Below are 43071 nucleotides of genomic sequence, written 5' to 3'. Positions count from 1 at the left end.
CCACGAGGCCGCCTGCCGCGCGCATGTGGAAATGTTCGTCGGGCAGCTCGCCGCCGAGGGACAGGTATCGGGGCCGAGCTGGCAGGTGCGCGACTGGTGGGACATCCGGACGGAAGATCTCTCCGAGGAACGCCGCGCCGCGGCCACGTCGGCGGTCACCGCACTCGCTCGCGCCGACCCGGGCGCCGCACGCGCTTTCCAGCAGGCCTGCGTGCAAGAAGCGCTGTCGGGCGGAGCCGTCCCCGGAATGTAGCCGTTTGCCGCTGCCGGGCTTGCACATATCGGTTTTACGAGCACTGCGGGTGTTCGAAAAAGTGCTTTGGCGCCCGAGGCGGCGATCGCGAGGCCGGTGAGGCGCAGCGATCTTGCTTGCGTCCTTCGCGCGCCGCGGTAGGTCGGTCAGGGGTCGCGCTAGGGCAGGGGGCGTGCAATTGATCCGGTATAAATCATGGTTGCTCTTCGTGGCGCTTGCCTTGGCCGCGCCCGAGGTGTCCGCCAAGCTGTCCGTCGACCCCGTTCCCGCGAGTGCCGAGCTGAACGATGCGCTCGCCGCCAAACGCTATGACGAAGCGATGACTTTGGCACGCCGCGAGCATGAAGCTTGCGTCGCGGGCAAAGGGTCCGATCCTTGCGTCGGACTGCTCGCCTTGCAAAGCGATGCGCTGACCGCCTGGGCGGTGGATCATGGTGATTTCGATCGCGACGAAAAGGGCGAAGGTATGGCCCTTCGCACCGCGCGCCTCCTCCACGCCCAGGTGAACAGGCTAAAGGGCTTCGATGGGCCGATCTTCGCGTCGGCGTTCGGCAACCTCGGCGAGATGCTGTCGCTCTACGGCCGGCCGGTAGAAGGCGAGCAGTATTTGCGGGACGGGCTGCGATACAACATCGTGCGGGCGATGGAGTTCCAGGGAACCGAGCGGCCCTCCGATGCGGCGCTCCGCACGTCGCTCCTGCGGCTGACCCGCAACCTTGCGCTGCAGGGCCGCAATGAGGAAGCGCGCGGTTATCTCGCTGCCGCCGACAGCCTGCTTTCGACGTTGGCAATGATGGGCTCCCCCGAAGCTAAACGCGCGCTCCCCGATTTTCTGGCGGTTGCGGCGTTGGTGCCGGGCGAAGCGGCCGGTGGCGCTGCGGATTATGTCGAGGCGGCGGCCGGGTATGAATGGGAACGCGAGCACAATGGCGAGGGATGGGACCCCGATGACTGGGCGGCAGTCCGGGGTCGCCTCGCCCGCGACGAGATCGCTTTTCTCGCGCGGAGCGGGAACATGGCAAAGGCGGTGGCGCGCTTCGATGCCGAGCCGGACCTGCTGCGCGGCGGGCGAGGCGCGTCGCGTCTCGAATTTCTGACCCGGCTCGGCGCTGCGCTCGTCGCTGAGGGGCGCGCTAACGAAGGTGCCCCGATTCTCGCCGAGGCAATGCCGGTCGTCGATACGACCTGGGACAGAAGCGATGATAGGCGCATCGATGCGCATGCGGCGCGCGGCGCCGCCATCCTAGCGCTCGATCCGGCGCAGCGCGGCGATGCCGCGGCCGAATATCGGCAGGCTGTCTCAGGCGCGGTGGCGCGGGTCGAGGCGGCCGACACAACCGAGGGGCTTGTTCGCGCCGTCCGGCGCTACCGTCCCGTCTTTGAGGGACTGCTCGGCGCCCTTCCTCCCGAAGCGGCGAGCTCGCTCACGCGCGGAGAAGCGTTCGAGGCGGCCCAATGGTCGTCGATCGGCGAGACCGCGGCGACACTTGCCAAGGTCTCGGCACGCACATCGCGCAGCAACGGCCCGGTCGCGGAAAAGGAGCGGTTCCGCGAGGAGGTGCGCGTAAGCGTTGCGTCGCTCAACCGCGAGATCGCGCAATGGCTATCGGTTCCCGGCAGCCCCGATACCGATCGCGAGTTGCTCGGAAAATTCTATTTGCGCGACGTTGATGCCGTGATGGTCGAAATGTCGACCGAGGAGATTGCAGCGATCGACCCCGCCTATGATCAGCTTGTCAAGCCTCGGCCGATCGCGGCCGAGCGGATCCAAGCGCTGCTCGACAAGGACGAGGCCGTTCTCTTCTTCCTTTCTGACGAGCGGGGCACGTCGGTCTTTGTTCTGACGCGCTCGGGATTTACATGGCATCGTTCGGCCCTGACCCGCGATGCCTTGGCGAAGAGCGTTGAGCAGCTGCGCGGTCAGATCAAGCGCGACCTTCGCGAGCGCTGGGCCGGGAGCGTCGACAATTTCGACGAGCAGCTTGCGCACAATCTGTATCAGGAGCTCATAGCGCCCATCGAAGCGTCGCTCGGTGGCGCGACGCGTCTGATGACCGTGACGCCGGGTCCGCTGAGCAGCCTCCCGTTGACCTTGCTCGTCACCGCGGGTGCCGACATGCAGAAGCCGCAATTTCTGATAGATCGTTACGAGATTTCGACGCTGCCGTCGGTTTCAAGTCTTTACTCCTTGCGTTGTCTGCTTCGGCCTGCGGGTGATCGCCCGGCCGGTTGCGGCCCTGGACCCGGACGCAATCGTCCGCCATCGCAGACGATCCTGTTCGCTGCGGGCGATCCCGCGCTTAAGGGGCATCCGGGCGACGACCGGGGTATCGTGGAATATTCGGAGTTGTTCCAGCGTGGCATAGCGGACCCGGCCCGGATCATGGCGATGCCTTCGCTTCCAGGCACGCGCCGGGAGATCGAGGGCGTGCGATCGATGTTCGATCCCGGACAGACTATTGCTCTTATGGGCTCAGCGGCGACCGAGGGATCGGTCAAGTCGAATCCCGGGCTGGCCAATGCACGCTATGTCCTCTTTTCGACGCACGGTCTGCTGGCGAGCGAGACGGGGCTCGATGGCGAGCCGGGTCTCGTCTTCACGCCGCCATTAGCGGGGGCGCAGTCCGACAGGGACGATGGTCTTCTCACCGCCTCGGAAGCCGCGCAACTGAAGCTCGCAGCGGATATCGTCGTACTGTCGGCGTGCAACACGGCAAGTTCGAACGGCAGCGCCGAAGCGGACGGGCTGTCGGGCTTGGCGCAGTCTTTCTTTTATGCTGGCGCGGGTTCGCTTCTGGTGTCGCACTGGCCGCTCGACGATGAGGCCGGGGCCGAAATCGTCACGCATCTCTTTGCAGGCATCGAAAAGCATCCCGGCGCTCCGGGGGCTGCGTTCCGGCAGGCGATACTGGCGCTTCGCGCAAAAGACGATACCTCGTCTCCAGCGGTTTGGGCGCCGCTCGTGTTTGTCGGAACCACCGACCGGGGCGTGCGGTAGCGAGAGTTCGGGTGCTCGCAGTGCGTTATGAGTTCAGGTCGCCCTCCAAACGTCCGCTGAGCGCAAATTTGGTCTTGAATCCGCCCGTCTGCTACCGGCCAGGTCAAGCGTCGGCGCTGGCTCGCAGCGAACAGGTGGCTGAATGGGATGGCAAGCGGATGCAACAGTCGGCTGCTCAAGAGCGAGTTAGTCTCGTTCCAGAAAAATAGCCTCCGGTATCTCTTGGGCCGGCCACAGAGCGCCATAACTAATCATATTCATCAGAGCGATCTGGTCTTGGTCGAAATGGAACGAGTAATAAGCGTGGACCGTGACGAACGGATTGCACTCATTCTCGGGCGTGGCTTCAATCCCTCGTGCGCGCGCGATCACCAGATCGCCCACTGGCGTGGCTTCCAGCAGTTGGAACGGTTGCGGAGCGGGCCACCGAAAACTGGCCCGTCGCATGCTCTCGGTCGAGCGCTCGATTTCTTCGAACGACCCCGCTTGACCGATCTTCTCAAAAAACCTTTCGACGAGTCTCAAACGTTTTTCTTGCGCCTGCCTATCAAATACAGGGTCTGGGCGAGGCGATGATATCTGACAAGACATTGCCGTTCCCGGCATAAACGTGGCGCACGCCACCGCTGTGATTGCCTTCCGCCTCCCGATCATCGGTCGCTCCCCAAACATATAGTGGAGGATACATACAAAGCCGGTGTCCGCAATCGGTCGCTTCCGGTCGTGGCTATCCGGCGCGCCGCGGATGTCCGCCTCTCTCGGTCTCCCGCCAAAACCGGACCGTTCTTAAATGGCCACAAGCGGTTAACGCGCCAAAGAGCGCTTGCTGATTGTCTCGTAGCATGTGCGGGCCAAGGCAGCAGGATAGGAGGTCGGACGGCTCGCGCGATCGACCTGCTCAGCCAGGATAAGGTGATTCCCTCAATAGTCGGGCAAGATGCGTGGCATTAGCGGCCACCATTTTGGCGGTCTCGGTTACTTTGCTGGGGCGATGCTGAAGATCCTTGAAATCGACTGAACCCATCGCCTCACCGACCCAGTAGCAGGCGGCCACGGCGGGAATCGTCCATCCCACATCGTTCAGCGCCTGAAAGATTTGCGACGAAGCATTATGCGCGCCGTCTTCATTGCCGACGATCGCGGCAACAGCCACTTTCGAAAAGCTTGGCATCCGCCCCTTGTCGTCGGTCTCCGACAGGAAGGCATCCATTCGTTCCATCACAAGCTTGGCGACGCTTGATGCTTGACCCATCCAGATCGGTGTGCCGAAGATGAGAATATCGGAGGCGAGGATCGCCTCGCGAATTTTCGGCCATTCGTCGCCAGCACCCTCGTTCGAGGTGACACCCCATTTGATGCTGTGCGCGGCGATACGGATGGGCTTGCCGACACGGACGCCTTCCGCCTCGAAATGTTCGGTAAGCACCGCGAGCATGGCATCGGTCGAGCTCTTGCGGCCACGGGCCGACAGCGAGCAATTGATCGCGGTAGCGGTAATCGGGGGCATATCGTCTCCTTTACCCCGCCGGGGTGAAGCGCGCGCCGGTCGCGGTTGGTTCCGATGTCATACTGGCGGCGTACCCGGAATGACGATGAGCGTCCGCTCTCGACGCGCCTTGGGCGAGTTCCGACAGGGAATTCATGTTGAAAATATCGGTGCCGCCGAGCGCGGGCAGTAAGAAGGGGCCGCCAAAGCGGCCCCTTCCTGTCGGCTTGCCGGGTCAATCGAGCTTGGGACTGACGACGCCCGAGCTGTAGCGCAGATTGTTCTGCACATGTTTGACGCCCGTGACGTCGTCGGCGACATCTTCGGCGCGGCGCTTCGACCGGCGATCCTCGACCGTGCCGGAGAGCGTGACTTCGCCATCTGCGACGCTGACCTCGATCTCGGAGGCGTCGATCCAGACATCCTCGGTAAGACGGTCGTTCACGTCCTCGCGGATGCGCTCGTCGGAGCGGATATAGCTTTTGGGACCGCGGCCGCGGTGATCGAGTTCCCGGCGACGGCGCGCGTCGCGATCGCCGAACCAGGAAAGCACTTCGTCGCCGGCGCGGTCGAGGAAGCCGCGTTCGCCCGGGTCATAATCGGGGCTGCGCGTCCGCGGATATTGGCCGTAAGGCGAATAGCCCTCGACCGGGAGATAGCCGAACTCGCTCGGCCAGTAGTTACCGCCGCGCGAACGATCCTCGCCTCGGGCTTCGCCGGCAGCATCGTAATAGGCGTCGCGGCGGGGCGTGCGGTCGTAACGGGGCCAATCGGAGCGCTCAGCGCGGCGGACCGGCCGGCGATAGTCGCCCGCGCGCTCATCCTCCCAATTATCGCGGCGATATTCCTGCTCGCGATAGGCGCGGCGCGGGCGGCGCTGCTCGCGCTCGTCTTCCTCGATCGCCACATAAGCGCGCGACGCATCCTCTGCGCGGCCGCGGTTGTAGCGACCCGGCGATGCGCCGGTGTCGGGGCTGCTGTTGTCGCTATAATCCCAGAGCGGGGTGCGGTCGTCGAACCTGTCCATGATCCATCTCCATTTGTTGAGGGTGGCGGGCAGGTTGCCGGGAAGGGAGGCAACCCCCCGTCCCGCCGAACCGACGCATGGAGTGGGGGCAAGTTCCCGATCTGGGCGCAATATGTCGCGCTGCGAAGTCAACGCATCGAAGAATGTGACCCGATCTCTCCAATGGGCGGCAGGCGTCGCCGGCGATGCCGAATTCTCATGGAGAATCAAATCTGGAAAGGATCATACCCAGTGGGCCGCGCGTGCGCCGGGGCCGTCGAACTTGCCGCTGGGGAACCGGATCTCTCCAACGCATCTTTCCAAAGCCTTCCCAGCTCGACGTCGATCCAGTCGGCTGCAAAAGGATCGAGGCCAGAGCCGGGATAAAGGCAAAACTCGCCGAAAAGCGGTTGGCAGTCGATTTCGTAAAAATCGACCCGAACGAAGGCTAGGTTCCCGGCAAGCGTCTCTGCAGCTTGCAGCATCGCCCCGAGGGAGGACGGTCTGGAAGGTCGATCGGCGGCAGGCACGAGCTGCCGCCAGTTGCGGTCATGCAATATCCAGCGGTGACGGACACCGCGCCCCAAATGTACCTGGACGTGCGTCGCGGCACCGCCGAAGACGTAGATCTTGTAGTCGATGGGGAGAGGACGTGCGCCGCCGAGCAACGGCTCGGCGAAAACGCCACGCGGCACATTGCGATAAGCCCATTCGTCGAGCCAGCGGCCGTACTCCCGGCGCTGCCACCGGCGCGCGGCTCGCTGGACCTGCTTCCAGCGTTCGCAATCCGGAAACGTCTCCAGGATTTGATACTGGTTACACCCATGACGCGCTTTGACGATAGATGGGAGGGCGAACGGAATGAAGCGCGGCAGCATCTGGCCCTGCCAGAGCGTCGGTATGATCCAGTTTGCGCCGAGTTGCTTCGAGGCCAAGCATTTTGCCTCAAGCTTATCCAGCAGCGTCGTTTGCAACGGTGACCGATCATTCAATTTGCGGAGCTGGACGAGCTCGGTGAAGCGCGTCGGATTGAGCAAGTCGGGCAGGCGTCGATGACGCAAGGCGTAGAGAAGGGCAATCCGGTGCGCGGCTATCGAGGAGCCGACATTGTCCACTTTCGCCGGGTCTTCCGAGGCGCGCGAGAGTTTCATGCCATGTCGGTCTCACGGCTGAACGACGTGTGGCCGCTATCGCGGAAGCTCGGCCGATCCAGGTTTATTTCGCGGCAAAGCTGCATGCGGATACGAACGACCCGGCGCAGAAAACGCTCCCGGCAATATCATCGACCAACCTCCGATCATCCAGGCAGCGCTCAGGCGCTCGGGTGCGACCAACCGGTGAGGAACGCGTCATCGCGCGCACCGCTGCGGATCGCGTGCAGCATCGCACGTCTCAACCTCGGATCTTCATGAAAGGGCAAAGGAAGATTGCTACCGGTCAGCCTATTCGAGCGAAGGGGGGAGGGAAAGACCCCGGCGTGACTATGCCGAAACAGAAAAAATGCTGACCGTGTATCCGATGATTCGATTGCAGCATCCGCTTGCCTCAAACATTAGGCGCGTAACACACTCCGACGGCCAAACTGAGCGATATGTCGTTGAGCCGGATATGCGCGCCGATATTCGGACAACGTAGGGGAGCGGCCCGGACGACGATTGGATGCGTACGCCGACGGCAATTCGACTGAGACGTGGGATCGAACAGCCGCGGCGATACGCGAAGCGATGCACATGGCGGCGGCAGACCGACCGATCACCGTCGAAGCCCGTGCGCGGTTGAAATGCAGTTGGCGAAGAAAGGTTGCAAAGATGGGACGCACGGTCGCCGCCATTCTGGAAAATTGTCGAGGCTGCCCTCGACGCAATCGCGGCCTCAGGCCTCGGTGCGGCCATTACCGATAGACGAGGACGGAGAGCCGCGCGCGCGGGCACGGGCGGGAACGACGATAGCCGCGGCGCATTGGTCATAAGACAGCAAAGGAGCTTTCCGATGACCAAGGACAATATACTCGCCGGCTGCAGGATCCTGATCATGGCGACAGATGGCTTCGAACAATCCGAGCTTGAAGTGCCACTTCAGCGTCTGGAGGACGCCGGCGCGGAGGTCGAAATCGCATCGATCGACGATGATGATATTACCGGCTGGGACGAAGACGATTGGGGCGACGAGGTCGAAGTCGATCTCAAGATCGCCGACGTCGACACCGACCGTTATGACGCGCTCGTCCTGCCGGGCGGCCAGATCAATCCCGACTTGCTGCGGGTCGAGGACAAGGCGATCTCGATCATTCGGGCCTTCGCAGGTGCTGGCAAGCCGGTTGCCGCGATTTGCCATGCGCCGTGGCTTCTCGTCGAAGCCGGGCTCGCATCCGGCAAGCGGATGACGAGCTACAAGTCGATCCGCACCGATGTTGCCAATGCCGGCGCGCAGGTGGTCGATGAGAGCGTCGTGGTCGACGGCAATATCATCACCAGTCGCTGTCCCGACGACCTGCCCGACTTTTGCGATGCGATCGTCGCAGCGGTGGCCGACCGCAGGGCGCGGGCGTAGCTGTGCCGAGCTCAATACGGGACTGTTGAGTTGTGAAAAGGCGATCGCGTGCGGGCACAGCGATTCTTGCGGTAAGCTGTTGAAAGCGGCGGGAACTCGCTGCTTTATGGCGCGTCGTTTCCAAGCCTGCCGCCCAGGCAGTTTGGAAAGGGGATGACCCACATGGGACAGAACAAACAGCAGGGCGGCCAAGCCGATCGCAATCCGAACGAGACCCCGGCCAGCAGGAACAGCAGGATCTGCAGCGTCGCCAGCCCCGGTCAGGACAATGACCAGGACCAGGGCAACCAGGCCGGCCGCGACGACGAGAATCGTCAGAACCGCTGACGTCGGAAAGAAGAGTGACGCCGAGGCGTCCTCTCGGGGCAGGGCCGCACTTCGATGCGGCCCGGCCTTTTCTATTCCCCGGCTGCGCCCATTCCAGGTGCAACCTTCCTAGCACTTTGGCATTCTCCCTTCATCGATCGCGGACAGCGGAATGGGAAGGAGAGGCCCGTGCGAACGATTGAGATATGGCCCGACGAAATCGAGGGCGGCGACACCGAGCGCGAGGGTGTCTTCTACGCGACTATGCGCTTCATCGACAGGGAAGCTGAAACAGCCGTCGTGATCTATCTGCAACCCGAGATCGAGCGAGGCATGATCGCCGATCTTTACGGCTGGGCGCAAAGCCGCGGCATGACCGGTCGAACGAACTGAATTGGAAGCATGGGTTGGCAAGCGGTCGCCCGCCTGGATCGGAGCGCCCCTTGGCGGCCACCTTTTCAATGCGGAGAAGTCGTTCGATGCAAGTCAGTCAGCACGGCGTTCCAGAATGCGATCTCTTCGTCATTGCCCCGGTCGCGCGACCATTGCACCTGCCTGGAGACGATGAAGTCGGCCTGTTTGCCATGCCGCAGCTTGATCTCCGACACACAATTTCGAATGTTATGACCTCCGAACGGCATTGCCGATCTCCTTGATGCTCCGCATAGAAACAGGGCAGGTGAGGGCGGCGGTTTCCCGCCGCCCTCGATATGTCAGAAGTCCATCGCCGGCATCGGCGCGGCCTTCTCCTCTTTCGGCAACTCTGCGACGAGCGCTTCGGTGGTGATCAGGAGCGAGGCGACCGAGGCCGCGTCCTGCAGCGCGGTGCGTACGACCTTGGCGGGGTCGATCACGCCGGCCTTGACGAGGTCCTGATATTCGCCGGTCGCCGCGTTGAAGCCCCAGCTATAGTCGTCGCTTTCGAGCAGCTTGCCGACGATCCAGGCACCGTCCTCGCCGGCGTTGTCGGCGATCTGCCGCGCCGGGGCGCGGAGCGCGCGGCGGACGATGTCGATGCCCGACTGCTGGTCGTCGTTTGCGGCCTTGAGGCCTTCGAGCGCCTTCAGCGAGCGGAGCAGCGCGATGCCGCCGCCGGGCAGGATGCCTTCCTCGACCGCGGCACGCGTCGCGTGCAGCGCGTCGTCGACGCGGTCCTTCTTCTCCTTGACCTCGACCTCGGTCGCGCCGCCGACACGGATCACCGCGACGCCGCCCGCGAGCTTGGCAAGCCGCTCCTGCAGCTTCTCGCGGTCATAGTCGCTGGTGGTCGTCTCGATCTGCTGGCGGATCTGCGTGACCCGGCCGTCGATATCCGACTTCGCGCCGACGCCGTCGACGATCGTCGTATTATCCTTGTCGATGACCACCTTCTTCGCGCGCCCGAGCATGTTGATCGTGACGCTCTCGAGCTTGATGCCGAGTTCCTCGCTGACGACATTGCCGCCGGTGAGCACCGCTATATCCTCGAGCATCGCCTTGCGGCGGTCGCCAAAGCCCGGCGCCTTGACGGCGGCGACCTTGAGCCCGCCGCGCAGGCGATTGACGACGAGCGTTGCGAGCGCGTCGCCCTCGACATCCTCGGCGATGATGAGCAGTGGCCGGCCCGACTGGACGACGCTCTCGAGGAGCGGCAGCATCGCCTGCAGGTTCGAGAGCTTCTTCTCGTGGATGAGGATATAGGGGTCGTCGAGTTCGACCTTCAGCTTCTCGGCATTGGTGATGAAATAAGGGCTGAGGTAGCCGCGGTCGAACTGCATGCCCTCGACCGTCTCGAGTTCGGTCGCGAGGCTCTTCGCTTCCTCGACGGTGATCACGCCCTCATTGCCGACCTTCTCCATGGCCTCGGCGAGGATCTTGCCGACCTCTTCGTCGCCATTCGCCGAGATCGTCGCGACCTGCGCGATTTCGCTGTTCGCCTCGACCGACTTCGCATGGGCCTTCAGGTCTTCGACGACGGTGCTCACGGCAAGATCGATGCCGCGCTTGACGTCCATCGGGTTCATGCCCGCGGCGACCGCCTTCGAGCCTTCGCGAACGATCGCCTGCGCGAGTACGGTCGCGGTGGTCGTGCCGTCGCCGGCCTTGTCGTTCTGCTTCGAGGCGACCTCGCGCAGCATCTGCGCGCCCATATTCTCGAACTTGTCGGCAAGCTCGATTTCCTTGGCGACGGTGACGCCGTCCTTGGTAATGCGCGGTGCGCCGAAGCTTTTCTCGATCACGACGTTGCGGCCCTTCGGACCCAGCGTCACCTTCACCGCATTCGCAAGCGTATCGACGCCGCGCAGCATGCGATCACGCGCGTCCGACGAAAACTTCACTTCCTTGGCAGCCATTGGTGCAACTCCTTTCCTGTCACTGGCTGAATTCAGAAATGGCGGCCGATCAAGCCGCCTGCTTGAGCGCCTCGGCCTGCTCGATCACCCCGAGGATGTCGCTCTCTTTCATGATGAGCAGCTCCTCGCCGTCGATGCGAACCTCGGTGCCCGACCATTTGCCGAACAGGATCCGGTCGCCGGCCTTGACGTCGAGCGCGGTGACCGTGCCGTCCTCGGCGCGGACGCCGGGACCGACGGCGACGACTTCGCCTTCCTGCGGCTTTTCCTTGGCGGTGTCGGGGATGATGATGCCGCCCGAGGTCTTCTCCTCGGCTTCGATGCGGCGGACGACCACACGGTCGTGCAAGGGTCGGAAATGCATGCATAACCTCCATGTTGCATAACGATATGATAAGCCGGCGCGCCTGTCCGGGACGCGCGGCGCCGAAGAGCTAGGAAGCGGATTTTTTCGCTTCAAGAGGTCCGGCGAATTTTTTTTCGGCTCGTTCTCGCGAGAAACAAATGCCCCTTATCAAGGGGCTGACACCTCTTGACTCGACTCGCTTCGTTCCCAAAATTTGTGGCTACGGCACCCTGCCGCACGATGAGAAAGGAAAGGCCAAAAGGAAGGAGGCACGATCATGTCCGAGCCATTTTCCCGTTTTCTTCACCCCTTCGACGTGGCGCGTCACCCGAGCCTCGAGCCCGAGGTCAAGCGCGCGCTCCTTGCATCCTGGGCATCGGATCGCTCGGCGGTCCGAAACAAGCCCGCGCTACGCAAGCCGCCCGGCGCGCGCCGCGCTGTGCCGGTCGACGACGTGCTCGCGGCGCTTAGGTCGCTCGACGGCGGTGAGGCGCGCGCGCCATGACCGATCGGGCGCTGATCGCCCAGCTGGACGGTTATGGGCTGACGACCGCCGAGATCCATTATTACCGGCCCGACCATCCCTCATTGCTCCAGCTCTTTGTCTGGCAGGATTATGACCTGCCGCCGGATTTTCCGGTGCTGTTCGATTTTCTGAGCCTGTGGCGGCGCCAGATCGAAGCCGCGCTCCACTCGGTGCGGATCGCGCATGATGCGCTGGTCGGGCCCGCCGAGTGGCGCGTGGCGGACATCATTCGCGCGATTGATTGACGGAGCGACCTGAGCGTCTCCGGCTGGTTAGCTGTATTTCCACTGCTATTCTTCAGGAAAGCGGGGCCGCTGCTGTACAGCGGCCCCGCAAGATATCAGGCGCTCTCGAGCGCCTTTTCTTTCGACGATCCGATCCGGCGCGGTTCGGCATCGCCGCTGCCGATCTCGATCTTGCGCGGCTTCATCGCCTCGGGAATGACCCGGTTGAGCTCGATCGTGAGCAGGCCGTCGGTAAAGCTCGCGCTACCGACCTCGATATAGTCGGCGAGCTGGAAGCGCCGTTCGAACGCCCGGCGCGCGATGCCGCGATGAAGATAGGTCCTCTTCGCATCTTCTTCCGCGGGTTTGCCCGTAACGGCCAGCTGGTTCTGCTGCGCCACGATCTCGATCTCGTCGAGCTTGAAGCCCGGGACCGCGAGCGTGATGCGGAAGCGGTCGTCGGCCTCGCGCACGATGTCGAAGGCCGGATAGCCGTCGGACGTCTCGCTGCGCTGCCCCTTCTCGAGCAGGTCGAAGAGATGATCGAAGCCCACCGTCGAGCGGCGGTAGGGGGTAAAGTCAAAGTCGGTTCTCATTTCCAAATCCTCCTGATTGAAGCAATTCGGGCATGAGATGCGCCGGTACACAGAGCCGGCGCTCTCCATGTCCTGCAGACCCGGTCAATCCGGCATCTGGAAGGAAATTAGGAAGCGAATTTGCTGTTTCAAGACATGTCGCCGACGCCGGATTGCAGTTCGGTGGAAGAGGGCCATCGCACCGGAAGGTGCGGAGCCGCAGTGTGCGGCTCCGCGGCTGGTCAGGCAACGCGGCTCCCGCCGGTGTCGTTGCTCCAGGTCGCGATCTGGTCCTTGACCGCCAGCTTCAGCTTCTTGAGTCGCGCGATCAGGACCTCGTCGGGTCGGCGCTGCCGAGCTTCCCGATCGATTTCGGCTTCGAGGCGGGCATGCTCGCGCCGGAAGTATTCGATATGTTTGCTGGACATCTTCTTCTCCATGCCAAGTTGAGGATGTTGCAGCCGTTCCGCTGCGGCGGGGACCGCTATTCCTGATTGCATCGCGCGCCTCCGGCCAGCGTTTCGAAGATTCCTACTGGCTTGTCGTTTCGATTTACGACGCGCTCATCTGCGCAATGACAGCGGTCCGGGTCTTCGCGATTATCGCGAGCGACGTGATGGATGGCATCAAGTCCGATGCGTTGACCGACGCGCTGTCCGGACTGTTCAATCGTCGCGCCCCAGTGCGGGTGTTGACAATTTCATAAATTGAACATCTATGACCTTAATTGAAAATATTCTCATTTTGGAAATTGACGCGATGCTAGCTGCGATATCGGGAGAGACTGTGCGACAGGTTTGGACATTGGACCCTCCTGTCTCCGTTCCGCTGAACGCGACTGGCGTCCGGCTTGCCACGGAGCCTTTCGCGAAATGACCAAGCCTGCGGGATGGCGGCTTGTTCGCCGTTGGGTGAAGCGCATTTTGCTGGGAGTTGTCCTCCTTCTGATCGTCGCCCTCATCTTCGGAATGATCTATGAAGCATTGGGACGCCGGAGCGCCCGGGCGGATTATCCCCCGCCCGGCCAGCTGGTCGACGTGGGCGGGCGCAAGATGCATATCGATTGTCGCGGCACCGGGTCGCCGACGGTCATCTTCGAATCGGGCCTCGGGACGGGAGGCTCGCTCGACTGGTCCCTTGTTCATGACGACATCGCCGGCTTCACTCGCGCCTGCGCATATGACCGGGCCGGTATCCTGTGGAGCGAGTCCAAGGATACGCCGCAGGACGCCGCCGCCGTTGCCGAGGATCTGCATAAGCTGCTCAAAGAAGCGGGGATATCTGGTCCGCTGGTTCTTGTCGGTCATTCGATCGGCGGCCCCTATACGCGGACATATGTGGGCAAATATGGGGAACAGGTGGCGGGTCTCGTAATGGTCGATCCATCGCATCCCGATCAGGTTGCGCGGCTTGGCGCAATTACAGGCATCGATGTCCATCCCAAGCAGGCCTCCACGCTGATGCATGCGGCGAAGGCCTTGGCCTTGACGGGGATCGTCCGATTTCTCGCATCACGCAGCGAAGTGCCAAAGCTTCGGAGCGCAGCCGATACCAAAAAGCTCCGCAAAGCCATGGCCATGAAGTTCGCCTACTTCAGCACCTCGGTCGATGGCGGCACTGCCGAACTCGATGGCTATGATCGCACACAGGCCGAGGCGCGCGCGGTTCGCAGTTTCGAAAATCGCCCCTTGGTCGTGCTCACCGCCATGGCGCCCTTTACGCCTCAGCAGCTTAAGGCGTCGGGGCTGGCGCCGGAGCAAGGTGTGCGCTTCAAGGAAGAATGGAGGAAACTCCACGCCGAGCAGGTCGCTTTCTCAACCCGCGGCCGACAGCAGGTCGTGCCCGATGCCACCCACTTCATTCAGGTTGATCGTCCCGATGTCGTGGTCTCGGCAGTGCGCGAGGTAGTTGATGTCGTGCGCGCAGAGTCCCCGTCATCCCCAAAATAGCGATCTGCCATCTCTTCTTTCATTATCCGTGCGACTGATCGCGCGTGCGGCGAACCAAGGGCGAAATCATGATTCCGAATGCGCGAATGAAGCATGTCTTTCTATCTGCGGCGAGCCTGGCCTTGCTCGCGAGCCCGTCTTTCGCCCAGACCGCGATCGACGCGCCCGATGTGCCGCGCGTCGCGTCTCCATCGACCGCGCTCGACGGTCTCGATGAATATATCGAAGGCGCTCGGCAGAGTTGGCGGGTGCCGGGTCTCTCCATTGCCATCGTTCAGGACGACCGGATCATCTATTCCCGCGGGTTCGGGGTTCGCGAGGAAGGAAAGCCCGGCAAGGTCGACGCCGATACGGTCTTCGCGATCGGATCGGCGACCAAGGCGTTTACCGCTGCGGCGCTAGGCATGCTGGTCGACGAAAGGAAGGTTGGCTGGGACGGCGCCGTCCACGATTATATGCCAGCTTTCGAGCTCCACGATCCCTATGTCACCCGGCAGGTGTCGGTGCGCGACCTGCTGTCCCACCGCACCGGCGTCGTGACCAATGGAGCACTTTGGTACGGCTCCGGATTCGATCGCAACGAAATCGTCCGGCGGCTGCGTTTCCAGACGGCAACGCTCGGCTTTCGCAACAAATACCAGTATCAAAACGAGATGTTCATCGTTGCTGGCGAGGTGGTCTCGGCAGTCTCGGGCATGAGCTACGACCGGTTCGTCGCCAGCCGCATCTTCGAGCCTCTCGGCATGCGGCGCACCAATACCAGCGTCGCCAATCTCCGGGGCATGGACAATGTCGCGACTCCGCACATCGTGGCCGGCGGCGCGGCCGTGCCCATCGAATATCGCATGATCGACAATGTGGGCGGTGCCGGCGTCATTAACTCGAGCGCCCGCGATATGGCGCAGTGGCTACGCCTCCAGCTTGGAGGCGGCTCATTCGAAGGCAGGCAGCTTATTGCTCCCGCGACGCTGGCGGAGATGTACAGCGGCCAGATTGTCATTCCGCGCGGAGCGACAGACTCGATCTTCAAATTCGGTGAATATGGCCTTGGCTGGGGCTTGCAGGAATATCGGGGAGAAAAGATCGTCGCGCATACCGGCGCGATCGACGGGATGCAGAGCGTTGTCGCGATGATCCCGGAAAGGAAGCTGGGCGTGGTCGTGCTCACCAACGGGTATTCGACCAAGCTTGCTTCGGCCATCGAGTTGCGCGTGTTCGATGCCTTCCTCGGCGGCCCGGTTGTCGATCATAGCGCGCGACTGAAGCAGGCGAGCGACGAAGCCGCCCTGATCGCGCGCGGCGGCGACAATGCTGCAAAGCGTCCGGCGAATGTGGCGCCCCCCAGGCTTTCGCTGGACCGCTACGTCGGCACCTATTCGAGCGACCTTCTTGGCGATGTCGTGATTGTCTTGACCGAAGGCAAGCTGATGCTTGCGCGTCCGCAAGCGACCGCTGTGCTCGAGCATGATCGAAACGATGTGTTCAAGGCGGTGTGGAGCAATCCCGGCCAGCGCAGTATTTTTGGCCGAACTTCCGCGGGCTTCGCTTTTACCCCGGACGGAGAAATCTCCGCTCTTGAACTTGGCGGCGACAAGTTCCTTCGCGAAACGGCGGCTCACCCTTGACATATTCGTGACCGCTTTCGCCGTGCGAGGCTCAAGAGCCGCCTGTCCGCTGTCGGCCAATAGCTACCGATCGATGGTCTGCAGATGTCGGGCTATTGTAACGCGGGCTTGGGAGAGTGACCGTTGATATGATTGGTCTTCTCGGAAATCTGATGCGCGGGATCGGGATGAGTCGGCACTTCTTCTGAAGGTTGCACGGGGGTTTTTCTGGCTCGATCCTTCTTCTCGCCGGCAGCTATCGTCTCTCGCATATAATGCTTCCGTGCGGTTCACTGGCAGCGATCAGGCCGCAACCGATCCTTCCGCAACACTGTAGCCAAGGAAATTGGGCGCGAGGCCGCGACCTTCGCGGAAGCGGTTGATGCGCTTCGCATAGTGGCGCGCGAGGTCGAAATTGGCGGCGGCTAGGCCAGTCTGGCGTGCGCGGCCGGCTCCCATCAACGCAATCTGATGGTGGTAGAAAAGCTGGTTCATATCCATGGCTTTGTCCTTAATCGGTCCGGGAATGGATGGCCCTGCTCAGGCGAGGCATTGGGCTCGAAGAGCCTCGGCAATCCGGTCCTTTTCGGCGCGTGCTGCCTCGGATTTCTGTTGCCTGCTCGCCATGGCATGCCAGGCGGCGGCCGAACGAAGGTTGCGGTCCCGCACCTCCATCAGATCGGACGCGGCGGCATCGGCTTCGCAGCGTTCGGCCTGCTCACGATAATGTTCGCTCGTTGCTGTTGCGGCCATGCTGCTATCCTTTCGATCAATCGATCATGTGGGCGATGAGGCGTCTGAGTTCGCGCCGCGAGAGCGTCGGGGAGGGCAGCGCTCGTTGGCTGGGCTGCATCGGCTTTCCCGCTAGCGGAAGGGCGGAAAGGCTTGGAAAAATACTGCTATTCTGAAACATATTGGTCTTCTTGGATTAGATGTCAGCGCCGCTTGCTCGCGGCGCCCGGACTGCCCGGACCACGATCGCGATAGACGATGCGGCCCTTGGTCAGATCATAGGGTGTCATTTCGACGCGCACGGCATCGCCGACGACGGACCGGATGCGGAAACGCCGCATCCGGCCGGCAGTGTAGGCAATGAGCCGATGGCCATTTTCGAGTTCGACGCGGAATCGCCCGTCGGGCAGAATCTCGTCGATCATGCCCTCAAAGGTGAGGACCTCTTCCTTGGCCATCTACAGCGTCAGGCCGCTTCGAGATTGACGGCCGAAACCTTGCCATCGCGACCGGTCTCGAGCTCGTAACTTACGCGCTGATCTTTATTGAGAGTCGCCATGCCGGCGCGCTCGACCGCGGAGATATGGACGAAGCTGTCGCCCGAACCATCCGCGTTTGCGATGAAGCCATAGCCCTTATCGGAATTGAAGAATTTGACGTTGCCGATCGGCATGATTGTTTCCTTTCACGAAAACAGTGTATCCGCCGGCAAAAGCACCGACAGAGCTGGAAGCGTGAGAAGGGAAGAAATAGACCCGGTAAGGGGCGTCAAAATTCCGTCGCAGGCGACGTTAGCCAGACGCGTATGGATCGAGATTATATAAAAGTCAAGAAATTCCGTGATTTTATACGTCACTGACGAGTTTTGGGCCGGAAAGCGCTTGCAAATCTATTTGCCGGTTTATTGAAATTTCAGGACGAAATCGGCAGTGTTATCGAAGATCCTTCTCGCCCTTTTTATTGCATAGGTTCGTTCAGGTCCGGCGGGCGATAGAAGCGATGGCGCATCACTTCGTCGCCGATCACAGGGACGCGAAGCCTGAGGCCCATTATCCGGGTCCGGAAGCTGCCAGTCCGCTTTCGGCCACTTCGACTGTGGACTTCAGCCGATCGACGCAAAGTTTTTACGAAGTGATGATGTTCTCAACGACCGCCCGGAATCTTGAGGCTGGGCAGTTCTCCAGCCGGTAACAGATATCTGAGGCCAAGGGTGAAGCCTCGCGGGGCTACGCTGACATGGCTCTCGTTGTTCAACACCTCCGTTTGCATATGGAGCGACGGATAATTACGCGAGGTCAGTGCCTGCGCCATGCTCTTGGTATCCGTCACCATGTTACCTGACTTGGCGAAGCGCGCGTCGCCTGGCCGCATCTCTTCATACTCGCCGATATACATGTAGACACGCGCTGGCAGATCGTCATGTTTGGCCGCATAGGCGCGCTCCTGACCGGCCATATGGTGGCGATCAAACCAGAATGAGGGACTGCCCAGAATATAGCCATCGAACAGGCGGGGCTCGCTCAGCAGGATTTGCATACCCAGCAGCGAACCATAGGAATGGCCCAGAAAGATACGCCGCTTTTCGTCTGTCCGATAACGCTGCGCGACGAACGGGAGGACCTGATCGCGTACATAGGCTTGATAGGCTTTCGATCCGCCGTGCACCGTCCCCGAGGGCGTTCCGGCGGGGCCATTTGTGGTCGGGGTATAATCGCGGCGGCGGCTTTCCATTCCGCCTTCGCCCTTTGCGTAGGACAGTCCGACAAGAATATATTCTTCGACGGTCGGGCCCTCGACATTGAGGCGCCGGCCGATCTGTTTGAGCAGAGGAAAAGCGTAATCGGCATCCGTCACATAAAGCACGGGATATCGCCGCTGCGGCTGCGCATAATAGGACGGCGGCAAAGCCGCGAAAACTTGATAGCCCCGCCCCGAGACGGGATCGGGAACATCCCACACCTCGCTATCGGCCACCTCATATGGCAGTCCAGCCCCGCGCTGAACCGCGACGCCTGGGTTTGCTTCGCCTTGGGCCTGTCCCGTTGCAGTGTCGGTGCACGACGCGAAAAGGCAGGCGCTGAAAGCGATCGAAAGAATGGATCTGAACAAAGTGCCCCCGCTTTGATTCTGCGCGTCTCCCTGATCCCTTTTACGGAAATCAGGGCGATATATCTAATGATCTAGAGTACTTAGCAGTGGAAGATGGGTGTGTCTTCTTCGCGCCAGCGCCGAAATCATGCGCCCTGTCGCAATATCTCTATGCTTCGACTGGCGCCTGGCGAGCGACGATGCGCGCAGTTGACGCTCGAGGGGCAGGGCGGCCACCTTGTTACAGAGAGGCGGCAACAACCAATACGCAATCATGGCTTTGGTGATGCGTTTCTGAGCCAAAAGAATCCAATGGCTGCTTTCGCCTCGTGTCAGTCGTCGAGGCATGGTCGCCCTCCGACCAAAAGCTGACGTTCCGATCCTGGTACAACAGGGGGGCGGCTTTTTGCGATGAGCCCCACGTCATACCCGGCCAAATTCACTTGTCGCGGCGCGCAGCCAGGCTGTCGGGGGGCACCCGCGCCGCGTCTTCGCTTCGATCGCGATAGATGGCGGCGCGGGCCAGCAGCATCAGCGTGACCGGCGTCGTGAGCGTGACGAATATCCCGATCAGGATTTCGTGAACGACGGGGCGCGACTGGAGTATGGTAAAACAGACCATCGATGCCGCGAGGATCAACAGCGCGCCCACCGTGGAGCCAAGCGTGGGGGCATGAACGCGTTCGTAGAACGTCTTCAGACGCAGCAGGCCCAATGTCCCGATCAGCGTGATGCCCGCGCCGCCCAGCAGCAGCAGGCCGACGATGAGCGCTGCCCAGACCGGAAGGTTCGGTGCCTGGATCATTCGATCACCTCGCCGCGCATCAGGAACTTGCTGAGCGCGACCGTACCCGCGAAGCCGAGCAGCCCGATAGCGAGCGCCGCTTCGAAGTAGAGCGTTCGCCCGGTCTGGACGCCATAGGTGACGAGAAGCAGCATCGCGCCGAGATAGAGCGCGTCGAGACCCAGTATCCGATCCTGCGCGCGCGGGCCGCGGAGCATGCGATAGGTGGCGCACAGCATCGAGAGTCCGAGCAGGATCTGTGCGGCCGTGATGACGAGGGCCAGAAACAGCGTACTCATTCAAAAATCTCCATGAGCAAACGCTCGTACCGATCCTTGATCAACTGGATCCATTGCTCCTCGTCGACGAGATCGAGGACGTGAATGAGGATGACGTGCCGGCTTGCGTCATGCTGGACCCATAAAGTGCCCGGCGTCGCGGTGATGATGATCGCCAGCGCCGCGAGCGCATGGGGGTTTCGCAGGTCAACGGGCAGGTGAAGAAAGCCCGATTTGCGTTCGCCGCGCGGAAACAGCACGATCCTTGCCACGGCGATGTTCGACCGGACGATATCGGCCGAAACCAGGGCGACGAGCCGGAGCACTGCAAGGCCTGGCCTGAATCCCGTGTCCTCGGGTTTGAGTGCCAGCATCGCACGCGAGACCAGCGCCGCGACCAGCCCGCCGAGCAGGACATGGCCCGGGGAGAAGCCGGTCAGCAGGATCCACATCACGAACAGGCAAAGGGTAAGGAACGGAAAAGGCAGGAGGCGTCTCATGGGCGGGCACCCGCGGCCGCTGTCACGCTCTCGCCCGCGACGGGAACCGCGGGGCCGGCGGCTTCGATATAGCCGCCCGGGTCGTGAAGCGCGGCGGCCGTCGCCTGCATGAAATCCATGACCGGCCCGGCGGCAAGCATCAGCGCGAGACAGACGGCAAGGAGAAGCCCGATCGGCGTGACTTCGATCAGACTGAGGCGCGAGGGCGAATCCTCGCCCGGCGTCCAGAGCAGGTCGATGCCGGCGCGCGTCATCGATATCATCGTTGCGAGCCCCGACAGGATGATGAGCGCGATCATGACCCAGTGCGACGGCGCGATAACGACATGGCTGAACAGCGCGTCGATCAGGGCGAACTTCGCAATGAACCCCGACAATGGCGGCAGCCCGGCAAGCAGCAGCGCGCAGAAGATGAAGCCGCCACCCAGGATCGCGATCGTTCCGGGGATCACCACCCCGATCTCGGTATCCTTTTCCTCGATCGCCCCGACATATTCGTCGTCGAACACCGGTTCTGCGATACCCTCGATCATGTCGTCTTCGTCGGCGTGGCGCTCGGCGGGTTCGATGATGAGGTAGAAAGCGCTGACCGCCAGCGTCGAACTCACGAGGTAGAAGAGAAGGGCCGCGGTCAGCGCTTCGCCCCCGATACCGATCGAGGCGAGCAGGATACCCGATGACACCAGCACATAATGACCTGCGATCCGGGTCAGCTGGCGCGCCGCCATGATGCCCAGAATGCCGAACCCCATCGTTGCGAGGCCTGCGAAGAGCAGGGCGTCGTTGGCGAATCCTGCCGCTCCGCCCGAATCCTTTCCGAACAGCAGAAAGGACAGCCTGAGGATAATATAGATGCCGACTTTCGTCATGATCGCGAACACCGCCGCGACGGGGGGCGAGGCGGCGGCATAGGTTCGCGGCAGCCAGAAGCTCAGCGGCCAGATGCCGGCCTTGACGAGAAAGGCAACGCCAAGAATCGCCGCTCCCGATTCCACAAGGGCAAGGTCCTCGCTGTCTACCGCGCTCACCCGCGTCGCGAGATCGGCCATGTTGAGCGTGCCCGTTACCGAATAGATGAGGGCCACGCCGGCGAGGAACAGCAGCGATGCCGCGATATTGATCGCGATATAGTGGAGGCTGGCGCTGGTACGTTCGGTCCCCGAACCATGCAGGATGAGGCCGTAGGATGCGGCGAGCAGAACCTCGAAAAATACGAAAAGGTTGAAGATGTCGCCGGTCAGGAACGCGCCGTTGATGCCCATCAGGAGAAGCAGAAAGAGCGCGTGGAAGCGCGGTCCCGAGCGGTCCCAGCGGGCGGTTGCGTAAAAGAGCGACGTAAAGCCGAGGATGCTGGTCAAAAGCAGCATCATCGTGGACAGGCGGTCGGCGACGAGCATGATCGCGAAGGGCGACGGCCAGTCGCCGAGCCGGTAGGCGACGGGGCCGCCCTCGCGGGCAAACCACAGGAGGATGGCCGCGACGACGATCAGCAGCGCCGCGGTGCCAAGGCTGAGCGCCCGTTTTGTCGCACGGCGCCGTTCATTCAGAGAGAGCATCAGCGCGCTGGCCACCAGCGGCAGCAGGATCGGCAGGATGATCAGGTGCTGGAGCCATCCCGTCATGGCTCGCCGTCCTCGCCATCGACATGGTCGGTCCCGGTCAGGCCGCGCGAGGCCATGAGCACCACGACCAGAAGCGCGGTCGTCGCGAACGAGATCACGATGGCGGTCAGAACCAGCGCCTGCGGGAGCGGGTCGGCATACAGCGCCGGATCGGCGGGCCCCTTGCCGACGACGGGGGGCGCATCGGTGCGAAGGCGCCCGGCGGCGATGATGAAGAGGTTGATCGCGTAGGATAGCAGCGACAGCCCCAGGATCACCTGAAATGTGCGCGGCCGGAACAACAGCCAAAGTCCCGATGCGGTCAGGACGCCGATCGCGAGCGAAAGGACGACTTCCATCAGGCGTTCCTTTCCGGCGCAGGCGCTTGCGGCTCTTCGCCCGCCTTCTTCTTGAGCGGCGACCGGATCGACTGGTGCGCAAGCGCGATCAGGATCAGGACGGTGGTCCCGACGACGACGGCGAACACCCCGATATCGAACAGCAGCGCGCTGGCGATCGGCACATTGCCGATCAGCGGGACCGGCAAATAGCTGAAATAACTCGTGAGGAAGGGATAGCCCGCGATCCATGCCGCGAGCCCTGTTCCCACCGCGAGCAGAAGGCCGATGCTGATCCACCGCAGCGGCCGGATGTCGAGGCGCGCCTCGACCCAGCGCGTCCCGCCTGCCATGTAGAGCAGCAGGATGGCGATCGAGGCCGTCACGCCGCCCGCGAAACCGCCGCCCGGCAGATCGTGCCCGCGCATCAGGAGATATATGGCGAAGGTCAGGATGACCGGGAACAGCCATTGCATGATGATCCGCGGCACGAAGAGATAATGGGCCAGCGTATCGCCGTGCGAGCGTTCCTCCTCCGCTTGGTCGAAATCGTTCTGGCGCTGTTGCTGATGCGGGAGTTCGATGCTTTCGGGCGCGGGGCGGAAGCGGCGGAGAAGCGTGAAGACGGTCAGCGCGACGATAGCCAGAACCGTAATCTCGCCGAGCGTGTCGAAGCCGCGGAAATCGACGAGGATCACATTGACGACGTTCGCGCCGCCGCCTTTTGCATAGGCGTTTTCCACAAAATACCGCGATATGCTGTCGACGGCCGGGCGGGTCATCATCGCATAGGAGAGCGCCGCCATTCCCGTACCCCCGGCAATCGCCAGCAGGAGGTCGCGACTGCGGCGTATCCGCACCATCAGCGGGGTTCGCGCTTCGGGCCAGATGTCGGGCTTCCGCAGCGGGAGCCAGCGCAGCCCCAGCAGCAGAAGGACGAGCGTGACGATCTCGACGAGCAACTGCGTGAGGCCCAGATCGGGGGCCGAGAGCCAGACGAAGCTGATGCATGTTGCCAGACCCGCGCCGCCGATCAGCGACAGGGCGACGAGGCGATGGAATTTGGCGAGCCACGCCGCCCCGACCGCGCAGAGTCCGCCGATGACCCAGAGCAGGGCAAAAACCGGATCGATCAGCGTGATCGGCCCGGGCCCCGGGCGGTAGCCCAGGAACAGGAAGGGCAGCGCGCCGAGAAGAATCGCGGCCCCGACGAGAAGGCGTAACTGGACCTGCAGTTTCTGCGTTCCCGATACCCGGTGCAACGCGCGCGATGCATCGACGATCGCGGCGAGCACCGCCTCGAACGTGCGCCGCGCCTTGAGGCGGCCGATCACCGGCGAACGCTCTACCGTATTGAGGCGCGCGCCGAAACGCGCATAAGCTAGTGCTCCGCCGACGAGGGCGGCAACGCTCATGAGCAGCGGCAGGTTGAAGCCGTGCCAGATCGCAAGACTATAGGCGGGCGTTCGCTCGCCCAGCACCGCCTCGACGGCGATTGCGAGCAGGGGGCCAATGGTGAGCGCGGGCAGGATGCCGACGAGCAGGCACGCGAGCACCAGTATTTCGATCGGCAGCCGTATCCAGTGGGGCGCCTCTCGCGGCGAATGCGGAAGGTCGACGGGGGGCGGCCCGAAGAAGGTCTTGTGGATGAAGCGGATCGAGTAAAAGACGCTGAAGCCGCTGGCGAGCGTTGCAAGATAGGGCAGGACAAGATCGATGATCGTGCCGCTATGCGCCTCGAGTGCCTCGGCGAGGAACATTTCCTTCGACAGAAATCCGTTGAGGAGCGGAACTCCTGCCATGGCCGCGGCTGCCACCATGGCGAGCGTCGCTGTGATCGGCATGAACTTCGCAAGGCCGCTTAGCCGTCTGAGGTCTCGCGTGCCGGTTTCATGATCGATGATGCCGGCCGCCATGAAGAGCGACGCCTTGAAGGTCGCATGGTTCACGGTGTGGAAAATCGCCGCGACCGCGGCCAGCGGACTGCCGAGGCCGAGAAGCAGCGTGATCAGGCCGAGGTGGCTGATCGTCGAATAGGCGAGCAGGCCCTTGAGGTCCTGCTGGAAGATGGCCGACCAGGCACCGACGAGCAGCGTTGCGAGACCGGCGGTCGTCACGATCAGATACCAGCTCTCGGTCCCCGACAGCGCGGGCCACAGGAGGATGAGCAGGAAAATGCCTGCCTTCACCATCGTGGCCGAATGAAGATAGGCCGAGACGGGGGTCGGCGCCGCCATGGCGTGCGGGAGCCAGAAGTGGAACGGGAACTGCGCGCTCTTCGTGAAAGCGCCGAGAAGGATCAGGATCAATGCGGGGAGATAGGCCTCGTGCGCACGAATGACGGCTCCGGCAGCCAGCACGGCGTCGATATCGTAGCTTCCGGTTATCCTGCCGAGCAGCAGGAAGCCGATGAGCATGCATACGCCGCCGAAGCCGGTGACGATCAGGGCCATTCGCGCGCCGTCGCGCGCGCCCTGATTGTGATGCCAATAGCCGATGAGCAGAAAGGAGAAGAGGCTCGTCAGTTCCCAGAAGAAGGCGAGCTGGATCAGATTGCCCGAAAGAACGATGCCAAGCATCGCGCCCATGAAGGCCTGGAGAAATGCGAAGAAGCGCGGAACGGGATCCTCGGGGGACATGTAATAACGCGCATAGAGGATCACGAGCGAACCGATCGCCAGGACCATGAGCGCGAAGAGCCAGGTAAATCCGTCGAGCCGCAGCGTGAACTGAAGACCGAGCGACGGTAGCCAGGAGGCTTCATGGCGGAGCACGCCGCCCGCGGCTACGGCCGGATAAAGCGCCGCGATCAGGACGAGTCCGGTCAGCGCGATCGAACCCGCCAGCGCCGAGGCCCAGTTGCGGCCCGCCTGGGGCAAGGCCGCTGCAATGAAGCTGCCGAGAAAGGGAAGGCTCAGCACGGCCAACAGATATTGCGGGTCGTGCATCGGTGGGAAAGGGCTCCTGCTGACGGTAAGGCGTACCGCCTGTCTTAGAGACGCTCGTCGCTCGGGGGCAAGGGTGCGGGTAACATTTATCTCGGTTCCGGTGCACGCGTCCGACCCGCACCACCGATCCGGAAGCGATTTGCGCGTGGGCAGACAAGGCGGCGATGATGGTGCCAGCCATCATCGCGCGGCCGCGCGACCACGTTCGTCGGTGAATCCCTTTTGCCGCTGGCCTGAATCCGGAACTGCAGCAGCAGCTATGGAACGGGCGACGCCGAGGCGATGATGGCGGCCCGATGATGCAACGATATTTTCGCGATATCAGGCCGTAACGTGGATGATATCGGCCTTGCCTCCCGGTCAGGCCGCACGCTGCGAGGATGGTTCGACAAATTTCCATTTTTCTTTGTAATAACAATTGTTTGGATAGAAAAAACGCGCGCTTGCGTTGAATAACATGGCCCGTTACTACCCGCCCGACGGCATCGGCCGGGGGCGAATCCCTCCCGGACGCGCCAGACAGCTTCTTGCGGCCGATCGGGCCGGGGCCTTCACACGGGAGACAGGGGCCGGATGTACAATCTGCTGGCCGGCCTGTCGGTGATCGAAGCTTCTTCCTTCGTCGCGTCTCCGACCGCGGGGCTTTATTGCGCCCAAATGGGCGCCGAAGTGATCCGCGTCGACCAGACCGGCGGCGGTCCCGATTTTCGCCGCTGGCCAGTGACCGAGGCGAATGATTCGCTCTATTGGGAAAATCTCAACCGGGCGAAAAAATCGGTCGCGCTCGACCTCGGCCGTCCCGAAGGGCGCGAATTGCTGCAAGGGCTGGTGCGCGCAACGGGGCAGTTCGTCACCAATTTTCCGGTCGGCGGCTTTTTGTCGCACGAAACGCTCGCCGACGGCCGGCCCGACCTGATCACCGTGCGTGTGATGGGCTGGGCCGACGGCTCACCCGCACTCGACTATACCGTCAACAACAGCGTCGGTTATCCGATGCTGACCGGCGCGGGGCCCGAACCCGTCAACCATGTGCTTCCTGCGTGGGATTTGCTGACCGGAGCTTATGCTGCCTTTGCGCTGCTCGCGGCGATCCAGCGGCGCAGCGTAACCGGCGAAGGCGGCGAGATACGCCTGCCGCTCTCGGACGTTGCGATCGGGACCGTCGCCAATCTCGGCGGCGTTGCCGAAATGCTCTATACCGGCGCGAACCGGCCGCGGCTCGGCAACGCCGTTTACGGCCTGTTCGGCCGCGATTTCGTGACGCGCGACGGCCGGCGTACGATGATCGTCGTCGTTACCCCGCGCCAATGGGCCAATCTGGTTGCAGCGCTGGGTCTCGGCGAGGCAATCGCTGCGGTCGAAGCGGCGCGCGGGGTGTCCTTCGCGACCGATGACGGGCTGCGCTTCGACCACCGCGACGCGCTCTATCCGCTGTTCGAGGCGGCAATATCAGGCCGCGATCACGCCGATCTGGCGGCGGCGTTCGACGCCGGCGGCATCGTCCATTCGCCTTATCGCACGATGCACGACGCGGTGCAGGATCCGGCGCTCGTCGCCGACAATCCGGTCTTCGGCGCGGCCGACAATCCCAGCGGCTTCGCTTATCCCGCCGCGGGCGCCTTTGCCACCCTGCCGCAGCAGGAGCGTCAGCCACCGCGCTCCGCTCCGCGCAATGGCGAGCATAGCGAGGAAATCCTGAGCGAACGCCTTTCGCTCTCATCGGGCGAGATCGCCCGGCTGATCGACGCCGGTATCGTCGGTGTCGGCCGAACCCAAGGAGAATGACTGATATGACCCTGCGCCGCGCCGCCATCGTCGCCCCGATCCGCACCGCCGTCGGCAAGTTCGGCGGCGCCCTGTCCTCGATGACCGCGGGCGAACTGGGCGCGGTGATCCTGAAGGCGCTGGTCGAGCGCACGAAAATCGACCCCTCGCGTGTCGACGACGTCGTCTTTTCGCAAGGTTATGGCAATGGCGAGGCGCCGAGCATCGGTCACTGGTCGTGGCTCGCCGCGGGCCTGCCGCTCGAGGTGCCGGGATACCAGCTCGACCGCCGCTGCGGGTCGGGGCTGCAGGCGGTGATCAACGCCGCGATGATGGTCCAGACCGGCATGTCCGACGTCGTCGTCGCGGGCGGGGTCGAATCGATGTCGAACGTCGAACATTACAGCACCGATATCCGCAAGGGCGTCCGCGCGGGCAACCTCACGCTCCACGACCGGCTGACGCGCGGGCGGCTGATGTCGCAGCCGGTCGAGCGTTTCGGCGTCATCACCGGTATGATCGAGACCGCCGAAAATCTGGCGAAGGATTATGACGTCAGCCGCGAGGCGTGCGACGCCTATGCGGTGCGCAGCCACCAGCGCGCCGCCGCCGCTTGGGCGAACGGACTGTTTGACGACGAGCTGGTGCCGGTATCGGTCCCGCAGAAGAAGGGCGACCCGGTGATCTTCGCGCATGACGAGGGCTATCGCGCCGACGCGAGCATGGAAACGCTCGGCAAGCTCAGGCCGCTTGAAGGCGGTGTGGTCACCGCGGGCAATGCGAGCCAGCAGAATGACGCCGCCGCGGCATGCCTCGTCGTCGCCGAGGACAAGCTCGACGAACTCGGACTCGAACCGATCGCCTGGTACCACAGCTCGGCGGCGGCGGGCTGCGACCCGAGCCGGATGGGCATCGGTCCCGTTCCCGCGGTCGAACGGCTGTTCGCGCGTAACGGTCTTGGCTGGGGCGACATCGACCTTGTCGAATTGAACGAGGCGTTCGCGCCGCAGGTGCTCGCGGTGCTCAAGGGCTGGGGCTGGGCGGAGGACGACAGCCGGCACGAAATCCTCAACGTCAATGGCTCGGGCATCTCGCTTGGCCACCCGATCGGTGCGACCGGCGGGCGCATCCTCGCGAACCTGACGCGCGAGCTGGTGCGCCGCGACGGGCGTTACGGGCTCGAGACGATGTGCATCGGCGGCGGGCAGGGTATTGCCGCGATCTTCGAGCGCGCCGGCTGAGCGTGACCGGTCTGCGCCCCGCGCTACGGGCGGCCGAAGCCTATTGCGCCGCAGCCGCGGCTGCTCTTGCCGATCGGCTCGTGCATAGCCCGATCGATCGCGAACAGCGCGCGGCGCACGGGTTCGCGTGGGTCGCGACGACGGTTGCCGCGCTGGAGGCAGTGCTCGGCTGGTACGAAGCGGGCGAGGGGGCGAACGCGCTCGACGCGAAGGTGGCGACACTTGCTTTGGCCGAGGGGATCGGCCAGCTCGTCGGCGGCCTGCCGATGGGGCAGAACGAGATGTTTCGCCCCGCCGATCTCGGGCTGGGCGCCGAGGCCCGCGCGCTCGCCGATAGCTGCGCCGCGCTGCTCGACGCAGATCATGCGGCACTTCGGGCCGACGTCGCGGCTGCGCTCGCCGACGGTCACTGGCCAGGCGAGTCGCTGCACGACTCCGACCTCGATGCGATCCGCGACCAGTTTCGTCGCTTCACCGATGTCGAGATCGTCCCGCACGCCCACGGCTGGCATCTGGCCAACGCGCTGATCCCCGACGCCACGGTGCAGGCAATGGCCGACCTCGGTACCTTCGGCGTATGCATCCCCGAGGAGTTCGGCGGGCTGGGCCTGTCGAAGCTGGTGATGTGCATCGTTACCGAGGAACTGTCGCGCGGGTGGATCGGCGCGGGGTCGCTCGGTACTCGGTCGGAAATTGCGGGCGAACTGATCGCGACGGGCGGGACCGATGCGCAGAAGGCAGAATGGTTGCCGAAGATCGCGAGCGGCGGCGTTTTGCCGACCGCGGTGTTCACTGAACCCGACACCGGATCGGACCTCGGCTCGCTCCAGACGCGCGCGCACCGGGATGCGAACGGCGCGTGGCTGATCGATGGTGCGAAGACCTGGATCACCCATGCGGCGCGGTCAGATTTGATGACCCTGCTCGCGAGGACGGTTTCCGATGCGAAGGGCTATGCTGGCCTCTCGATGCTGCTTGTCCCCAAGCCGCGCGGGATCGAGGACGATCCCTTTCCCGCGGCGGGCATGAGCGGCAGCGAAATCGAGGTGCTCGGTTATCGCGGGATGCGCGAATATGCACTGCAATTCGATGCGATGAAGGCGCCCGCCGACGCGCTTCTCGGCGGCATGGAAGGGCAGGGGTTCAAGCAGTTGATGCGCACCTTCGAAGGCGCGCGCATCCAGACCGCCGCGCGCGCGGTGGGGGTTGCGCGGCGCGCGCTCGAACTGGGGCTCGATTATGCGCTGTCGCGCCGGCAGTTCGGCAAGGCGATCGTCGATTTCCCGCGCGTCGCCGACAAGCTGGCGATGGGCCTCGTCGATTTCGTCACCGCGCGCGAACTGAGCTACGCCGCCGCGCGCGCGAAGGATCGCGGCAAGCGCTGTGATATCGAGGCGGGGATGGCGAAGCTGCTTGCGGCGCGCGCCGCTTGGTCGAATGCCGACGCCAGCCTGCAGATCCACGGCGGCAACGGCTATGCGCTCGAATATGAGATCAGCCGGGTGCTGTGCGACGCGCGCATCCTCAATATCTTCGAGGGGGCGGCCGAAATCCAGGCGCAGGTGATCGCGCGCGGGCTGATGGAGGGCCGCAACTAGAGCCAGAGCAAAGGCTGGCGCACCGGGAAGTTACGCACGACCTCGCCGGTCGCGGGGTCGGGATTCAGCTGTTGCCAGTGGTCGAGCCAGTCGCTGCGCCGCAGCGCAACGCCGCCGAAGAGCAGGCTCGGGTGCCGCACCGGGAAACCCTCCCAATATTCGATATCGGGAGCGAGCGGCCATCGGCTCTTGTCGACAATATAGGGCGCCATCCATGCGATGGCGCCGCCGATCGAACGGCCGTCGGTTGTCTTCCATTCGATCAGTTCGCCGGTTTCGTTGCCGAGCAGCCACGCCGCGGCAGCGAGAACGTCGAGGTTGAAGAGCGAATAGGCATAGGCTTTGGTGCGTGCGAGTTCGAGCGGCTGACGGCCGTCGGGTTCGATCTGCGTCGGGATGATCACGGTCTTCAGCCGCGCGCGCGTATCGGCGAGAATATCCGCGCGGCCGATCAGCGCGGCGAAGGACGCCGCTTGCAGCAGCCAGCAGGTACCGTGATTATTCTTTTCGTCGCGTTCTTCGTTACCGAAGGGCGAGGTGGTGAGCCAGTCGAGATAGGCACTGAACCAAGCCTCGACGCCGGCGCGGATCGCGGCATATCCCGGCGCGTTCAGTCTCGCGAACAGCGCGGCGGCGCGTGCGACCTCGACGATCTGCAGCGTGTCGATAACACCGATCGCGCGGCCCTGATTCACTCCGATTATCGCCTGGGCATGGTTGAGGTTCGGGTTCATTCGCGTCGCCGGGTCGACGAACCAGGCGGCAAGGTGGCGCATCGCGGCGCCGGCGAAGCGGGTCTCGCGGGTGAGGTCCCATAGCGCCGCGAGCGCGGGTACGGTGCGGCCGAAGGCGATCAGCGCGTCGCGGTGCCCGTCGAACTTGTCGGGGTTCGATCGGCCGTCGCGGCGGATATATGCGCCGCCGGGATTCGCGGGGTCGGGCCACCAATAATCGCCTTCGGAATAATAATCCTGCGGACCCGCCGGGCTGCGCGGGGCGGGGATGGCGGCGATCGTGCGCGGAACCGCGGCGAGCAATGTTCCGGCCTGCGGCAGCAGGCGGCGGCGTTCGATCGCGGGAATATCGGGCCCGCCGGGTCGTGGCCGCGCCCAAGCAGCCGGCGCGGCAACGAGGGTGGCGAGAAGCAGGGTACGGCGCGCAATCATCGATGGACCTGGGGGACGCGGTAGCGCAACAACAGGTCGCCGCTCGCGTCGCGCGGATAGGCACCGGGACCCCAGGCAGTATCGGCGCGGACGAGCAGCTCGGCAAGCGCCTCGACGGGCCATTTCATTTCCCGGTACGGCCAGTCGGCAGCGCGGCCGCGATAGGCCGCGACATAGTCGGTCGCCTTGCGCAGCGACCGGCCCTTCGCCGCCCCCTCTCCGTAAAGGTCGACGCCAAGGCACGCGGCGCTGTCGGCGACGGTGTAGGCAGCATCGAGCGCGTAGAGCGAATAATGGAAGCTGCGCGTGCGTGTGAGTTCGTCGGGCAGTGCGCCCGACGGGTCCATCTGCCGTTCGAGCCGCGCTTTCGGAAAGGCCGCGAAGACCCCGCGCGCGACATCGGGGCGGCGCGCGAACAGCGCGTAGCGCGCGAGCTGCGCGTCATACCAGATGCCGTGATTGTTGTTTTTCGCGCCCTCGCCCTTGCCGTTCGGGCTTTTGCGCATCCAGTCGATGTAGCGCGCGAACCAGTTTTCGAGGGCGCTGGTCTCGGCGGGCGACAGCGCTCCCGACGGCGCGATCAACCCTGCGGCGTCGATCACGCCGATGAAGCTCGCGCCGTCGAGCACCCCTTCGGGCCGGCCGTTCGAAACGCCGGGTACCGCCTGCGCATAGTTCATATTGGGGTTCATCGCCGTCGCGGGATCGAGGAACCAGCTGCGGATCACCCGCGCGGCGCCATCGGCATATCGTGGATTGCCGCTGTAATAATAGGCGAGCGCGAGCGTGTCGGCCTCGCGCGCCATCCGGGCGAGCGCGCTGCGGTCGAAGCGGTTGGTTTCGCGCTCGGGGTTCGCCTCGCCGTCGCGGCGCACATAGGGTGCCCTGGGGTTCGACGCGGGCCACCAATAGGGAGCGAGGCTGACATAATCGTGGCGGTCGCCCGACAGGGGGATGGATCGCTTGTCCATCACCGATGCGGGCTTGGTCGCGAGCGCCTTGTCGGCGCGCGCGATCAGACCCCGGTAGGCGGCACCGATCGCCGGGTCGTCGGGCAATGCCGCCTTGATTGCCTCGAGATCCCCCGGGCGCAGTGTAAAGGTCCGCCGGCCGCCGAAGTCGGCGGCATATCCTTCGCTTCCCTGACAGATCGCGGGGGAAGAAAAGGCCGCCGCCGTCGACGGGAAGGTCGCGGCGGCGGTGGCCAGGGCCAGGGGGAGGACGCTTCTCCCGATCCGCATCAGAGACGGACCCGGAACCCGAAGAAATATTGCGTGCCGCCGCGTGATACCTCGGCGATGCTGTCGTAACCGCCCTTGACCATGATATCGTTGGTCCCCGTGACGTTGAGCGCCTGCAGCTTGACCTGGACATTCTTCGTGAGGTCGTACTGCGCCGACAGGTTGAGGTAGGTGCCGCCGCGAATCTCGCGGTTGGTGCCGCCGTTCGGCTTGTAATAGCCCGAACGATACCGAAGGTTGGCGCGCAGCGAGAGACCCCATTTTTCGAACCATACCGATCCGCTCGCGGTCCATTTCGACAGCCCGATCAGATTCGCCGGATCGACATAGTCGGCGATCGGCGAGGTGTCGGGATATTCGAAGTTGGCGAAGGCGCGGTTGACCGACCCCTGGATGCCCAGACCGTCGAGCGGGCCGGGGAGCCAGGTCAGCGCGTGGCTCGCCGTCGCCTCGATTCCATAGAGATGGCGGGTCTCGAGGTCGTTCGTCGGCGCCACCGGGGCGATGGTGACGGTTTCGGTCACCGGCGCGCCGCCGTCGCGGATCGTCGTGATGGTGACATCGGTGGGAATCGGTTCCTCGCCGCTGATCACCGTGCCCTTCGCCCATTTGTAATAACCCGCGACCGAAATCAGCGTGTCTTTCGAAGCATAGAGTTCGACGCTGGCGTCGAGGTTCCACGCGCGAAGCGGCTTGAGGTTCGGGTTGCCCGTCGTCGCGTTGAAGATGATGTCATCGACGCCAGAGGCCGAGGTGGTCGGGTTGAGGTTCACCCCCGCGCCGAAGCTTTCGATCCCCGATCGCGCGATCGCACGATAGGCGGCGAGGCGCAGCTTCACCTGATCCGACAGGTCGAAGGCGATGTTCGCGCTCGGCAGGAAATAATTGTAGCTGCCCTTCGCGCGGTTCGTTTCGAGCGGGCGATCGGGATCGACCCCGATCGAATAGGTGTCGCCGATCGAATCGATGACAATCCGGTAAGGCTGGCGGAAACCGATCGACGTGATGTCGGTCTTGACCCAGCGCAGCCCGACGTTGCCGCTGAACGGGACGTTGCCGGCATCCGAGGCGAAATTCGCCATCGCATAAGCGGCGTAGATGCGTTCGGTGACATCGATGTCGCTCGGGTCGCGGCCGTCGGTCGGATAGGGGAGCGCATCCTCGCCGCCGGTGAACGTGCGGAACAGGCAGTCGTTATCGAAGCTCGCCCATCTGGTGACGTTGGTCCCCATGCCATTCATATAGGATGTTGTGGTAAAGGGGGTGCGGCACTGCTGGTTTGCCTGCGCGATCAGCTGCGCCGGTGTCTGGCCATTGACCGCAACGAGCGTATTGAGGTCGTTGTTGCGCGCATTGTCGTTGGTGCGCCGATGGTCGGAGACGCGGCCGCCGAACTTTATGCCCGTGAAGAAGCCGTCGAGCTCGCGGTCGATGTCGAGCCGCGCCGCCCAGATGCGGTCGGTGCGATCGGTGACGAAGCGGTTGCGCGCGTAGACCGAGTTGGCCGCCGTCGTCAGGAACAGGTTGTGATCGGTGATGTCGAAATTGTCGAAGGTGACGACCGGCACGACATCGTCGTCCTCATAGCTCAGCGTATAGGCGACACGGCGGTTCGACCGCATGCGGGTCTGTTTCTGGGTCTCGGTGCGATGGCTGTTCGAATAGGATGCGTCGAACGAGACGTTCCAGCGGCCGGGCGACCAGATCAGGCTGAGTCCGCCGCCCAGATATTCCTCGACCCGCCGACGGGTCTCAAGCTGGTTTTCGAGGTTGGAGTTGCCGCGATAGCTGATCAGCGCGCCTTCGGAATAGCCGTTGCTGCCGTCGCCGATCAGCAGCGGCTGTACGCCGCGCAGCCCCTCGGTGATCCCCAGGACATTGCGGTTTTCGAGGCTGTTGCGCTTTGAATATTGGCCGTCGACCGAAATTTCGAAATCGCTCGACGGGCGCCACTGGATCGCGCCGATCAGTCCGTCGCGGACTTCCGACGTCGACTGGGTGCGAAAGCTGCGCGACGAATTGGCAAAATAGGTGTCGCCGCGCGTTTCGCCGACGAGTACCGGTGCCGCGCCGGTGCTGGGTGCGACCGACCGCGGGCCGGTCGCGAAGGTGCAGTTGGCCCCCGCGCCGGCCGCGACCAGCGCTGCCGCGGATCCGGTGAGCAGCGACGGGTTGTTCGCCGAGGTGTTGCAGAGCTGGAAGGTCGAATTGGCGTTGTAATAATCTTCGGGTGCGGTCGTGTCCTGCCGCTGGTAGCCGATCGAGACGCCGATATCGCCGATGCCGGTCGAGAACTGGTCGGTGTAGGAGAAGTTGGCGCGGGAGCCGAGGCCGTCGTGCTGATAGACGTCATCGTCCTGCGGCTGGAAATCGCCGCGCACCTCGAACTGGATACGCCGTTTGCCATAATCGAGCGGCTTCATCGACTTGAGTTCGATCACGCCGCCGACGCCGCCCTCGAGGAAGTCGGCGCGCTGGGTCTTGTAGACGAGGACACCGTTGACGAGTTCGGACGGGAATTGCTGGAAGGCGACCGAACGGTCGGGGCCGGCGGTCGAAACCTCGCGTCCGTTGAAGGTCGAGAAGCTCAGCGTCGGCCCAAGGCCGCGCACCGACAGTTCGTTGGCGTTGCCCTTGAAGCGGTCGGCCGAGACGCCGACGATGCGTTCGAGCGTGTCGCCGACCGAATTGTCGGGGGTCGCGCCGATCTCGTCGCTGACGAGGCCGTCGACGACGACGTCGGCGTCGCGCTTGAAGGCGATCGACGAACGCTGGGTCGCGCGGGTGCCGGTAACGAGAATTTCGTCGCCCCCGCCGGCTTCGGATACCGGATCGGCAATCTGAGGTTCGGCGGCTTCCTGCGCCCATGCGGGGGCGGCGGCGAAAAGCGCGGCGGACGCGAGCAGTGCGGCGCGGACCATCGTGACCGGACGTGACGTCATTCCATCTCTCCCTGTTGTTTCGCCGGTTCTGGACGCCGGCGATTGACGATTGATACCGGTGTCAATTTCGAACAGCAAAATTGATACCGGTGTCAATCTTGGATGTAGTACAACTTTGCGCGGCAAGTCAATCGTCGCTTGCGCAAGACCCGATCCTTGCCGTTACGGAATGAACGACGCCGTCAGCGTCGCTGCCGCTTTTGCGCCAGATCGTACATCGCGGTGCCCGCGAGCAAAAAGGCGCCCGAGCCGTAGAATTGCGTTTCGCGCGCCGACACGCTGTCGGGGCGATCGCCGACCTGTTGCACCCAGCCGAGCATGCCGTCGGGTTGCACCGCGCGGCCGAGAGCGTGCCAGCCGCGCACCGCTGCGGGCTCATACGTCGCCCGGTCGAGCAACCCGTTGTCGACACCCCACGCGAAGGCATAGGTGAAGAAGGCGGTGCCGCTCGATTCGGGTGGGGTGCCCGGATCATCGTCGAGCAAGGAGGCGGGCCAATAGCCGTCGGCCTTTTGCAGCGTCACGAGCCTTGCCGCCATTTTTTTGAACAGCCCCTCATAATAGGGGCGCTGCGGATCGTCGTCGCCGAGCACCTGCAGCACGCGGACGAGGCCGCCCATTACCCAGCCGTTGCCACGGCTCCAGAACAGCTTGCGTCCCTTGGCATCGCGCATGCCAAAAAAACGGCTGTCGCGGAAATAGAGGTCCTCAACCGGGTCGAACAGATAGTCGGTCGTCGCCTTCCATTCGGCATGGACGAAGTCGGCGTAGCGCTTGTCGCCGGTCGCGAGCCCGATCCGCAGCATCGTCGGCGGCGCCATGAACAGCGCGTCGCACCAGCACCAGCGCTCGGTGCACAGCGAATATCCGCCGCCTGGCTGCGTGGGGATGAATTCGAGGCTGTTCGTGCGGCGGTTGGTGAAGACGTTGTCGAAATAGGCACGCGCGGGCACAAGTGCCTCGGTGCCGCCACCGTTGCGCGCCGCCCACTCCCACGCCTGCGCGATCAACTGGTCGTCGGCGTGATAGGCGAGCTTGCCGAGCTGCCATTTCTCGGTTCGGCCAAGGGTGACGACGGGGTCCCGGTATCGCGCGTCGCGATCGGCGAGGTCGGTGAGTGCGACCCAGAAGGTCGCCTGTTGCCAGTCGCGGGGCTCGCGGACGCTCGGCCGCGCGGCGGGCATCTTGTCCCACGCCTCGCGGTGCGTGAGCTGCCAGTCGGCGACGCGGCGCGTTTCGGCAAGGATGGCGGCGGGCTGCGGCATGACGGGTTCGGCCGGAATCGCGACCGCCGCGGGGGTGGTCATCATCAAGGCGAAGAGGCTCAGCGACATGGCGTTTCCTTTGCGGGCGTAAGAGCGATCGAAGACAGGGTGAGGCGCATCGGTGCGCTCGACGAGAGTGCGAAGGGAACGGTGACGCTGCCCAGCCGCGCGCCGGGAAGGCACGCGAGCGGGATCGACAATGTCTGCCAGCCCTTGCCTGCGATGGCGGCGAGGCGGTGTGCAATATCGACTCGCGCGGTGCAGCCCGGACCGCAGCGCAGTTCGAGCATCGCCGTCGCGGTTGGTGCCTGATCGACCCGCAGGTCGAGCGTCAGTGCGAGCGGCCCGGCGCCCGACAGGTCAGTGGCGCGCGGATTGGCGACGATCAATGTCCCGCGCGACTTGCCCGACCAGATGATTTCGCGCGCATCCTCCTGCGCGTCGCGATCGACCGGGCGGACCGCAAGCGCGCCGTTGTCGGCGGCACCGCTGATCGCCTGCGGGCTGTCGTTGGCGCCGTCGATCTGGAGCAACCGCGTGCCAAGAGCGCGCCCGCGTGCGAAGATCGTGCCGGTGGGCGGCTGTTCGATCGCGATGCCGGGATCTTCGGGCAGGCGCGTGGCGGGGCTGCGATCGGCGAGTTTCAGGCCGTAGCCGAAAGGATAAAGCGGCTTGTAACCCGCGTCGCCGATATTGAGCGGCGCGCCTTTCGCGTCGGCCGGCCACGAGAAGGGCAGTGTGCCGCTGAAGTCGGTCTTGCCGAACAGGACGTCGGCGACCCCGCCGCCTTCGGATCCCGGGAGCCACGCCGCGACGAAGGCATCGGCGGCGTTGATGTGGCGGTTGATCCACAGCGGACGGCCCGAGAGGAAAACGGCGACCACAGGAATGCCAGCCGCCTTGAGCCGTTTCATCGCATCGAGGCTGCCGCGCGTGTCGTCGAAATAAAGATCGGCGCGGTCGCCCTGAAATTCGGCGTAGGGATCCTCGCCGAACACAATAATTGCGGCGTCGGGCCTGGCCGTGAAGCGGCCTTCGGGTGACAGGTCCGCAGCGCCGCCGGCCGCCGTCACGGCATCGCGCACCCCGGCGAAGATCGACGTTGCGCCGGGGAAATGCTCGGGCTTGGTCCCCGTTCCCTGCCAGGTGAGCGTCCAGCCGCCCGACTGCTTGCCGACATCGTCGGCACCGTCGCCCGCGACAAGGATGCGGGTATCGGCCTTGAGCGGCAGGACGCCATTGTTCTTGAGCAGCACCAGCGATTCCTGCACCGCCTGCCGCGCCACCGCGCGATGGCCGGGCGCGCCGAGCAGGTCGTACCGGCCGGCATAGGCGCGCGTCGACGGCTTGCCCGCCTCGAACAGTCCGGCGCGCAGCTTGACGCGCAGGACACGGCGTACCGCATCGTCGAGCCGCGCCATCGGCAGCGTGCCCGCCTTTGCTGCGGCGAGGGTCGAGGCGTAAAGCCCCTTCCAGCTCGCCGGCCCCATGTACATGTCGAGCCCCGCGGCGATCGATGCGGGGCATTCGGTCGGCGAGCAGCCCGGAACCCTGGCATGTCCGTCCCAGTCGCCGACGACCAGCCCGTCGAACCCCCAGCGCTGTTTGAGCACGCCGGTGAGCAGGCTGGCATTGCCGTGCATCTTGACGCCATTCCATCCCGAAAAGCTCGCCATCACGCTTTGCACGTCGGCGCCGAGCGCGGCGACATAGGCGGGGGCATGGAGGCGAATCAGTTCGAATTCGTCGATCTTCGCGTCGCCGCGGTCACGCCCGTCCGCCGTGCCGCCGTCGGCGAGGAAGTGCTTGGCGGTGGCGATGATATGCGCGCCCTTCAGCCAGTCGGCGTCGCCGCGCCGGCCCTGCAGCCCATGGACAAGTGCTGCGGCATAGCGTGTCGCGATCGCCGGATCCTCGCCGAAGCTTTCATAGGTGCGGCCCCAGCGGTCGTCGCGCGCGACCGCGATCGTCGGCGCGAAGGTCCAGTCGAGCCCGGTCACGCGCATCTCGATCGCGGTCACCTCGCCGATCTTTTCCATCAGCGCCGGATTCCGCGCTGCGCCGAGCCCGATATTGTGCGGAAAGAGCGTCGCGCCGACGATATTATTGTGGCCGTGGACCGCATCCGATCCCCACATCACGGGGATGCGCGGCAGCTTGCCGTTCGGGCGCATCGACGCGTCATAATAGGCGTCGGCCGCCGTCACCCACGCCGAGGCCGGGCCGAATTCGTCGCCGCCGGGCGACGAGCTGCCGCCGTTGAGGATCGAGCCGAGGTGATATTTTGCGACATCGTCGGGCGTTGTGCTGCCGATATCGCCCTGGATGATCTGGCCGACCTTTTGTTCGAGCGACATGGCGGCCAGGAGCGCGTCGATGCGCGCTTCGGCGGTCGCATCGGGGGCGTGGGCAACGATGGCGGGCCAGCGATCGGGACGCGCGATGCCCTCGTCCGCAGCGGCCGCTCCTGCCATCAGCGCCATCGCACCCATGAGCCACCCGCTTCGCTTCACCCGTCCACTCCCTCTTTTGGCCACTCGCTTTTTGGGACCGTTCACATATTCCTTTCCCTTTTGTCGCGATCCTGTCAATAAGGTTGTCAGACAACTTCGATATCGGGCCGAGAGGAAGATTATGCCGAAGATCGTGTCAGCGCGCGTCATGGTGACGAGTCCGGGGCGCAATTTCGTCACGCTGAAGATAGAATGCGACGACGGCACCACCGGCGTCGGCGACGCGACGCTCAATGGCCGCGAGCTCGCGGTCGCGAGCTATCTGTCCGACCATGTCGTCCCCTGCCTGATCGGGCGCGACGCGCACCGGATCGAGGATATCTGGCAATATCTCTACAAGGGCGCCTATTGGCGCCGCGGTCCCGTGACCATGAGCGCAATCGCTGCGGTCGACATGGCTTTGTGGGACATCAAGGGCAAGATTGCCGGACTGCCGGTGTACCAGCTGCTCGGCGGCGCATCGCGCGAAGGGTGCATGGTCTATGGCCATGCCAACGGCACCAGCATTGCCGATACGATCGAGGCGGCGCTCGATTATCAGCGACAGGGGTATAAGGCGATCCGCCTGCAATGCGGGGTGCCCGGCATGGCGTCGACCTATGGAGTCAGCAAGGACCGTTATTTCTACGAGCCCGCCGACGCCGATCTGCCGAGCGAGAATGTCTGGAACACCAGCAAATATCTGCGCGTCGTCCCCGAACTGTTCGCCGCCGCGCGCGAGGCGCTCGGCTGGGACGTTCATCTGCTCCACGACGTCCACCACCGGCTGACCCCGATCGAGGCGGCGCGGCTCGGCAAGGATCTCGAGCCGTACCGTCCCTTCTGGATCGAGGATGCGACCCCGGCCGAGGATCAGGACGCCTTCCGCCTGATCCGCCAGCACACCACGACGCCGCTCGCCGTCGGCGAGATTTTCTCGTCGGTGTGGGACTGCAAGGCGCTGATCGAGAACCGGCTGATCGATTATATTCGCGCGACCGTGCTCCACGCGGGCGGGATCACCCATATGCGCCAGATCGCCTCGCTCGCCGACCTGTACCAGATCCGCACCGGCTGCCACGGTGCGACCGACCTGTCGCCGGTGACGATGGCGGCGGCGCTGCACCTGGGGCTCGCAATACCCAATTTCGGAATACAGGAATATATGCGCCACACGCCCGAAACCGACGCGGTCTTTCCGCATGAATACAGCTTCGCCGATGGCATGCTCCATCCGGGCGACGCGCCCGGGCTCGGGGTCGATATCGACGAGGCGCTTGCCGAAACCTTTCCTTACGCCCGCGCCTATCTGCCGGTGAACCGGCTCGAGGACGGCACGATGTGGAGTTGGTGATGCGCGCGCTTCTCACCCTCACCCTCACCCTCGCGCTGCTTGCGGCACCGGCCGCGGCGCAGGATCATCGGCCGCTACGCCCCGCAACGGCGGAAGAACAGAAGGCGCGGGTGGCGGTGTCGATCGCCGATTATCGTTTTGACGACCTGCTCTGGGAAAACGACCGGATCGCGTTCCGTATCTATGGCCGCGCGCTGGAGGCGGCCGAACCGCCATCGTCGTCGGGGATCGACGCATGGGGCAAACGGGTGCGCTGGCCCTATATGGACCGGCAGCTTCGCACTGGCGACCAGCATGCCGACCATGGCGAGGGGATCGATTTCTATAATGTCGGCACCGGACGCGGGATCGGCGGGCTTGGCATCTGGCACGACAACAAGCTGTGGACCTCGCGCAACTATGTGCGGCCCGAAATCCTGCGTTCGGGCCCCGACGTCGCCGACTTCAGCGTCGATTACGAGCCATGGCCGGTCGATACCGTCCGTACGGTGCGCGAGACACGCCGCTTCACACTGCCCGCGGGGACGAACTTCACGAAGCTGACCTCGACAATCGGGTCGAGCAACGACGACGAACTGGTCGTCGGCATCGGCATTTCGAAACGGCCGGTCAACGGCGGCCAATCGGGCGAAGTGAAGAAAGACGGTACGGCCGCCCGCCTGACATGGTGGGGACCCGCCGATGGTGAAAAGGGGCGTATGGCGGCCGCGGTAATGGTCGATCCTGCCGCGTTCGCCGGCTTTGCCGAGGACGCCGACAATGTTCTGATCCTGGTCCGTGTGCAGCCGGACCGACCCTTTGTCTATTACAGCGGCGCGGCGTGGGATCGTGGCGGCGATTTCGCGACGAAGGGCGCGTGGCAGGCCTATGTCGATGCGCAGCGCCCCGACTTCCGTCCGGCCACGATGCGCTAGTCAGCGTAGCGGCACGATGATAGGCACCCGCATATGGCGGTAACCAAGGCGGCGTCACTGGCGGACGATCTCGTCCAGCGTTTCGAGGAACGGATCGAGTCGGGTGACATGCCACCCGGATCGCGCTTCCCGACTGAAAAGGCGATTACCGAGGATTTCGGCGTCAGCCGCACCGTCGTGCGCGAGGCCTATTCGCGGCTCGCCGCGCGCGGCCTGCTCGAATCGCGCCGGGGTTCGGGTGCCTATGTCCCCGACGGCGCGCAATACCGGGCGTTTCAGGTCACGGCCGAGGAGATCGGCGAGATCGACGATGTGCTGAAACTGCTCGAAATGCGTATGGGGTTCGAAGCCGAGATGGCCGACCTTGCGGCGCGCCGCCGAACCGGCGCCGATCTCGCCGAACTCCACCGCGCGCTCGCGGCGATGGAGGAAAGCACCGACGTCGACGCTTCGGTCACCGCCGACGCGGCGTTTCACGCGGCCATCGCCAGCGCGACGGGGAACCCCTATTTCCTCCGTTTCACCCAATTTCTCGGCGTCCGGCTCGTCCCGTCGCGGCGGCTGTATCTGCAGGGTGATGATCCGGTGCGCCATCAGCGCTACGCCCGCACGATCAACCGCGACCATGAGGCGATCGTCGCAGCGATCGAGGCCGGTGATCCCGCGGCTGCGCGCCGCGCCGCGCGACGTCACATCGAAAAATCGATCCTTCGTTACCGCACGCTCAAGGAGGGCGGGCACGGGCTGCTTGCCCGCTAGAATCCGGATCTAGGGCGCCGTTCCGCCGCCGAGCGCCTGATAGAGCGCGACATAAGCGGTGAGGCGGTCGGCGCGCAGCTGGATGAGCGCGAGATCGACTCCCAGCAAGGCACGCTGGGCATCGATCTGTTCGAGATAGGGCGAATAGCCGGCGCGATAGCGATTGGTCGCATGGCGCAACGCGTCGGCGACCGCGGTGCGCTGGGCGAGCAGCGCACGCTCCTGCGCGGTCAGCCGGTCGATTATCGCGAGCTGGTCCTCGACCTCGCGAAAGGCGGCGAGCACCGCGCGGCGATAGCCGAATGCCGCCTGATCGCGCTGCGCGGTCGCGGCATCGAACTGGCCCTGCAGCCGCCCGCCCTGGAACAGGGGGGCCAATATGCTGCCGCCGATCGACCAGATGCTGATCGGGTCGGGAAGCAGCGACGAGACCGACGCGCCCGCCGAAGCCGACAGGCGGACCTGCGGCAGGAATTGCGCCCGCGCGACGCGAAGATTCGCGTCGGTCGCGGCGAGCGCATATTCGGCCTGCGCAATGTCGGGACGGCGCCGCACGAGGTCCGACGGCAGGACATCGGGGACGACCGGCGGCGACAGCGCGTCGAAGTCGCGGCCGCGCGCGATCTCCGTGGGCATTTCGCCGACGAGCAGCGACAGCGCATTTTCCTGCCGCGCGATTGCGGCCTCGATCGCCGGAATCTGCTGTTCGGTCGCGCGATATTCGGCTTCGGCCTGCCGCAGCTCGAGCTGCGAGGTATAACCCGCTTCGGTACGGTCGCGTGCGATACGCAGCGCCTCGCCGCGCGATCCCAGCGTCTCGATCAGCAACTGGCGGCGGTCGTCGAGCGCAAGCAGGCTGATATAGCCGCTCGCGGTCGCCGCGCTGACCGACAGCGTCGCCGCCTCGCGC

At 64.1% G+C, this 43071-nt stretch carries 41 protein-coding genes; 15 read left to right on the top strand and 26 right to left on the bottom strand.

Translation table 11 applies throughout. The features are described 5' to 3' along the window. On the top strand, window positions 1–253 hold a 253-nt coding region (locus VN047_RS13340; protein WP_325543434.1), incomplete at its 5' end, for a hypothetical protein. A 172-nt stretch (window positions 254–425) separates the two neighbouring features. Beyond that, window positions 426–3251, top strand: coding sequence for a CHAT domain-containing protein (locus tag VN047_RS13335; RefSeq protein WP_325543433.1), 2826 nt, complete (start codon window positions 426–428; stop codon window positions 3249–3251). Between the two features lie 186 nt (window positions 3252–3437). Here the strand turns inward: VN047_RS13335 and VN047_RS13330 are convergent, their stop codons facing one another. The 4 genes from VN047_RS13330 to VN047_RS13315 all read right to left on the bottom strand — a co-directional run bounded on the left by VN047_RS13330 (window position 3438) and on the right by VN047_RS13315 (window position 6894). After that, entirely contained in the window at window positions 3438–3776 is a 339-nt protein-coding gene (locus VN047_RS13330) for a hypothetical protein (protein ID WP_056350203.1), read from the bottom strand. Window positions 3777–4149: 373 nt separating this feature from the next. After that, entirely contained in the window at window positions 4150–4758 is a 609-nt protein-coding gene (locus tag VN047_RS13325; RefSeq protein ID WP_077029138.1) for a flavodoxin family protein, read from the bottom strand. Window positions 4759–4972: 214 nt separating this feature from the next. Beyond that, window positions 4973–5764 carry a BON domain-containing protein gene (locus VN047_RS22730; protein ID WP_137892605.1) on the bottom strand — a complete coding sequence of 264 codons (792 nt, stop codon included), beginning with the start codon at window positions 5762–5764 and terminating at the stop codon, window positions 4973–4975. Between the two features lie 206 nt (window positions 5765–5970). Continuing rightward, window positions 5971–6894, bottom strand: coding sequence for an ATP-grasp fold amidoligase family protein (locus tag VN047_RS13315; protein ID WP_082395591.1), 924 nt, complete (start codon window positions 6892–6894; stop codon window positions 5971–5973). Between the two features lie 838 nt (window positions 6895–7732). Between VN047_RS13315 and VN047_RS13310 the strand changes: the two genes are divergently transcribed. The 3 genes from VN047_RS13310 to VN047_RS13300 all read left to right on the top strand — a co-directional run bounded on the left by VN047_RS13310 (window position 7733) and on the right by VN047_RS13300 (window position 8992). Continuing rightward, entirely contained in the window at window positions 7733–8293 is a 561-nt protein-coding gene (locus VN047_RS13310) for a type 1 glutamine amidotransferase domain-containing protein (RefSeq protein WP_137892607.1), read from the top strand. 162 nt (window positions 8294–8455) lie between these two features. Next, a complete protein-coding gene (locus tag VN047_RS13305; protein WP_156344028.1) occupies window positions 8456–8620 on the top strand; it encodes a hypothetical protein in 165 nt (54 codons plus the stop codon). A 168-nt stretch (window positions 8621–8788) separates the two neighbouring features. After that, the gene (locus tag VN047_RS13300) at window positions 8789–8992 is read left to right on the top strand and encodes a hypothetical protein (protein WP_054727962.1); all 204 of its coding nucleotides are present in this window, start codon (window positions 8789–8791) and stop codon (window positions 8990–8992) included. A 65-nt stretch (window positions 8993–9057) separates the two neighbouring features. On the opposite strand, the gene VN047_RS13295 is transcribed toward VN047_RS13300, so the two are convergent. The 3 genes from VN047_RS13295 to groES form a co-directional block, all read right to left on the bottom strand. Further along, complete coding sequence (locus VN047_RS13295; RefSeq protein ID WP_137892609.1) at window positions 9058–9240, bottom strand: hypothetical protein; 183 nt, start codon at window positions 9238–9240, stop codon at window positions 9058–9060. A gap of 72 nt (window positions 9241–9312) precedes the next feature. Beyond that, complete coding sequence (gene groL, locus VN047_RS13290) at window positions 9313–10932, bottom strand: chaperonin GroEL (RefSeq protein WP_325543422.1); 1620 nt, start codon at window positions 10930–10932, stop codon at window positions 9313–9315. Window positions 10933–10981: 49 nt separating this feature from the next. Continuing rightward, window positions 10982–11296: a co-chaperone GroES gene (gene groES, locus VN047_RS13285; protein ID WP_054727958.1), complete on the bottom strand. Its 315-nt coding sequence runs from the start codon at window positions 11294–11296 to the stop codon at window positions 10982–10984. A gap of 259 nt (window positions 11297–11555) precedes the next feature. On the opposite strand from groES, the gene VN047_RS13280 reads away from it, so the two are divergent. Both VN047_RS13280 and VN047_RS13275 read left to right on the top strand, forming a co-directional pair. Continuing rightward, window positions 11556–11783, top strand: a complete 228-nt coding sequence (locus VN047_RS13280) for a hypothetical protein (RefSeq protein ID WP_054727955.1) — start codon at window positions 11556–11558, stop codon at window positions 11781–11783. Further along, on the top strand, window positions 11780–12049 hold the full coding sequence (locus VN047_RS13275; RefSeq protein WP_054727953.1) for an usg protein: 270 nt from the start codon (window positions 11780–11782) through the stop codon (window positions 12047–12049). The genes VN047_RS13280 and VN047_RS13275 overlap by 4 nt, the downstream gene beginning before the upstream one ends. Before the next feature lie 95 nt (window positions 12050–12144). On the opposite strand, the gene VN047_RS13270 is transcribed toward VN047_RS13275, so the two are convergent. Together VN047_RS13270 and VN047_RS13265 are read right to left on the bottom strand one after the other, a co-directional pair. Continuing rightward, window positions 12145–12624, bottom strand: a complete 480-nt coding sequence (locus VN047_RS13270) for an Hsp20 family protein (protein WP_325543418.1) — start codon at window positions 12622–12624, stop codon at window positions 12145–12147. Between the two features lie 221 nt (window positions 12625–12845). After that, window positions 12846–13031, bottom strand: coding sequence for a YdcH family protein (locus VN047_RS13265; protein WP_325543416.1), 186 nt, complete (start codon window positions 13029–13031; stop codon window positions 12846–12848). Between the two features lie 444 nt (window positions 13032–13475). Here VN047_RS13265 and VN047_RS13260 point away from each other — a divergent pair, with 444 nt between their 5' ends. Then, on the top strand, window positions 13476–14552 hold the full coding sequence (locus tag VN047_RS13260; protein ID WP_325543414.1) for an alpha/beta hydrolase: 1077 nt from the start codon (window positions 13476–13478) through the stop codon (window positions 14550–14552). Between the two features lie 68 nt (window positions 14553–14620). Then, entirely contained in the window at window positions 14621–16177 is a 1557-nt protein-coding gene (locus tag VN047_RS13255; RefSeq protein ID WP_325543412.1) for a serine hydrolase, read from the top strand. Window positions 16178–16459: 282 nt separating this feature from the next. Here the strand turns inward: VN047_RS13255 and VN047_RS13250 are convergent, their stop codons facing one another. The 11 genes from VN047_RS13250 to VN047_RS13200 all read right to left on the bottom strand — a co-directional run bounded on the left by VN047_RS13250 (window position 16460) and on the right by VN047_RS13200 (window position 25425). After that, window positions 16460–16657, bottom strand: coding sequence for a hypothetical protein (locus VN047_RS13250; RefSeq protein ID WP_325543410.1), 198 nt, complete (start codon window positions 16655–16657; stop codon window positions 16460–16462). 39 nt (window positions 16658–16696) lie between these two features. After that, window positions 16697–16909, bottom strand: coding sequence for a hypothetical protein (locus tag VN047_RS13245; RefSeq protein WP_325543408.1), 213 nt, complete (start codon window positions 16907–16909; stop codon window positions 16697–16699). Window positions 16910–17091: 182 nt separating this feature from the next. Beyond that, window positions 17092–17346 (bottom strand): translation initiation factor IF-1, encoded by a 255-nt coding sequence (gene infA, locus VN047_RS13240; protein WP_192648894.1) that lies wholly within the window; start codon window positions 17344–17346, stop codon window positions 17092–17094. 8 nt (window positions 17347–17354) lie between these two features. After that, the gene (locus VN047_RS13235; protein ID WP_079640318.1) at window positions 17355–17561 is read right to left on the bottom strand and encodes a cold-shock protein; all 207 of its coding nucleotides are present in this window, start codon (window positions 17559–17561) and stop codon (window positions 17355–17357) included. A gap of 470 nt (window positions 17562–18031) precedes the next feature. Further along, window positions 18032–18847 carry an alpha/beta hydrolase gene (locus tag VN047_RS13230; RefSeq protein ID WP_325543436.1) on the bottom strand — a complete coding sequence of 272 codons (816 nt, stop codon included), beginning with the start codon at window positions 18845–18847 and terminating at the stop codon, window positions 18032–18034. A gap of 568 nt (window positions 18848–19415) precedes the next feature. Continuing rightward, window positions 19416–19781 carry a monovalent cation/H(+) antiporter subunit G gene (gene mnhG, locus VN047_RS13225; RefSeq protein WP_325543406.1) on the bottom strand — a complete coding sequence of 122 codons (366 nt, stop codon included), beginning with the start codon at window positions 19779–19781 and terminating at the stop codon, window positions 19416–19418. Beyond that, window positions 19778–20059 carry a K+/H+ antiporter subunit F gene (locus tag VN047_RS13220; RefSeq protein WP_325543404.1) on the bottom strand — a complete coding sequence of 94 codons (282 nt, stop codon included), beginning with the start codon at window positions 20057–20059 and terminating at the stop codon, window positions 19778–19780. Before VN047_RS13220 ends, mnhG begins: the two co-directional genes overlap by 4 nt. Next, complete coding sequence (locus tag VN047_RS13215; RefSeq protein WP_325543402.1) at window positions 20056–20538, bottom strand: Na+/H+ antiporter subunit E; 483 nt, start codon at window positions 20536–20538, stop codon at window positions 20056–20058. The genes VN047_RS13220 and VN047_RS13215 overlap by 4 nt, the downstream gene beginning before the upstream one ends. Continuing rightward, window positions 20535–22160 (bottom strand): monovalent cation/H+ antiporter subunit D, encoded by a 1626-nt coding sequence (locus VN047_RS13210; protein ID WP_325543400.1) that lies wholly within the window; start codon window positions 22158–22160, stop codon window positions 20535–20537. Before VN047_RS13210 ends, VN047_RS13215 begins: the two co-directional genes overlap by 4 nt. Next, entirely contained in the window at window positions 22157–22498 is a 342-nt protein-coding gene (locus VN047_RS13205) for a Na+/H+ antiporter subunit C (RefSeq protein WP_325543398.1), read from the bottom strand. Before VN047_RS13205 ends, VN047_RS13210 begins: the two co-directional genes overlap by 4 nt. Next, the gene (locus tag VN047_RS13200) at window positions 22498–25425 is read right to left on the bottom strand and encodes a monovalent cation/H+ antiporter subunit A (protein WP_325543396.1); all 2928 of its coding nucleotides are present in this window, start codon (window positions 25423–25425) and stop codon (window positions 22498–22500) included. The genes VN047_RS13205 and VN047_RS13200 overlap by 1 nt, the downstream gene beginning before the upstream one ends. 573 nt (window positions 25426–25998) lie before the next feature. On the opposite strand from VN047_RS13200, the gene VN047_RS13195 reads away from it, so the two are divergent. From VN047_RS13195 to VN047_RS13185, 3 genes are read left to right on the top strand one after another with little or no spacing between them, the layout of a single operon-like run. Beyond that, a complete protein-coding gene (locus VN047_RS13195; protein ID WP_325543394.1) occupies window positions 25999–27210 on the top strand; it encodes a CoA transferase in 1212 nt (403 codons plus the stop codon). Window positions 27211–27215: 5 nt separating this feature from the next. Further along, a complete protein-coding gene (locus VN047_RS13190; RefSeq protein ID WP_325543435.1) occupies window positions 27216–28430 on the top strand; it encodes an acetyl-CoA C-acetyltransferase in 1215 nt (404 codons plus the stop codon). A gap of 11 nt (window positions 28431–28441) precedes the next feature. Next, window positions 28442–30028 carry an acyl-CoA dehydrogenase family protein gene (locus VN047_RS13185; protein ID WP_414712705.1) on the top strand — a complete coding sequence of 529 codons (1587 nt, stop codon included), beginning with the start codon at window positions 28442–28444 and terminating at the stop codon, window positions 30026–30028. Here VN047_RS13185 and VN047_RS13180 read toward each other — a convergent pair. The 5 genes from VN047_RS13180 to VN047_RS13160 all read right to left on the bottom strand — a co-directional run bounded on the left by VN047_RS13180 (window position 30025) and on the right by VN047_RS13160 (window position 39155). Continuing rightward, window positions 30025–31194, bottom strand: a complete 1170-nt coding sequence (locus VN047_RS13180) for an alginate lyase family protein (protein WP_325543390.1) — start codon at window positions 31192–31194, stop codon at window positions 30025–30027. The two genes, VN047_RS13185 and VN047_RS13180, sit on opposite strands and share 4 nt — an antisense overlap. Next, window positions 31191–32435 (bottom strand): alginate lyase family protein, encoded by a 1245-nt coding sequence (locus tag VN047_RS13175; protein ID WP_325543388.1) that lies wholly within the window; start codon window positions 32433–32435, stop codon window positions 31191–31193. Before VN047_RS13175 ends, VN047_RS13180 begins: the two co-directional genes overlap by 4 nt. After that, window positions 32435–35377, bottom strand: coding sequence for a TonB-dependent receptor (locus VN047_RS13170; RefSeq protein WP_325543387.1), 2943 nt, complete (start codon window positions 35375–35377; stop codon window positions 32435–32437). Before VN047_RS13170 ends, VN047_RS13175 begins: the two co-directional genes overlap by 1 nt. 182 nt (window positions 35378–35559) lie before the next feature. Continuing rightward, complete coding sequence (locus tag VN047_RS13165) at window positions 35560–36711, bottom strand: glycoside hydrolase family 88/105 protein (protein WP_325543385.1); 1152 nt, start codon at window positions 36709–36711, stop codon at window positions 35560–35562. Then, entirely contained in the window at window positions 36702–39155 is a 2454-nt protein-coding gene (locus tag VN047_RS13160; RefSeq protein WP_325543383.1) for an exo 1,3/1,4-beta-D-glucan glucohydrolase, read from the bottom strand. Before VN047_RS13160 ends, VN047_RS13165 begins: the two co-directional genes overlap by 10 nt. Before the next feature lie 121 nt (window positions 39156–39276). Here VN047_RS13160 and manD point away from each other — a divergent pair, with 121 nt between their 5' ends. Genes manD through VN047_RS13145 form a run of 3 tightly spaced genes read left to right on the top strand, consistent with a single transcriptional unit; the run spans window position 39277 to window position 42161 of the window. Then, on the top strand, window positions 39277–40488 hold the full coding sequence (gene manD / locus VN047_RS13155) for a D-mannonate dehydratase ManD (RefSeq protein WP_325543382.1): 1212 nt from the start codon (window positions 39277–39279) through the stop codon (window positions 40486–40488). Continuing rightward, complete coding sequence (locus VN047_RS13150) at window positions 40488–41402, top strand: DUF4861 family protein (RefSeq protein ID WP_325543380.1); 915 nt, start codon at window positions 40488–40490, stop codon at window positions 41400–41402. The genes manD and VN047_RS13150 overlap by 1 nt, the downstream gene beginning before the upstream one ends. 33 nt (window positions 41403–41435) lie before the next feature. Next, on the top strand, window positions 41436–42161 hold the full coding sequence (locus tag VN047_RS13145) for a FadR/GntR family transcriptional regulator (RefSeq protein ID WP_325543379.1): 726 nt from the start codon (window positions 41436–41438) through the stop codon (window positions 42159–42161). 9 nt (window positions 42162–42170) lie between these two features. Here VN047_RS13145 and VN047_RS13140 read toward each other — a convergent pair. Next, on the bottom strand, window positions 42171–43071 hold a 901-nt coding region (locus VN047_RS13140; protein ID WP_325543377.1), incomplete at its 5' end, for an efflux transporter outer membrane subunit.

The sequence above is a fragment of the Sphingopyxis sp. genome, assembly GCF_035565275.1.
In the GTDB taxonomy this organism is placed as follows: domain Bacteria; phylum Pseudomonadota; class Alphaproteobacteria; order Sphingomonadales; family Sphingomonadaceae; genus Sphingopyxis.
This window is presented reverse-complemented; position numbering and strand designations above follow the sequence as displayed.

Coding starts and splice junctions, on each gene's coding strand:
- VN047_RS13325 (WP_077029138.1), bottom strand. CDS start 4,758: ATGCCCCCGATTACCGCTACCGCGATCAATTGCTCGCTGTCGGCCCGT.
- VN047_RS22730 (WP_137892605.1), bottom strand. CDS start 5,764: ATGGACAGGTTCGACGACCGCACCCCGCTCTGGGATTATAGCGACAAC.
- VN047_RS13315 (WP_082395591.1), bottom strand. CDS start 6,894: ATGAAACTCTCGCGCGCCTCGGAAGACCCGGCGAAAGTGGACAATGTC.
- VN047_RS13310 (WP_137892607.1), top strand. CDS start 7,733: ATGACCAAGGACAATATACTCGCCGGCTGCAGGATCCTGATCATGGCG.
- VN047_RS13305 (WP_156344028.1), top strand. CDS start 8,456: ATGGGACAGAACAAACAGCAGGGCGGCCAAGCCGATCGCAATCCGAAC.
- VN047_RS13295 (WP_137892609.1), bottom strand. CDS start 9,240: ATGCCGTTCGGAGGTCATAACATTCGAAATTGTGTGTCGGAGATCAAG.
- groL (WP_325543422.1), bottom strand. CDS start 10,932: ATGGCTGCCAAGGAAGTGAAGTTTTCGTCGGACGCGCGTGATCGCATG.
- groES (WP_054727958.1), bottom strand. CDS start 11,296: ATGCATTTCCGACCCTTGCACGACCGTGTGGTCGTCCGCCGCATCGAA.
- VN047_RS13280 (WP_054727955.1), top strand. CDS start 11,556: ATGTCCGAGCCATTTTCCCGTTTTCTTCACCCCTTCGACGTGGCGCGT.
- VN047_RS13275 (WP_054727953.1), top strand. CDS start 11,780: ATGACCGATCGGGCGCTGATCGCCCAGCTGGACGGTTATGGGCTGACG.
- VN047_RS13270 (WP_325543418.1), bottom strand. CDS start 12,624: ATGAGAACCGACTTTGACTTTACCCCCTACCGCCGCTCGACGGTGGGC.
- VN047_RS13265 (WP_325543416.1), bottom strand. CDS start 13,031: ATGTCCAGCAAACATATCGAATACTTCCGGCGCGAGCATGCCCGCCTC.
- VN047_RS13260 (WP_325543414.1), top strand. CDS start 13,476: ATGACCAAGCCTGCGGGATGGCGGCTTGTTCGCCGTTGGGTGAAGCGC.
- VN047_RS13255 (WP_325543412.1), top strand. CDS start 14,621: ATGATTCCGAATGCGCGAATGAAGCATGTCTTTCTATCTGCGGCGAGC.
- VN047_RS13250 (WP_325543410.1), bottom strand. CDS start 16,657: ATGGATATGAACCAGCTTTTCTACCACCATCAGATTGCGTTGATGGGA.
- VN047_RS13245 (WP_325543408.1), bottom strand. CDS start 16,909: ATGGCCGCAACAGCAACGAGCGAACATTATCGTGAGCAGGCCGAACGC.
- infA (WP_192648894.1), bottom strand. CDS start 17,346: ATGGCCAAGGAAGAGGTCCTCACCTTTGAGGGCATGATCGACGAGATT.
- VN047_RS13235 (WP_079640318.1), bottom strand. CDS start 17,561: ATGCCGATCGGCAACGTCAAATTCTTCAATTCCGATAAGGGCTATGGC.
- mnhG (WP_325543406.1), bottom strand. CDS start 19,781: ATGATCCAGGCACCGAACCTTCCGGTCTGGGCAGCGCTCATCGTCGGC.
- VN047_RS13220 (WP_325543404.1), bottom strand. CDS start 20,059: ATGAGTACGCTGTTTCTGGCCCTCGTCATCACGGCCGCACAGATCCTG.
- VN047_RS13215 (WP_325543402.1), bottom strand. CDS start 20,538: ATGAGACGCCTCCTGCCTTTTCCGTTCCTTACCCTTTGCCTGTTCGTG.
- VN047_RS13210 (WP_325543400.1), bottom strand. CDS start 22,160: ATGACGGGATGGCTCCAGCACCTGATCATCCTGCCGATCCTGCTGCCG.
- VN047_RS13205 (WP_325543398.1), bottom strand. CDS start 22,498: ATGGAAGTCGTCCTTTCGCTCGCGATCGGCGTCCTGACCGCATCGGGA.
- VN047_RS13200 (WP_325543396.1), bottom strand. CDS start 25,425: ATGCACGACCCGCAATATCTGTTGGCCGTGCTGAGCCTTCCCTTTCTC.
- VN047_RS13195 (WP_325543394.1), top strand. CDS start 25,999: ATGTACAATCTGCTGGCCGGCCTGTCGGTGATCGAAGCTTCTTCCTTC.
- VN047_RS13190 (WP_325543435.1), top strand. CDS start 27,216: ATGACCCTGCGCCGCGCCGCCATCGTCGCCCCGATCCGCACCGCCGTC.
- VN047_RS13180 (WP_325543390.1), bottom strand. CDS start 31,194: ATGATTGCGCGCCGTACCCTGCTTCTCGCCACCCTCGTTGCCGCGCCG.
- VN047_RS13175 (WP_325543388.1), bottom strand. CDS start 32,435: ATGCGGATCGGGAGAAGCGTCCTCCCCCTGGCCCTGGCCACCGCCGCC.
- VN047_RS13170 (WP_325543387.1), bottom strand. CDS start 35,377: ATGACGTCACGTCCGGTCACGATGGTCCGCGCCGCACTGCTCGCGTCC.
- VN047_RS13165 (WP_325543385.1), bottom strand. CDS start 36,711: ATGTCGCTGAGCCTCTTCGCCTTGATGATGACCACCCCCGCGGCGGTC.
- manD (WP_325543382.1), top strand. CDS start 39,277: ATGCCGAAGATCGTGTCAGCGCGCGTCATGGTGACGAGTCCGGGGCGC.
- VN047_RS13150 (WP_325543380.1), top strand. CDS start 40,488: ATGCGCGCGCTTCTCACCCTCACCCTCACCCTCGCGCTGCTTGCGGCA.
- VN047_RS13145 (WP_325543379.1), top strand. CDS start 41,436: ATGGCGGTAACCAAGGCGGCGTCACTGGCGGACGATCTCGTCCAGCGT.